Genomic DNA, 56,825 nt, shown 5'->3' with positions numbered 1-56,825 from the left:
GCCTTTACCAGCCACTACGCCAATCCCTTGGGCGAGTTCAGCACCCGCAACGAGCAGATTGAAACTTGGGCCAATGATTCCTGGGATATGCAGCCGGAGGAGTTCCGCAAGGCCTTGGATTCTGCTCCCTGGCGCGGTCCGGATGTCATGATGTTCCGCGGCGACCTGGAAAATAAGGACGATGGTTTCAAGTTCCACCTGGCAGAAGATATCTATCCCAACCAGCCGAATATTCGCTACCGCGCGGTCTTCTTCAACGCCGATGTCTTTGACAAGGGCTGGGAGCTACAGCAAACCGGCCCCTTTGTAACAGCCGTTCGCACCAAGTAAGTTCACCCACACTTCCCGCCTGCGGCAGGGTGTGCCCGCGGGCCGAAGGGGTTATCTGACGTAAACTAATCGCCGTGTCAGATAGCCTCACTACGAATACCGCCCAAGCGCGACCTGCCGCTGCCGGCTCCCGCTTCACCGCCGCCCCCGCGGGCCTGCGGTGGACCGCAATCATTGCCGGGCTGATTGGTTTCCTGTGTTTTGTAGCGACCCCGCTACTGCCGGTGACCCAAACCCAATCCTCTTATGATTGGCCGCAGCATGATTCCGTGCAGTCCATCAACGCGCCGCTCATTTCCGTCGCCCCAGAGGACCTGAAGGCCACCATCCCCATCTCCGCAGTCGATGAACTGCGCGAGGGCCAGTCCATGGTCTACGGCACCGTCCCGCCGGAATCCAAGAAGGCCTCCAACCGCGGCCTTTTCGTCCGTGCGAATGACGAGGGCCTGTCCGTTGTGTCCTTGGATGAGGTGCTGCTTACCCTCAACGCCCAAGAGGTAGCCAAGCTCCCCAAGGACGCCAGGATTGAAATTTCCGCTACGGGCGATGCCACCTCCGTGAGCGTGGGCGAGCATGAAAAGACCACCGAGGAGGATCTGCGCCCGCAGGTCACCGGCGTTTATACCGAAATCGACGATAAGGCTGACGTGCAAGCCTTGCTTGACGACGGCCTCAATGTCCACGTCGATATCAACTCCCGCTTTACCTCGTCCCCGACGTTGCTCAAGACCATTGCCATGTGGTTGGGCATCGCCATGGTGGCCGTGTCCCTGTTCTGCCTATGGCGCATCGACCGCCTCGATGGACGCCGCTTCGGTTTCATGCCTGAGACGTGGAAGAAGGTGCGCCCGCTCGATGGCGTGGTGGCCGCAATTTTGGGATTCTGGTACATCCTCGGCGCCAATACCTCGGATGATGGCTTCATCTTCTCCATGAGCCGCGTCTTCGATCACGCGACCTACATGGCCAATTACTACCGCTGGTACGGCGTGCCGGAGGCGCCCTTTGGCTCCCCCTATTACGACCTAGTTGCCGTACTCTCCCAGATTTCTACCGCCTCGGTCTTCGTGCGCCTGCCGGGCCTGATTTCCGGGCTCATCATCTGGTTTATCCTTTCCCGCGAGATGCTGCCGCGCTTTGGCCAGCTTGTCGACGGCCGTCGGGTCGCCCACTGGACCGCAGCACTGATGTTCCTGGCCTTCTGGCTGCCGTATAACAACGGCACCCGCCCAGAGCCCATCGTGGCGCTCGGCGTGATGTTTACCTGGGCTTCCTTCGAGCGCGCCATTGCCACCCGCCGCCTGCTTCCGGCGGCCGTGGGCACCATTGCCGCAACCATCACATTGGCCGCCGGGCCGACCGGCCTTTTTGCCGTGGGCGTCTTCCTCGTCAGCCTGCCACACCTCTTCCGTGCCATGGCCGAGCGCGTGCCGTCCATGGGCGGTGGCGCCCTCGGCTGGCTTTCGCTCATTGCGCCGTTCCTGAGCGCTGGCACCGCCATCATGGTCGCCGCCTTTGGTGACCAGACGCTCTCTACCGTGCTGGAGTCCACCCGCGTGCGCTCCGAGGTCGGCCCATCCTTGCCGTGGTACGCGGAGTACGCGCGCTACTCCACCCTCTTCCAGGAATCCGTGGATGGCTCGCTGACCCGCCGCTTCGCGGTCTTCACCATGCTCTTCTGCCTGGTGCTTATTGTGGCGGCCTTTATCAAGGACCGCCGCGTCGTTGGTGCTGCCGTCGGCCCGACCCAGCGCCTGCTCATCATCGTGGCGCTGTCCATGTTCTTCCTCATGTTCACCCCCACCAAGTGGACCCACCACTTTGGCATCTACGCCGGCGTGGCCGGTGTCATCGCCGCCCTCGGTGCCGTGGTGCTCTCCCAGTTCGCGCTGCGCTCGCCGCGCGCTCGCACCTTCGCCATCGCCGCGGTGGTCTTCTTGCTGGCTATATCCTTCGCCGGCTGGAACGCTTGGTGGTACGTATCCTCCTTTGGCATTCCGTGGTGGGATCGCACGGTGCAATTCAAGGCCATCGAGGCCAATAAGGTGCTGCTCGCCATCGCGCTTATCATCTTCGCCATCGGCGTGGTGCAGTCCCTGCGCCATAGCTACCGCAAGTCCCAGGCGGAAGAGGCCGGAACCCTGGCGGAATTTGAGAAGAATGCCGCCGCCAAGGTCTCGCGTTCGGCCGGAATCATGTCCGCGCCTATCGCCCTTGCCTGCGCCATCGTGGTTGCCCTTTCTTGTGCTTCCTTTGCCAAGGCCACCGTCTCCCAGGCGGATTCCTACTCCGTGGGCAAGGGCAACCTGGCTTCCCTGCGCGGCAATACCTGCGCGCTGGCGGATCAAACCATGGTGGAGACCAATACCAATGACTCCTTCCTGACCCCGGTGGACGGCGACTTGGGCGATTCCCTGGTGGACCAGGACGAGCCCCACAAGGGCTTCGATCCAAACTTCATCCCCGAATCCATCGAGCCGGAAAACCAGAACTCCGCCTCCGTAGGTGCCATCGCGGATGGCTCCAGCGACTCCTCCTCCGATAGCGCGGAGACCGCTACCTCGGGCGCGGATACCGAATCCGGCGGCAACAGCGATTCCGCTGATTCCCAGGAGACAAAGAATAAGCAAAACAAAAAGGACAAGAAATCCAAGGAAACCACCAATACCTCGGAGGGCGGCGTGCGCGGCACCCAGGGCGTCAATGGCTCTACCATGCACCTGCCGTTCAACCTGGATTACACCAAGGTCCCGGTACTTGGCTCTTATTCGGAGGAGCAAGACTCCACCTCTGAGGTAACCACCAAGTGGTACAACCTGCCAGAGGCCAAGGACAATACCCCTGTGCTCGCCGTGTCCGCAGCCGGCAATATCTACCACCATGATGTCAACGGGGTGGAGCAGGAAGGCATGGAGCTTAGCCTCGAGTACGGCACCATCGATGACTCCGGAAAGGTCACCAATACCGGCGAGGAAGAACTCTCCGCCGTTGGTGCCACGCCAAAGTGGCGCAACCTGCGCCTGCCGCTGGATAAGTTGCCAAAGGATGCCAACGTGGTGCGCCTGGTAGCAACGGATGACTCCACCGATGAGGATGACTGGCTGGCCTTTACTCCGCCGCGCGTCCCAGAGCTGGATACCATCAATAACCAGTTCTCCAAGGACACCCCGGCGCTGCTGGACTGGGCCGTAGCCCTACAATTCCCGTGCCAGCGCACCTTTGACCACTTCGCCGGCGTCACGGAAATCCCGGAATACCGCATCTTGCCGGATTCCTCGGCACAGACCTCGCTGACGGATTTCCAGTCCTTCTCCGGCGGTGGCGCCATGTCCACCGCGGAGGCGGTCAACTACTCCTATGAGATCCCGAGCTACCTCAATAATGACTGGGCACGCGACTGGGGTGCCATTGAAAAGTACGAGCTGCGTACCGATTCACAGGGCAATGCCCCAGTCCCAGCCGAGATTGATTATGAGGACATTACCCGTTCCGGACTGTGGAAAGACTCCGAGATGAAAATTCGCCCCGAGGGCGAAGAGTAGTCTCACTTGCGGCCGCGCCCCGACCTCGCTGCGGGGCGCGCAGGCACCGCACAATCCAATCGCCTAGGAAAAAGAGCAACAGCGAAGCGCCAAAGAGAGGCGCGATGATCGAGTAGGCCACCACCCCCGCCAGCACGGCGGGGGTAAATTTTAGCTCGGGAAGGCTGCGGCGCGCTTTTATCCACCACATCCACAGGCCTGCAATGCTCACCACGAGCAAGCCCAGAGCGAGTACCGCCAATGCAACCTGGCTATAGATGCCAAAAAGAGTGCCCATGTGCAACTGGATGAGCCACGAGGTTAGCTGTGCGGCAAGCGGCCAGTCAGCAGAATTGATGCGGTCGATGACCTCCCCGTTCGGGGTCACTGCTACGGCATCGCTGCGCAGCTTGAAGGCTGCACGACCCTCGCGCACACCCCACGCATCGCCTGGCTTTTCCGGTGGGGTCATTTCCAGAACCCCGGTCAGTCCTTGGCTGCGAGCTGCCGATAATGCGGTTTGGGCCCCGGCAAGTTCTGCAGCATCGTGGTGTCCCGTATGCCTAGCGTGCCCCGCGTGCCCGGCGTGAACCGCGTGGCCGGAATGCCCAGCATGCTCCCCCACTCCGGTACTAGCCCCCGCTTCTGCAACGGAGGTCGCCACGGACGGTTCCTTCCAATTGAGTTCCTCACGCACCTTGCCAATACTTGTGCCCGCCACCAGCGACCATGTCAGCCCAGTAACGGTCAAGAAGAGGAAGCCCGGCAGCAACCAGGCACCCACGCGGGCGTGCAGCGCCAGCACCTTGGAGGGCTGCTTCTTATTCCTTTGCTTACGCTTGAGCCATAGGTACAAACCGAGGATGCTCAGCGCGCCGAGCCACGAGGCCGCAAGTTCGGCATAGAGGCGGCCCGGCTCGCCTAGCCACAAAGTGCGGTGACCATTAGAGGCCCACGTGCGGAAAGGTAGCGCCCGCGAGCCGCCATATTGTTGTAGTTCGCCAGTGATATGTAGGTCCACCGGGTCTACAAAGACGGCCCGGCTATAGCTGGAGTTGGGGGCGGTGGGGTCGTCGAAAAGCACGCGGGTGGTCTCCTGCGGATCTTCGGAAGGCTCGACTCGAACTACGTCCCCGTCCGGGTGCTGGCGCTGGGCGGCGGCAATCTGTTCATCGAGGCTGCGCGGGCTGCCTTGCGCGGTGGCGGTTACCTCATCGTGGTAAATCCACGGTTCAAAGGTGGGTGCCAAGGCATAGAGAAACCCGCTTAATGCTGCGACTATGAGGAAGGGCGCAATGATTACGCCGGCGAATTTATGCAGGCGCGATAGCGCGCCATGAGTGGATATGGTCATGCGGAACTAGTCGCACTCCTATTGAAACTAGTTCCTTTTTAGCATGGAACCTCCAGGGAATTGTTATTTTTCTAGCTCGCCTGCCAGGAACGTGGCCGCATCTCGCACGCGCTGCCGGGCCACCGCCGGGGTAGATACGCGGTGGGTGGAAACATAATCGCGCGCAACGGCACCGGGCACGCAAACGCGCGCGGCAATCTCATCCTCGGTTGCGGTTTGCACGAAGGTGTGCGGACTTAGCTCAGATAGGTCCGCCGGGATTTCGTATCCGGCGCGCAGCTCCTCCGGCAGATGTGCAAGGGCGCCGAAATCGGGGAAGGTGAGCAGGAGGCCGTCGGCAGGCACGAGCGCCGCCAGGGCCCCGCCGGAAGAATACCCCCAGGTAGTAACGCTAGAAGCGCCCTGCGCGCGGGCATAGTCGATGGCCTGCTGCACTGCACTGACCATCTCTGCCACGGTGTGCTCGGGAGCGAGCGGATAATCCACGTCAATAATGGTGGTGCCGGATAGCTGCGCGGCGGCGGCTACCTCGGGGCGCCACTGCATCTCCAACGCCTGACCGTCACCGCGCCACCAACCGCCCGAATGCAGCGAGACAGCCCACCGGCCGGTTGGCTTTGTGGGCTGGAAGATGGCGCCCACCTCGGAGTCTTCTACGCTAATGCCCTCCGTGTACGCAGTGCCCGGTAGCGCATGGTCCACCGCAGTACCGAGCACCATCATTGCCGCATGGGTAATGCGATCCGGCAAGAGCGCGCAATATTGGTCCGCCTCAGGGGAGCCGCCCCCGGCCCACGGCGGGCGGAAATCCGGGGTGTCATAGTGGGCATCGATATAGGCAACGAGTTGCTCGAGCTGTTCCTTTTCCTCCATCTGGCGATCCTGGCCGCCGATGTGCCATTCCTGGCCGGGCTCCAGCGGGCGGTGCGGGTCCTGGTTAGCGTCTGCGTTAGTCATGTCACCGAGCCTACGCGCACCGCCTACCGGCGGAAAGAGCTACCAAATGGTGACGCGATCCTCCGGCGCAATATACATGGCAGAATCCTCTGCAATCTCAAAGGCCTCGTAGAACTCCGCGATATTGGCCGCAATGAGGTTGCAGCGGAACTCCGCCGGCGAGTGCGGATCAATGGCCAGGTACTGGGTGGCCATCTCCGGGCGGATGGCGGTGCGCCATACGCGGGCCCAGGCGAGGAAGAAGCGTTGTAGGCCGTTGTAGGTGTGCTCGGCCAGCTCTGGCTCGGCTCCATCTACCTCGAACTTCTCCTCCTTGCCCTGCAGGTCAATGCCCTTATCGGCGCAGTAGTTCTTGAAAGCCACCACAGCGATACCCAAACCGCCTAGGTCACCGATATTTTCACCCAGGGTGAAGCTGCCATTTACACCGGTGGATTCGATGCCGGCTTCCTTGAGCACCGTCGGCACTTGGCCGTTGAATTGCTCCACCAGCTTGGCGGTGAGCTTTTCAAAGGCGGCGCGGTCCTCATCGGACCACCAGGAATTCAGGTTGCCCTGGCCGTCAAACTGCGAGCCCTGATCATCAAAGCCATGACCAATCTCGTGGCCGATGACGGCACCGATGGCGCCAAAGTTTTCTGCGGCATCGGCCTCTGGGTTATAGAACGGCGGGCGCAGGATAGCTGCCGGGAAGGTGATGTCATTGACCACTGGGTTATAAAAGGCGTTGACCGTCTGCGGGGTGGTCACCCACTCATTACGGTCAGCTGGCTTGCCAATCTTGGCCAGCTCAAAGTCATGGGAGAAAGCGGAGCCGGCGCGGGCATTAGCCAGCAGGTCTGCGCCCTTAGCGGAGACCTCGAGGCCAGAGTAATCACGCCAGGAATCCGGGAAGCCAATCTTGGCCTTGAACTGGGAGAGCTTTTCCAGCGCGCGCTCGCGGGTGGCCGGCGTCATCCACTCCAGCTGAGAGATGCGCTCGCGGTAGGCGGCGATGAGGTAGTCCACCAGCTCATCCATCTCACGCTTGGAGGAGGCCGGGAAGTACTTTTCCACGAATACTTGGCCAATCTCTTCGCCCACGAGGGATTCGGCCAAGCCCACGGCGCGCTTCCAGCGGTCGCGCTGCTGGGTAGCGCCGGAGAGCTTGGTGCCATAGAACTCGAAGTTCTTCGCGCCTACTTCCTCGGGCAGCATAGCCGCGCGGGAGCGCAGGATGTGCCAAGTGGCCCACAGCTGCCAATCGGCCATGCGCTCGGAGGTAAAGAGGCTCTCAAAGTGCTCGAGATAAGACGGCATCATATTGACCACGCGGTGCTCTGGCAGGTTGCCGCCGGAGAGCAAAGCGCGGGTCATGGTGGGCAGCTCGCTAAACTCGCACGGGTTATAGGTCTTGACCGCATCGCGGGTGGAGACCACATCCCAATGGCCAGCGGCCAGCTCCTTTTCCAAGCTGACGATGCGGTGGGCTGCTACCTCGGCGCCCAGGCCAAAGAGGCGGGCTGGGTCAAGGAACTCCAGCATTTCGGCCACGTGCTTTTCATAAGCGCTCAGCATTTCCGCGTGGGCTTCCTCGCGGTAATAAGCCTCATCCGGCAGGCCCAGGCCGGATTGAATGACATAAGCAATGGCGTCCTCGGAACCGGAGTCCTTGGATACCCAGAAGGTCACCGGGGAGCCAACTCCGGTGCGCTCAAGTTCACCCAGGCGCTGTGCCAGTTCCTCTGGGTCGGCCGCGCTCAGGCGGTCCAGATCCGCATCCAATGGAGCCATGCCGGCCGCGTTGACTCCCTCGGTATCCATAAAGGAGGCATAGAGGTTGCCCGGGCGGCCGGTGTCCTTGTCCACGATCTCATGGACGAGTTCTTCGGCTTCGTCGCGCAGCGCGTGGAAAGTGCCGTCCACGCCGCGATCATCGGGAATGACGTGGTTTTCCAGCCAGGGTCCATTGACTAGTTGATAAAGATCTTTCATGCCTGCCACTCTAGGTCAAAGCAGCAAGATAAGGTGTGGGCTATGGAATTTTATCGCTTTCCTCCAGCGCATCCGCGGCGCCTTTTCCTCGCCGTTATTGCGTTCGTGGCGGTGGTTCTCGCTTTGCCCACAATTGTGCAGGCGGCACTGGCGGATTCCTCCGCGGACGTCGAGCAGGTCACCCTGACCGAGCCTAGCCAGGATTGGGAGATTGACGTTCCCGATCTCTACTGCGAGCGCGACTATGAATCCCTCGCCAGCATCGGCTGGAACTGCGGCGATGTCAGCGTACAGGCCACCCTCACCGAGGATGCCAAGGACGATGCCACCACCTTGCGCCGCATGGTCCGCGCCCTAACCATGGCACCCTTGCCGGCCGATGCCCCTACCTTCGACGGCACGAATGGAGCACTCCTGCTTGCCGACGCCCCCTCCTCCACCGCCGCCCTCTCCCTCGACGGCACCGGCGAAGACGAAAACAAGGATTGGGTGGTCACCGTGACCGGCAAGGGCGATCAGGCCCGGGCCACCACCTCCCGCATCTGGCATGCCTTCGGCCAAGAGGATCTGCCCGCTGCGGCCGATGCAGAATTCGCTGACTTCTCCGGGGAGTTGATGTACTAGATGTCCAAGCTCTTTCGCACCACACTGTGGATCCTCTCCGGCATTGGCCTCATCGCCTTCTTTTTCCAGACGCTGAGCACATTTTTGATCTCTCCCCTGATGGGCCTGCTCAGCCTGCTCATCGCCGCCGTTCTCGTGGCGCTGGTCATCTTCCTGCTGCAGCGCAGCCCCATGTGGGCCCGCCCGGCACGCCTGTGGGCCCTACTGGCTTTCCTTTGGGGCGGCGGGGTGGCCGTAACCCTAGCGCTTATCAGCTCCGGTCCTGTCATGCAGCTTGCCATCGGCACCGGCTGGGTGGATGCCATGATGTCCTGGAGCGGGGCCTACCCAGAGGAAATCTCCAAGGCCACCGGCGTTATCTTCGTGCTCATGTCCTTCCGTCAGCTCAACCGCCCATGGCATGGCTGGATGGTGGGCGCAGTGGTGGGCCTAGGCTTCGAGGCCTGCGAAAACATCCTCTACGGCGCCATGGGCGCCACCATGCACCCCGATAGCGATATTCAGGGCCTATTTGAGATGTGGGGTCTGCGCCTTGTAGCCGGCCCTGGCCTACACGTCTTGCTCACCGCACTGGCTGGTTGGGGCATCGGCTGGGCGCTCTATGCCGGCGCCAAGCCGCTGTGGTGGCGCCTCGGCGTCTTTCTCGGCTGCCTAGCCGCCGCTTTCCTCCTGCATTTTTGCTGGAACTACCTGCACGATTCCGAGGTGGCCGCCATTATCCAGGCCGTCACGGTAGCGCTTATCCTCTACCCGCTGAGCATCTGGCTGGTGCTGCGCGGCAATAAGCTCGCCAGGTCCGATGAGAGCTATAGCCACAGCACTGCCGACGATGCCCTCGCCTACATCCGCTAAAGCCACCGACCACTCTGCACAACAAGCGCGTTTCGCCCCTTTTCATGCTCCGTGAGAGACGAAACGTGCTTGTTTTGTCAGTGCTACGCCCCGGTTTCTACGAGCAGCACTCCCCCGACAATGAGCACCACGCCCAGAGATTTTAACCAAGTAAACGGCTCCTTGAACAGGAGATACGAGGCAATGGCGGTAAGCGCAACGCCCGTAGCCGCCCAGATGCCATATGCCACGCCCAAATCCATGCCGGCCTTGAGCACAAGCGCCAAGAAGCCGTAGGCAGAGACATAACACAGGGCGACGAGCACCACCCAGAAGCGGCGCCCAGTCACTGCGGACATGCGCAGGCACAGCGTGCCGGAAACCTCGATGGCGGTGGCCAAGAAGAGAAGAAACCAAATCACTGTGGAGCCACCTCCACAGTGTGGTCTTGATCCACGTCTGGTTTCGCGCCCATTTCCACGCAGAAGACGCCGCCCATAATGAGCGCGATGCCGGCGAGTTTTACCGCGCCGAGCGGCTCGCCAAATAGCGCGGCGGAAAGTAGAGCAGTGGAAATGACCCCGCCGGATGCCCAGAGACCGTAGGCCACGCCCACGTTGACTCCTTCTTGCATTACGCGGTGCAGGAGCACAAAAGCAAGGATGAAGCAGAAGGCGGCCACGCCGTAGATCCAGACATGCTCTACGGCGAATTTCAGCGCGACGGTGCCCACGACTTCGCTGGCAATCGCGAGAAAGAGAATGACCCAGGCCCTCACTCCATCAACTCCCGTAATTCGCGGGCGTCGATTCCGTGCTCGTGCATTTTAACGCGGCCGTTGGCGTGCGCGATGGCCTCGCGATCCCAGAACTCCGCGGCGCGGGCGGGATCGTGGGAGGCACCATCGGCGCGGACCACGCGCCACCATGCAGCGCCGGCACCGTGGCGTTTTAGTACGGTACCGACGTTGCGCGCACCGCAGCCGGCCACTTTGGCCACCTCACCATAGGAGGTGACGTTGCCGGGCGGAATCACGGCAACAACCGCCAATACGCGCTTGACCAGTGGCGATTCACTCATCGCAATTATTGCGGGTCGAGGCCCAGCACATCATCCGACTCGGTGGGCTCTTCTTCGGGGGCGTCTTCGACCTCGGTGAGGGTGATGGTTGCACCGGTGGAATCGGCCAAAAGGCACATGCGGCCGAAGGGCGAATCCCACGGTTCGCGGATGACCTCGCCGCCTAAGTCCACGGCCTTCTTCGCAGCGGCGTCGATATCGCGCACGCCCAGGTAGGTCTGCCAGAAGCTCGGGACCTGCGGCGGGAACTGCCCCTCGGCGTTCCACAGGCCGGCAAACGGCGCACCGTCTTCTTCCGCGGTGGCGTAGATAAAGTTCTCATCCTCGGACTGCATGGCGCGGATTTCCCAGTTGAATAGCTCGCCATAAAAATCCATCGCGCTCTGGAAGCCCGAGGTAGCGGTGAGCTCGTGCCAGACCGGGGTGCCGGGCTCGCCGGCAGCCACGAAGTGCTCCGGGCCGGCGGGTTGGATGAGGCCAAACATTCCCCCGGCGGCGTCGACAAGCAGGGCCATGTGCCCCAGCTGCACCTGCTGCGGCTCCACCAAAACGCGCCCACCCAGGTTCTGTGCGCGCTGGCAATCGCCCGCGATGTCCTTGGACAGGAAGTAGGTCACCCACGTATCCGGCATGGGGGCCTCCTCCGGCTGCGGGATCAGCCCAGCGATGGGCAGCCCTTGCAGGCGCGCCATCTGGTACGGATTATCTTCGCCGGACTCGGCGGAAATTTCCCAGCCCAGCACCTGCTCGTAAAAGTGTGCGGACTTGCGCGGGTCCGAGGTGGTCAGGTCAATCCAGTAGGGCATGCCCACTTCAGCTTCGAATGCTGGCATCTACATATTCCTCCACTTTTCCGGATCAAAGTCATCGTCGGCCGTGGCTTCATCAAAGTAGTCATCGTCATCATCCGGCTCGCCCACGCGCGCGCAAGCATCCTCGATGCACACCTCGTCGCCTGGGTGGAGCATGGCACCCCGGCGCGTTTCGGGTTCGCCATTGACCGTGACCACGCCTTCTGCGATGAGCTCTTTAGCCTCGCCGCCGGTAGCCACCAAGCTGGCCAGCTTGATGAACTGGCCCAATTTGATGGAGTCGCCGTTGATAGGAATGTCTAGCATGCCGCCCAGCTTACCCAGCCCGCGCGCGGCTATAGCTACGGGTGGGCGATATGGAAGAAATCCAGGACCGTATCGGTGGTCCACTCCGCCCTGACCAGACCGGAATGGTCCGTGGCCCCGCCATTCCACGTGTGCGTGCCACCGTGGATGGTGTATTGCTCGGTGCGCGCATCACATACCCGCCAGGTAAAGTGCTCCACCGCTTCTTTCCGACGCCTCTTTGGAAACGGGTTACACCCATTCTCCCTGGCAATCCCGCGCAGCGATTGCTTTACCGAGCGGTAGTGCGCGCCGTGCTGGTGCCCGCCATCGTAATTCATGAGCACGTCCTCAGTGCCGTGAATATCCAGGTAATCGGTGGGCTCGCTGGCACAGTCCTTTTCCACGCGGTCATACTTGGCCGCCGAGACCGTCGCCACCGCCTCGAATAGGCCCGGCCGCTTGCAAGTCACCGCGCGGGCAAACCCGCCACCATTGGAAAAGCCCACGCCATAGGTGGTCTCAGAGGCGGGATAATGACGGCGGACGAAATCGATGGTGTCATCGACGTATTTGAGGTCATCGTCCAAGCTGGTTACCGCATACGGTGCCGGCGCCCATGCCTTGCCCGCGCCTTGGACAAAGACGGTAATGGCATCGCCTTGGGATAAGTCGGTGCCTTTGAACATATTGCCGGCGTCCATCTCATAGCCGTGCATTGCCACGACCACGGGCAGGCGGTGGTGCTTATCCGCTTTAAACGGCACGTGGACCACAAAGCTGCGGTCATTGCGCAGGTTAATGATCTGGTACTGGCCATTGGCGGTTGTGCCTTGGTCCGGCAGCGTGGTGATATAGCTATCGGCCGCGCCGTGCGATTCATTAGGCACGCTGCCCGGCCGCGGCGGTTCTTCCTCGCACCCTGCCATGAGCCCGGCGGCCGCGCATAACCCAGCGCATAGAGCCAGTGTTTTCTTGCCTACCTTAGTCACGGGCGCGCAGCTTCACTGCCGTGCCGGTGGCCGTGACCATCAGCATGTCATTCGAGGTGCCCATGGGCGAATAATCAAAGGCGATGCCCACCACGCCATCGGCCCCGAGCTCCTGCCCGCGGCGCCACAGCTCATCGAGTGCCGCCTCGCGCGCCTTGATGGCTTCGCTTTCGTATCCAGCGGAGCGCCCACCGGTGATATTGCGGAGGGATGCCCCGAAATCCTTCAGCATATTAATACCGATGACGGTCTCCCCGGCGATAATGCGGATATAGTCCGTAATCTCATAACCATCAACGGTATTAGTAGTGGTAAAAATCATGGACCCAGATTACATGGCTATAAGGCCACGCACTCCTTCAAAAAGGATGATGACACCCAGCAGCAAGAAGACCACGCCGCTGACAATATCCACCCACGCGGAATTTTTGGCCATCCACTTCGATACCGCGCGGGTGCTCAAAGCCACGCCCACAAAGAGCACGAGGCTTTCCAAAATCAATACGGCACCCACCATGAGATTGGCGCCAATGCCCATGCCGGGATCAATGAAATTGGCAAAGATGGCGCCGAAGAAAATGACCACCTTGGGGTTCGAGAGATCGCAGATGAATCCCATGCGATAGGCGGTGGCCGCCTTGATAATGCCGTCCGGCGTAAACCCGCGCGGCTGCGGGACGCGGGTTTCGGTGCCCACTACGGTTGCGGGCGCGCGGCGCTCCTTGATGCCACCGGTAATGGCGGTATAGGCCATCCACAGCAGGTAACAACCACCGAGAACCTGCAGCGCCACGAGGATGCCAGGGTGCGCGGAAATCAGCGCGGATAGCCCCGCCAAGGAGGCCACGGTCCAAATGGTAAGGCCGGTGGTACTACCAAGCGCCGCCCATACGGCTGCGCGCGTAGAGCGCGCACCTAAGCGAATGATTTGCACTACGTCTGGGCCCGGCGAGGCCATCGCCGCGAACCACACGCCCATTAAGGTCACCAGGGCGCTAATAGCCACCTAACACCTCCATACTCGCATACGATTGGATTAACACATGCCACTATAAGAACCCTCTCACCTGCAGCGAAACAGGTAAGTTCTGTGATGTAGGTAGCTCCTATATCAACTCTTTTATAGAAATCCACCACCTGTACTAACCGAAGAGCTCGATAGCGCCCTCCACGACCATAACGAGTCCCAGCACCGCAAAGATTAGACCAGAAACGATATCGATGGCCGCGGAATGATGCGCGATCCAGCACGATGCCGCGCGCACAATGAGTGCAAAAGTAGAAAACCACGTCACGGACATCGCCACGAGGATTACCGCCACCGCAACGGTCCAAGTGGGCGACATATCGGGGCGAATAAACTGCGCGAAAACTGCGCCGAAGAATCTGCATCTAGTCGGTTACGGCAACTGGAACGGCGAGGGCTCAGCAACGCTGATGAGGGTGGGGTCCTTTGTAAACACACTGCCCAGGTAGTCGCGGGCTGTGTCGACGAGACTCGGCAGCACTCCGAATGGATGTCCGCGGTATCAAGGCCGCTGAACTATTCAAGTTGCGGGACAAAAAGAGTCTCGCAGTGACGCTTGGTCCCTGAGCAAGTTCGATCCTTCCACGATCTGCGCTGGAGACGCGGAGCGCTCGGGGGCCCTTGACCGGCTGGGGCACGTGCCGGGTGGTGGCTCGCCCACAGCCCCCGTGCCCACACGCACCGAGAACGGACAAGCCACCGGGTACGATCCCGATTCCATGGAGATGGACCGTGAACTCGAATGACGTTCCTGGCCCAAGGTGTGTCCGCTCGGCGTGTGGTTTAAGCCTTATGAGACTTGCCGGTCACAGCCTCAGCGCTTCGCTTGCGCAGCCCGCAGGCCGTTCAAGATCACGATCACTTCGGCGACCTCGTGAACCAACACGACGGCGGCCAGACCCAGCACGCCGCTGATCGCCAGTGGCATCAACACGATGATGATGGCCAGAGACAGCACGATGTTCTGGTTGATGATCCGGCTTCCTCGGCGGGCGTGCTGCAGCGCCTTCGGGATTAGCCGGAGGTCGTGGCCGGTGAAAGCGACGTCAGCGGACTCGATCGCGGCGTCTGAGCCGGTCGCTCCCATCGCTATGCCCACCGTCGCGCCCGCCAGTGCCGGCGCGTCATTGATGCCGTCGCCGATCATCGCCGTCGGCGTCTTGGAGGAGAATTCGGCGACGATGCTTGCCTTGTCCTCAGGGCGCAGCTCGGCGCGCACGTCGTTGATTCCGGCGATTCCAGCCAGCGCCCGGGCGGTGCGAGTGTTGTCGCCGGTGAGCATGCTTACTTCCACGTCGTTGGCGTGCAGGGCCTGCACGGCTTCGGGCACCTCGGGCCGCAACTCGTCGCGGACCCCGATCGCCCCGGCGAGAGCGTCATCGACGGTGACCAGGACGCAGGTCTGGCCCTCGGACTCCATGCGCTCAACGTCTGCTTTCAGTGGCCCGGCGTCGATCCATCGGGGGCTGCCCACCAGCACCCGTCGGCCTTCGACGGTGCCGCCGATGCCATGCCCAGCTTCCTCGCTGATGTCCGAGGCGGTGGGCGCTTCGGGCCCCGCTGCCGCGATCGCCGCGGCGAGGGGGTGTGTCGATTGCTGCTCAACTGCCGCCGCGAAGGAAAGCACCTGCGTCTGATCGAATGCGTCTGCCGGAACCACTCCGGTAACCTCAGGCTGGTTGCGGGTAAGGGTTCCGGTTTTGTCCACTGCCAGGTGACGGATGCCGCCGAGTCGCTCGAACGCCGCGCCGGACTTGATGACCACTCCGAACTGGCTGGCCGCGCCGATCGCGGCCACGACCGTCAGCGGCACGGAGATTGCCAGCGCGCACGGTGACGCTGCGACCAGGACTACCAGCGCACGGGTGATCCACGTCTCAGGGTCGCCCAGCAGCGAGCCGATAACGCCGACCAGCACCGCCAGGATCATCACCCCGGGCACTAGGGGTTGGGCAATCCGGTCGGCGATCCGGGCGCGGTCACCCTTTTCCGCCTGCGCTTGCTCGACTAGGTCCACGAGTGTGGTCAGCGAGTTGTCCGTCCCGGCTGCGGTCGTCTCGACCTCCAGCACCCCGGCGGAGTTGATCGCTCCCGCAGCCACTTCGTCGCCGGGCGCAACCTCCTCCGGAATGGATTCTCCGGTGATCGCTGAGGTGTCAAGGCTGGAGCGCCCGGACCGAATGATGCCGTCCGTGGCGATCCGCTCCCCGGGGCGCACGAGCATTAGCTCGCCAACCTCGAGGTCCTTCGCTACGACCTCGGCCGCTGTGCCGTCGCGCAGCACCGTCGCGGTCTGCGGTACCAGCTTCAACAGTGCCCGCAGTCCGCCTTGGGCCCGGTCCATCGCCTTGTCTTCCAGTGCCTCGGCGATCGAGTACAGGAACGCTAGCGCCGCGGCCTCTCCGACGAATCCGAGGAGCACCGCGCCGACCGCGCTGATCGTCATTAGCAAGCCAATGCCGAGCTTGCGCTTCGTGACAAGGTTCCGGATCGCTCCAGGCGCGAACGTGTAAGCACCCAACAGCAGGCCAACCCAATACAGTACCGTCGCGGGCGTCTCCAAGTCGGACCAGTCCAGCGCCAGTCCTGTTATGAGGGCTACGCCGGAGAAGATCGGCAGCAGTAGCTCAGGGTCCTTCCACCATGGCCGATCGAGCTCGTCAATCTCCGTAGCAGGTTCGTGTTCGCATCCACATGCTGAACTCATGCGTCCGTTCCTTTCTCGCCGCAGTCGGGCACCGAGCACTCAGTGTCGATACAGGGGGCATTCTCGTCGACGGCCAGCGTCGCGTGGACCAGCGCTTCGAGCGCTGCCGCGAGGTGGGGATCGGCGATTTCGTAGCGGGTCTTGCGGCCCTCCGGTTCAGCGACGACAATGCCACAATCGCGCAGGCAGGATAGGTGGTTCGAGACGTTCGAGCGGGTCAGATCCAAGCTTTGCGCGAGCACGGCCGGGTAGCTCGGACCGTCTAGTAGGGTTAGCAGGATTCGGGAGCGCGTCGGATCAGCCATGGCCCGGCCGAGCCGGTTCATGACGTCGAGGCGCGAAGCAATAGTCAGCATGCGCTGAATTATACAGTATGCGATGAACTATTTAAAAGGGGGCTGAACTAACAGTCACGCGAAAGTCCTGCCACCTGCAAGGATTAGTCGATGGGATAGCCGATGACTGGTCCTTCGCGGTTCGGCTGCCAACCCAACGCGGGGGACGTGGGCGGCGAAGTTCTCCAGAATCTTCACGTGGATGTCCACACCCACCCCTGTGGGGATGGTGATGAACAGGGTGTCGGCAGACATGACGGCGGCGTAGGTGCGACCAGCGACACTGACACCAGGTTCTCCATCTAGGGCTAGACACTCACGGACATTGCGTACGGGTCGAACCACACGTAGCGAAGCTTTCTAATAGCCAAATGACTAACTCTTTTCGCTGGTATCCGGGAATGATACTTCCTTGAAGTCGGCAGTGTTGGCTACCCTGCGTACGAAGTACTGGAACTGCTGCTTGGAAACCACTTTGATCTACGAAGCCATAGCCCTTCAAGCTGCATCGCAGGAAAATTGCATTTCACGGTCGGTATAGGCCTTTTGCAGTTGGTTAATTCGAAATTCGTCCACTGTCTCCTTAGCCACCCGCACGATTAACGCGGTGTTTCGCCATCTTCGCGCGAGGCGAGTAGCTCCTTTAAGTGCGCATCGATGTCATCGAGCTTTTTAATAACGGCAACGGCGAAAACGACGCTAATGACTAAAGCGATAATGCTGAGCATCAATGTCCCCCTTTCTCTGGCAGTTCACTCCACCGGATCTGATTCCTTGCCCGACGATTAAACCATGGTTCTGGCCTAGCGGAGAGGTGTCCGGTGGGGGAAGAAAGGGGACGTCGGCAAGCAAAAGCGCCGCGCTCCCAGGGACGGGAAACGCGGCGCTAGAGCAATCCAGCGGGAGGCTACTTAGTGGTCAGCACCCTGGATGGAGTGCTTGTGATCGCGGACTGCTTCGCCCTCAGCGTAGAGCGGCATATCCTGCTTGGCCTTGTACCACTCGGCGTGGTTTGGCTCGAGCGGGGTACGGCCGGCGATGAGGTCGGCAGCCTTCTCGCCCACCATCATGGTTGGGGCGTAGATATTGCCGTTGGTCACGGACGGGAAGACGGAGGCATCCGCAATGTAGAGGCCTTCGACGCCCCATACACCCATGGTGTCTGGGTTAACCACGGCCATAGCATCGGACTCCGCGCCCATCTTGGCGGTGCACGATGGGTGCAGCGCGGTCTCGCCATCGTTGCGGACCCACTCCAGGATTTCCTCGTCGGTCTGTACATCCACGCCCGGGCTGAACTCGCGGGCGCCTACCTCTTCCATAGCCTTGGTATCCAGCAGGGAGCGGGCAACGCGTACGGCCTCTACCCACTCGCGGCGGTCCTGATCGGTCTTCAGGTAGTTGAAGAGGATGGACGGCTTGTCGTGGATATCGGCGCTCTTGATGTGAACGTGGCCCTTGGTATCGGAGAACATCGGGCCGACGTGCCACTGGAAGCCGTGCTTGACGTCCGCCTTCTGGCCGTCGTAACGCACGGCCATCGGCAAGAAGTGGAACATGAGGTTCGGGTAATCCTCATTCTCATTGGAGCGCACGAAGCCGCCGCCCTCGAAGTGGGAGGTAGCAACCGGGCCCTTGTGGGTCAGCAGCCACTGAAGGCCCATGAACGGCCAGCGCCACTTATCCAGGTAAGGCTGGGAGGACGCGGTCGACTTGGTGGTCTCATACTGGATGTAGACCTCGAGATGGTCCTGCAGGTTCTCGCCCACACCTGGCAGGTGCTTGACGACGTCAATTCCGTGCTTCTCCAGAATCTCACGGTCACCAATGCCGGAGATTTCCAGCAGCTGCGGGGTGTTAATGGCACCGGCGGACAGCACGATCTTCTCGGCATAAACGCGGTGCACGCCGCCCTGCCACTCGTACTCGACGCCAACGGCCTTCTGGCCCTCGAAGAGGATCTTGGTGGTGAAAGCGCGGGTGCGGATCTCGAGGTTCTCGCGATCCATATTGGGGTAGAGGTAGGCACGGGCAGCGGACCAACGCTTGCCGTTCTTAATATTGCGGTCGAACGGAGCGAAGCCTTCCTGGCGGTAACCATTGACGTCATTGGTCAGGTTGTAGCCGGCTTCCTGCACGGACTTGAACAGGGCCTGGAAGAGCTCGGAGGTAGCCGGACCGCGGGAGAGGTAGAGCGGGCCATCGTGGCCACGGCGCGGATCGTTCGGCTCGGCCGCAGCGGCGGTTTCCATGCGGTTGAAGTACGGCAGGCAGTGGGCGAAGTCCCAGTTCTCCATGCCCGGGTTCTGGCCCCACTTCTCATAGTCCATCGGGTTACCGCGCTGGTAGATCATGCCGTTGATGGAAGAAGATCCGCCGAGAACCTTGCCGCGGGCATGGTAGACGCGGCGGCCGTTCATCTCCGGCTCCGGATCGGACTCGTACATCCAGTCATAGTTCTTTGCACCGATTGGGAAAGAGAAACCGGATGGCATGTGAATGAACAGATCCCACAGGGAATCTGGGCGGCCAGCCTCAAGGACCAGCACGCGGGTGTTCTTGTCTTCGGTCAGGCGTGCGGCGATGACGGAGCCTGCGGAGCCACCGCCAACGACGACTACGTCGCTTACTTCATCGGTGACCTTTTTAGCGGAACGCTTCTTGGTCAGCTTGTCCATAAAACCCATAAATCCCCTTCTTTCTGTGAAATATTTCACATGTCAAGATTGCCCCACCGGAAGTGAAAATATTGTAATTTATACAAAAGTCTGTATTTATTCACATCGCCTTATGTGCGGGCACTACCTCCAGAGTACACACCCCTCTAGAAGTTTGCCCATCTTAATGTATATTTACCTTATCCGGATGGATGACTCTGGAGATGAAATCCGAAGTCTTTGCGCATAGTTCGCCCGAATATGATTCATTTCACTCACCTATCTCTCCCTGCGATCTTGTGAGCATTTTGGGGCACCCGTGCGAAAGATTCGGCCCAAACCAACCAACAATAGGAGAAGTAGATGGCTAACTTAGACCCTCACGATCCTGAGGAGTCTCACACTTCAAGTAAAAGCCCCCAAGAAGGGGGTAAAAGCACCTCTCTCGCAACCCCGTCCGGGGAGACCAAAAAGCGCAGCCCGCGCTACCAAGTTCGCGCTCTCGTCGGCAGCTATAAGGCCGAAACCGGCGACGCCGTAGGCGCGGATCAGGTTCCTGCTCCCAAGACAAACTGGCCGGTATTTATCATCTCCGGCGTCCTCATTATTGCCATGGCGCTCTATGCCGGGCTCGGCCGCGATTCCGCGGCAGAGACCCTCGCCAGCGTCACCGGATGGATCGGCACCAACCTCGGCTGGTTCTACGTTCTTACCGCCACCATCGCCGTGGTCTTCGTGCTCTATATTGCCTTTTCCAATGCCGGCAATATTCGCCTCGGACCGGACCACTCGCGGCCGAAATTCAATACTTTCTCCTGGGCATCCATGCTCTTTGCCGCCGGCATCGGCGTGGACCTCATGTTCTTCGCCGTGGCCGAGCCGGTCACCATGTATATGCAGCCACCGGTCGGTGACGGCGAGACCATGGAGGCCGCCAAGGAAGCCGTGGTCTACGCCATGTTCCACTATGGCCTGACCGGCTGGGCTCTTTACGCCCTGATGGGCATGGCCTTCGGTTATTTTGCCTACCGCCTCAATATGCCGCTAGCTATCCGCTCCGCGCTCTACCCGCTCATCGGCAAGCGCGTACACGGCCCCATCGGCTCCGCGGTGGACATCGCTGCCATGCTGGGCACCGTCTTTGGTGTGACCGCCTCCCTGGGCATCGGTGTGGTGCAGCTGTCCTACGGCTTCCACCTCATCTTCGGCATCGAGCAGGGCCTTGGACTGCAGTCCGCCCTCATTATCATCGCCGTGGCCATTGCAACGTTGTCGGCCGTATCCGGCGTCGATAAGGGCATTCGCTTCCTCTCCGAGCTGAACGTCTACCTGGCCATTGCACTGATGATCTACGTCGTGGTCTTTGGCAAGACCGCCTACCTCTTCGATGCCATCGTGACCAATATCGGTGACTATGTCTCGAAGTTCCCATCTTGGACCATGGAAACCTTCGCCTTTGCCGATGACCAAGCCAACGTGGATACCTGGATGCAGTCCTGGACCCTCTTCTTCTGGGCGTGGTGGATTGCCTGGGCTACCTTCGTCGGCCTCTTCCTGGCCCGCATCTCCCGCGGCCGCACCTTGCGCCAGTTCATCTTTGGCACCCTGACCTTCCCGTTCCTGTTCATCCTGATGTGGATGTCCTTCTTCGGTAATACCGCCCTGGACATGGTCCGCTCCGGTGACTACCCCGAGTTCGCCGAAAACGCGATCAACGTGCCGGAACAGGGCTTCTATGACATGCTGCACGAGTTCCCAGGCTCCGGCATCGTCATCTTCTTGACCACCTTCATTGGCCTGCTGCTCTACATCACCTCGGCCGACTCCGGTGCGCTGGTGATGTCCAACTTCACCTCCCGCATTACCGATAACCGCCAAGATGGCGCGCGCTGGCTGCGCATCTTTTGGTCCGTGACCGTAGGCGCGCTGACCTTGGCTCTGCTGCAGATCGACGGCATCGCCACCGTGCAATCCGCGACCGTCGTGATGGGCCTGCCCTTCGCGTTCGTGGTCTACCTCATCATGTTCTCCCTGTGGAAGTCCCTGCGCCTGGAAAACGTCCAGCGCGAGGCCCGCACCACCGCTATGCACGGCGTGATTTCCTCCCGTACCGAGCGCGAGCCTTCGGATTCCAACCTCTGGAAGAATCGCCTGGACCGCGCCAATACCTTCCCTTCCAAGCAGGAGATGGATACCTACCTGCGCGAAACCGCTACCTACGCCCTCGAGCAGGTGGCAACGCACATGCGCAGCCGCGGCTACGATGCCCTCTTGCTCACCAGCGAGCTTCCCGACGTCGAACTTCCGCAGCTCGACCTCGAAGTTAAGCTGCACAATGAGCGCATGTTCCGCTACCAGCTCTTCCCAGTCGCGGCCGAGCGCCCCGACTTCAGCACGGGCGAGGGCGACGAGTACTACCGCCTCGAGGTCTACGATATGACCGGTTCGCTGGGCTATGACGTCTACGGCTATTCCGAGAACCAGATCATCAATAACGTGCTGGATCTTTACGAGCGTCACCTGGCCTTCCTCTACATGCAGCAAACCCAGCCGGGCGATTCCGATGTCTCCGATGGCGCCGAGCCCGAGCGCACTTGGCGCGAAGATAGCTAAGCTGGCCAGTACAACTACCTCTATGAGAGAAAGGTTGCTTTTCACTTGAGCACCCAGAACACTTTGTTCGACCCCACCCAGACCGAGCTGCTGAAGGGCGTACATGCCGACGGCGCCCCAAAGTCCCTGTTTATCAACGGTAAGTGGGAAGCCGCCCAGAGCGGCGAAACCCGCACCATCATTTGCCCGGCCGATGGCTCCACCGTCGGCCTCGTCTCCGAGGCATCCGACGAGGACACCGAGCGCGCCATCAAGGTTGCACGTGAAACCTTCGACAACGGCGAGTGGGCCAATACCCCGTCCGCCGAACGCGGCAAGATCGTCATCCGCGTGGCCGATTTCATCCGCGAGCACAAGGAACTTTTCGCACAGGCCGAATCCGCCGATACCGGCAAGCGCTACGAGGAATCCTTGGGCGATATGGATGACATCGCCAACGCCTTCGAGTACTTCGGCACCCTGGCCCAGCACCAGGCCGGCCGCGTAGTCGACCCGCAGGATCCCAACCTGCGCTCGCGCATCGACGCCGAGCCCGTTGGCGTCTGCGGACTGATTACCCCGTGGAACTACCCGCTGCTGCAGGTCTCCTGGAAGGTGGGCCCGGCCCTGGCAGCCGGCAATACCTTCGTCCTCAAGCAGGCGGAGCTCACCCCGCACACCGCCATGCTGCTCATGGCCGCCCTCAAGGAATGCGGCCTGCCGGACGGCGTGGGCAACCTCATCACCGGCGCCGGCGCTAACTGCGGCAACCCGCTGTCCCAGCACCCGGACGTGGACATGGTCTCCTTCACCGGCGGTCTGGTTACCGGCAAGATCATTGCCAAGAATGCGGCTGAGACCGTCAAGCGCACCGCACTCGAGCTCGGTGGCAAGAACCCGAACGTCATCTTCGCCGATGCCGACTTCGACGTCGCCGTGGACAACGCCCTCAATGGCGCCTTCTTCCACTCCGGCCAGGTCTGCTCCGCAGGCTCCCGCATCGTTGTAGAAGAGTCCCTGCACGATAAGTTCGTCGATGCCCTGGTAGAGCGCGCCAATAAGATCAAGATCGGCGGCCCGACCGATGAGAAGGCGGAGACCGGCCCACTCATCTCCGCCGAGCACCGCGAGAAGGTTGCCGCCTACGTGGACAAGGCTCGCGAGCAGGGCGCCAAGATCCTCACCGGTGGCCGCGCGGCTACCAGCGAGGACACCAATGGCCAGCACGGCACCGGCACCACCGACCTGGGCGCTGGTGTGTACTACCTGCCGACCATTATCGATGGCGCTACCCGCGAGATGGACTGTGTCCACGACGAGGCCTTCGGCCCGACCGTGACAATCGAGACCTTCACCACCGAGGAGGAGGCCATCGAGATCGCCAACGACACCGAGTACGGCCTGGCAGGCGCCGTCTACACTTCCGACGCCGGCCGCGCCGAGCGCGTAGCCCGCGCCCTGCGCCACGGCACCATCTGGATCAACGACTTCCACCCTTATCTGCCGCAGGCAGAGTGGGGCGGCTTCAAGCAGTCCGGCAACGGCCGCGAGCTTGGCCCCACCGGCTTGGCCGAGTACCAGGAGCACAAGCACGTGTACCAGAACCTCTCCCCTGCCGCTTGGGATCAGTTCGGCCTGCAGTAACTAAGCCGGCCACCTAGCATTCAGCCCCCGCTGCTCACACGAAGAGCGCGGGGGCTGGCTTTTTGTATGCGGCCAACAGGCACTGATTATGCGGAAACGGCATCTTCCAGCTCGGCCAGCAAGGAATTGGTGCGTTCCACCTTGGCATCCACGGGGCGGAATTCGCCATCGGTCCAGTCAGTAAAGAAACCGAAGTCGAGCTGATTGCGCAGCTGCGGCATGGAGAAGTTAACCACGATGGTGCGCCATGCTTCCACGCCGCGGATAGCGCCCGCAGGACCGTAACCGGCGAACGCAACCGGCTTGCCCGCCCACTCTGCGGCCAAGCAGTCGAAGGCATTCTTGAATGGACCCGGCACGGAGCGGTTGTACTCTGGGGTGACAAATACGAAACCATCGCAGGCATCCACAGCATCGGACCACGCCTGCACCTTTTCATCCGCATACTGCTTATTGGCGGTGGCAGGAATGACGTCAGTGGTCAGCAGCGGAATATCAAACTCCTTGAGGTCCAGCAGCGTGTACTCCACGCCATTTTGGCGCCCCTGGGCCACCTCATTGAGCCACTCGCCCACTACCTTGCCGGCCGAGTTATCGCGGGTAGTGCCGATGATGATGCCGATACGAGACATAAGAGAACCTTCTTTCCTTCAAGCTTTATGTAACTTCTCTAGCTTACCGCCCGCGCAGATACTTGTCTGATAGTGATGTTGATACGTCCTTCACTCAATCCGCACCCCTCCGGCAACGTGCCATCATTAACGCGCACCACCCCGTGGTAGGCAAAGCGCTTTGGCCCACCAAAGACCACCAAATCCCCAGAGCACAGCGTGATATCGTCCCACGGCCGCGTGCGCGCCTCGGTGTGCCCCATCCGGAGAAGCGCCTCATCCCCAATGGAAAGCGAAATCACCGGCGCAGGTGATTCCTCAAAGGCATCCACGTGCATACCCATGGCCGATCCCGGTGGATAGTAATTCACCAGCGCCATCTCCGGCACGAAAGTCTCCACCCATGGCTCTAGCTCGGGTGCTACCTCCGCCGCGGCGCGCAATGCCCCCGGAGCAATCCGCCGCAGGCTCTCCGGCACCGGCGGAACCCGCGTGCCGTCTATATTGTCCACGTACCGATAGCTGGGATAATGCCAATACCTACCCATATGCAGCTGAAATACACTCATTTGCCCGCCGGATTTCAGCCGAGGCCGCACCATCGCCATCGGCGTCGCCGCATACTCACGCGCAATGCCGCGCATCTCTTCTACTAGGGCCTTCTGCTTATCGACGCCCACCCATCCCGGCACATGCCCCACCCCCGGTGCCACACGCACGCTCGGCCGCGGCAGCGAATCAAAAAGCATGACCTCACCCTAATCCCCGCGTTCCGATAAAGCGATCAGAGCTTTCCTTCAAAAAGGACCAGAATGTGTCTAGGGCCAATTGGGGCCAAGGGACTGACCTAGCTGGGCTGAATATTAGGCACCCACCAAACAGGGTTCAGCTCCTTTCCCGCTTTCCGAGTACAAAGGCCTTAGTCATATACCGCAGTACAAAGCGGGAAACTGGAACCGTCATCAAAGTTGGTGTGCGTTCTAACTACTTGCTGTTGAAGCATGCTGCTGCCGCTTCGTTCGCTAACACCTAAGGATTACTTTTCATTAGGCAAGGAACGACGTTTCAAGAAAGTCCTCAAGGCTCCAATAGTCAGGATCAAACCACGCAACGCCTTCGTCGACTTCGAGTGCGACTAAGTGGTCAGGCAATAAGATGAGGAAATCATTTATCTCGGTGCGGATGCCTTGGCGTTGTAGCTCTTGTGCGACTCGTTCAGTGCTCTCCTGTGCGGTCTCAGCAGGGCGACGATTAAGGTCAACACCATAGAAAGTATCCGTGATTGGCAGCTCTATGTACTTCATTTCAACGGTGACGCACTTACCGTCCTCCACGCAGCACACAATCTTGCGGCCAGGATCACCAGGCTCGAGTGTTTCGATATCAACCCAGCCTTCAAACTGCTCTTCATACGTATCAGCAGTCAGGTCAGAGTCGTAGCATGCTTTAGTAGCCTGGTTCACCGTCATTCCGGGCTTTACGGGCAAGGGGCAGGTACCTTCGATATTCATTTTCTCGATGCACTTCCTTTTTCGTCGGTTGTTTAGTACGTCAAGGCCTTCGGTTAGGCTGTCGCGTAAGTCAGACTGCGCACTCGTGTGATTGAAATTGGTTGGTTATTCCCAACAAATAGCCACAACTTTGCCGAATTGGTATGACAAAGCAATGGTCCCATTGTCGTGGGGAATGGTTATGCCGTCACGGTTATGTTCAAATTCGATCCCCACATCTTTTAGGGCTTTGACAAACTTTCGGCTTGACAATGACAGTGGGATATCAAGGAAGCTATCCGACTCCCGCGCGTCCAAGATTTCTATTGAGGTAATCAATCCGGCGTTCTCAAAGCCATCAATGTCATAGTCGATTCCCCCGATCTCACATTTGCCAAAAATTTGGCCCGTGCTGCCTATACCGAGATAAGAAATATCCAGGTATCGGTAATCAGACAGAAGATTTTCGTAATATGAAACAGGTACAGACCGCTGCAACGGTTCAGGTACCTCAAAATTGAACTTCATTTTCTATGACTTCCTTAGAGAAGGGCGACTCACAACACGAGATGCTACCTACCTGTTAGCACACGCTGGCAGAGTTTAAGCCAATATGATGAAAGCCACAGGCCAAGGAAGCCACCCCTTCTCAGGACAAAGAAAATGAGTCGCGTGCCGCTAGCAGTCTCCGGTTCTCAACTAAAGCCACTAGACACTCACCACTCATCCAAGAGCTATTGCCGCACTAGAAAAAGAGTTCCCAAGCGGTCACCACCGCACCTAGGGACTCTCACCGCACCGTAAAAAGCGGTGTTCACCTTTGTGCAACCCACCAACGCCAGGGGGGCCGAGGCGGGAAAACTAAACATAACAACAGCTATTAGCTCTACAACTGGAAATTTCGACGCGAAGAAATGATAAATTGACGCCCCTCTTGTTTGGGAGATTGCTTTTAAGTGCTGGGTGCAGAGATAACAATTCTGGAAGAAAGCTAGTCTTGACACTTTCCTTGGCGAAGCTGACTAAAGACGCTACCGGCGTAATCCTCGTCGAGAATGAAACCGTTGTCAGTTTCTTTGAGAACTCCTTCTTTGACTCGACGATCCCACCATATGATTAAGGACGCGAACGTGTAGCCGAGTTCGTATTTCTGACCAGGAACTATAAATGAGTTCTTCATGAGTTCTGGGAAGGTTAGTATTTGTCCTTCTCGGCCTCCGTCGGCAAATGTTTTAGGATCGTGTTGGGGCTCAATATGCTGAACAATCCAGTACACAACGTCGTAAAAGGTTCGACTTTCAGGGCTATTCTCGGTGATTATTGGATTTAAATCTTTGGTGATGAGCTCTGTGGCTTGCTTTAAAAGCTTTTCGATTCCTGGCGTAGGAGTAGCAGATATTGCCTTTCGGAGAGGTTCAGAAAGTGAGCCATATCGAACACCATTGATCCCGATGTTATCCGGCTCTGCATCTTCAACCGATTCTTCTTGGTCTGGGTAGGGACTTAGCTTAGACAAGAATGCGTCGACTGATTCTGCAACGGGCATGATGAGCCCATCGGGATCGGTATCCACGTACAATACGGCGCCTTCTGGGAAATCCGGCAAGCCGTAGTTAATGACAAAGCATTGATGCATTCCGTCTTCGCTAGTAGCCAAGAGAAGGACTTCTTCGGGAATCTCCCACTCATCCATAAGGAAGGTTGCGTAGTCAATCAAATCAACATGAGCGCCATTGCTTGCTGTGCCGTTGCCGAAGATGTCTTCAACAACGACCTCCAAGGTGTCCCCATCAGGCAGGGAAATATCTGTAAGGAAGCACTTTTTAAGGTTGAGGATGCCGCCTCCAGTTTCTGAAAGCAGCATCTTGTAATCATCAGGTAGCTTCTTGCCAAGCTTGCTTTCAATTTCAAGGATGCGTTGACTGTCTGCTGGCTGTGCAGTGTACTCAAAAAGGTTGGCGTAGTTTTTCATGATTGCCCTTTAACAATTCGTAACATTGCTTGTCCAAAGTAATAGTCAGCCTAGCTAGACTCGACGCTGATAATTAAAAGGTGAGGCTAAAAAGGAGGCAAAGCGGGGGTTTAATCTCACAGGGATCCGATGAATCTTGCGTTGAAGCCGTCAACAAGAAGTCGACTATTCGTATAACAAGGTGGAATGTTCGAGCGCTGAGCCCTTGAAGTACCCCGAGTTTTATTCCTAGGTCATCGCTTTTGCTTTTAGTTTATACAGCCTTGTAGAGCTAGGAATAAGAAAGTTCCGATTCCAGCATTAAAAATCCCAGCAATAGTCAATTGTTTTGCTCTCGGGTGCGCGCCAGTCACTACGCTCTTCAACGTGAAGCGAGATCCACACACTGTCAATGTTTGATCCCCAATGACGGGCTAAAAGAACTGCCATGGAAAATTCTGTATCGATGACCGCCTCCTTCCACATTTGATGCTCACTCATTTCTGCATCGGAATAGCTTACGACTCGAATATAATATTCAAAGTCAAAAGGCTTCCTCGCTAACGTGATGGACCGAGGATAATGAAGTCGCGGTGGCTTTTTGAGTGTATCTCCCCAGAATTCGGGATACCCTTTGTAGTCCAGAAGAATGCGGGGCCAGCCGGTGCTCGACGGTGGTGCTGCCCGGTGAATAATCTGATTGTTGCGCACCTCTGGGCCAAAATAATTAATTTTCTCCCCGTTACAAAAGGTAATCATCTCAGATTGAGCAGGAAAAGCATCCACATGGTAGGTCGTATAGTCGGTGAACGCCCCATGTTTATCTGTGGTTCCTCCAGGATAATGGATGCAGTCGAAAGATACTTCTCTAGCGGAATTGTGCTTTATGAGACTTGCTAGAACACCGGAAGAAGACAGATCGGATACCTCTTCAAACTCAGTTAAGTTCTGATTCTCGCAAAAGTTATCCCAGAGCATACTGTGCATGATTATTCCTTATTCCTAACATTACTTATGCATACGTGCCCTTCGCGTTCATCCCCGGGAAAGCATAAAGGTTTCTTTCCGAAGTTTTCTCTTCGCTCATTGATGGAAAAACAAATTGAGAAAACTGGGGTACTACCTGCACCGACGCTAAAGAATCCCTCAAGTTGTATGTAATATCCCAGCCGACTTCATACCATCTAAACCTATCGAATTGATCCTTCCAGAGAGGACGCTGATGAAAGCTATCAGGCTTTTCGAGAAAATTGTGCTGAAAATCCCTCGTCCACTCAAGGATTTCGTTTCCTAAATCGGGCTTAATTCCTATGTCCTCAGGAAGATAAAATCCTCTTTTCTTAGATCCAGTAACTATTAGCTCTTCAGAAGGCCATAAAGAGCTTGGATGGCTATACTCTGGACGAAGGAGAATTTTCCGAGAGGACATAGAACTAGACTATCCCAGCTTTTCTTCTTAGCAGCGGAAGATTTTGAGCTGAATCCTCTGCAGAGCGACGCAGAATTACTACTATGCACTCTGTTCACAACACTGCTACTCATGAAATGAGTGGCAAACCCAAAGCTGATGTAGTAGCAGTATTTCCACTTTGTATTTATGAAAATGTCAATACCCCCAGAGCATCACTTCGATTTAAAGGACGCTGCATCCCATTTGGCAGGAATCCTTAATAGGGATGCCTTGAACGAAAATAGGTTCAGGGTTGAAGCTGCCGTATCACTGCCGAAGTTTCATGGCGTTGCCGCTTGGATTGATAAATTTCTATATCTCGTTTTGGAAGTGGAAACGCCTCAAGGGACAGCCTTTGTAGGCTTTGAATGCATCTATCACCCTGAGGGAACTTTTCAAAAATACTCGGTTGAATATGAAAATGTCCACGACTTGTGGGCGTACGACATTGCTGGAGAATCAATTCTCAAGAATCTCGATTTTGAAGACCCGGACCGCATTACTTGGTTGAAAACTGATAGGAACAATTTCGTTCCTTCTACATGGATCGAATTGCTCGATTTTTGTAATGATTCGAACCGAATATGGATGCGGGATTAATGGATCGCCCACTCGGAGGGTGTGTGGTGGTTTGTGATTTACGGGAACCTAGGTGAGTTTCACAAGTACCTATTAAGCACCACTCGCCCTCTACAATGACTCCCATGGATGCACAGAGGCGGCAGGACTTGGAACGCTACGGCTCATGGGAGCGGATGACCGGTGGGGAGTGGTTCTTGCCGAGCATGCCGGAGGCCAAGGAAGAGCACCAGCGCACTTTCCGCTTGGTTAAGCAGCTCAATGAATTACAGAATACGGACCCAGAGCGTGCCAAAGGCATCCTGCGCGAGATACTGCCGGAGGAATCTGCGGTGCCGGGCCTGCACGTGCCGCTCAACCTGGAGTACGGCTGCAACCTAGTATGTGGCGAGCGCGCCTTCATTAATTTCGGTGCCACCATCTTGGCCCAGGCCAAGGTGACGCTAGGTGATGGCGTCATGGTGGGCCCCAATTGCTCTCTGATTACGGTGGGGCATCCGGTAAACGATCATGAGATGCGCGCCGGCGGCTGGGAGATAGCCAAGCCCATCACCATCGGTGATAACACCTGGTTCGGTGCTAATGTCACCGTGCTGCCGGGCATCACGATTGGAAAGAACTGCGTTATAGGTGCAGGCACGCTTATTACCACCGATATCCCGGATAATTCGCTGGTCCTGGGAACTCCCGGCCGCGTGGTGCGCAAGCTGGAAGACAACGAGGACGCCTGGGAACGCCAGGATCTCAACGGCCCTGTCGAGGGTTTTGGAGCCGCCAAGTAAATGTTTGATCTCGCTCGCATCGGCGCGGGACTGCCCGTAGCCGAGACCATCGATTCGCTGCCTGAAACCGGAAACGTCGTCATTCAGGCCCCACCCGGTACGGGTAAAACCACGCTCGTGCCACCGGCGCTGGCCAATCATGCGGCAGGGCGCGGAAAGGTCATCGTCACCGCCCCGCGCCGTGTGGCTGTCCGCGCGGCCGCGCAACGCTTGAGTACTCTCAGCGGCACCCCGGACAAGGTCGGCTTTGCCATCCGGGGCGAGTCCCGCAAGGGCAGTGAGGTCGAATTCGTCACGCCGGGCGTGCTGCTGCGCCGCCTGCTGAAGGATCCGGAACTCGAAGGCGTGGCCACCGTTGCCATCGATGAGGTCCACGAGCGCCAACTCGATACGGATCTGGTGCTGGGCATGTGCCTGGAACTAGCCGAGCTACGCGAGGACTTCCGCGTCATCGCCATGTCCGCCACCGTAGATGCGCAACGCTTTTCCCAGCTTATGGACGCCCCCGTCCACGTCACCGAGGCAGTCACCCATCCGCTCGACATCCACTACGCCCCCATGCCGGGCAGGGCGGCGGGAACGAGGGAGTTTTATGGGGACGTCGCCAAGCAGGCAGCCCGCCAACACGAATCAACGCTGGTCTTTGTACCCGGCGTGCGCGAAGTCAACCTCGTCTGCGATGCCTTGGCAGGCCATAATGTTTTCCCGCTGCACGGCAAGCAAACCACCGCGGAGCAAGACGCCGCGCTGTATAGCGAGGAGCAGCGCATCGTCGTGGCTACCTCCATCGCGGAGTCTTCGCTTACCGTGCCGGGCGTGCGCGTGGTGGTAGATGCCGGGCTCTCCCGCGTTCCCCGGCGCGATGCGCAGCGTGGTATGTCCGGATTGGTGACGGTTTCTACCTCAAAATCGAGTGCCGATCAGCGCGCTGGTCGTGCCGGCCGTGAGGCGCCCGGCACCGTCATTCGCTGCTACTCGCAGGATGATTACCAGCACTTTTCTCCGCATACCACCCCGGAGATCCTGTCTGCGGACCTGACCCAGGCCGCGCTGTTTCTGGACTGTTGGGGCGCGGGCCCGGACTTCCCGTTGCTCGATCCGCCGCCGACCCCGGCCCTGGCATCCGCGCAGGCGACGCTTCAGCGCATTGGTGCCACACAGGAGCTCGCCCTCCTGCCCACCGATCCACGCCTCGGCGCCTCCTTGCTCCGGCACGGCAGCCAAGCCGCACCCATCATTGCCTCGCTTGCCGACGCCCCCTTACCCCCCAACCTCACCCATCACCGCCCACCCCAAAGGGAGGTCAGGCGGCTCGCCCGACTGGTAGACGATCTCGGCCCCGCCGATCCCGGCGAGGTCGTCGCCACCGCCTTTCCTGAGCAGGTGGCCAAGCACATGGGCGAGGATTACCTGCTGGCCAGCGGCACCCGCGCACGGCTGCTGGACAACTCGGGCCTGGCCGGCGCCCCGTGGCTTGCCATCGCAGAGGTGTCCTTGTCCAATGCGGGCAATGCCATCATCCGCTCGGCCGCTCGCATCGAGGAAACCGCAGCCCTAGAGACTATCGGTGTCACCGAGGAAACCCGTGCTTTCCTGCGCGATGGTCGCGTACGCGGCATCAAGGTCAAGGCTGCGGACGCCATCACGCTCTCTGAAACCCCTGTCAAGGTCACCGGCCCCGCTGCCGAGGAGGCGCTTGCCGCCGGCATCCGCGAGGAAGGGTTGGGGCTTTTCACCTTCAGCGAGAAAGCCCAAAGCTTAAAAGACCGTTTGCGCCACCTGCACGCCCACTATGGCGAGCCGTGGCCCGATGTCGATTCCGCGGATCCCGCCGAGTGGCTCGGGCCCGAATTACACCGCATTGCGGAGGGCACTCCCGCTGCCAAGCTAGACATGTACCCCGCGCTACAACGCCTCCTTCCTTGGCCAGAAGCCACCCACCTGGACGATCTCGCCCCCGAGCATCTCCCAGTCCCCTCCGGCCGTGATGCCGCCATCGATTGGTCCGGTGACCGCCCCGTGGTCCACATCAAGCTGCAGGAATGCTTCGGCCTGGCCGCATCCCCCGAATACTGCGGCCACCGCGTGCAATTCCACCTGCTCTCCCCCGCCGGCCGCCCGCTCGCGGTGACCGATGATCTCGCCAGCTTCTGGTCCGGTCCTTATGCTGGCGTGCGCGCCGAGATGCGCGGGCGCTACCCCAAGCACCCGTGGCCGGAGGACCCGTGGAATGCGATTGCTACCGCGCGCACCAAAAACCGAATGTAGTTAGCCCCATTGCTGCCAGCCTAGGTAGCAGCTCATGACCACAACCAGAGTAAGTAGCGCGTAGCGGATGAATTTGGCCCCACCACCAAGTACGGTACGAGCGCCGAGAAGCGCGCCGGCAATATTGGCTACGCCGAGCACGAGGCCGAGCGTCCACCACACGTGCCCGCCAATAATAAACACGACGAGCGCACCGAAGTTGGTAGCTGTATTGACCACCTTGGCCATAGCCGCAGAGGTCAAGAAATTCTGCGCAAAAATAGAGGTGAAGGCCATGATCAAAAACATTCCGGTACCCGGACCGAAGATGCCATCATAAAAGGAAATGATGCCGGAGAGCACCAAGACCACGACGGTCCGCCAACCACCACGGGTTCCGGCCGAGTCGCTACTGCCAAAGTCTGGCTTGAAGGCCACGAAAATGCCCACGGCCACCATGAGCACGATGATGATGGGGCGCATAACGTCCTTATCGAGGCTCGAGGCCACGCTGGCCCCCAACCCGGAGCAGACCAGCGCGATAAGGAGGAAGCGCGCCATTTCTGCCTTGTCCAGCTTCACCTTGCGCGCGAGAGTCACGGCAGCGGATCCGGTGCCGGTTACCGCGGCGAGCTTGCTAGTGCCCAAAGCGGCGGCCGGAGCAAGGCCCGGCAGGACCGCCAGCAGCATCGGGATCAGGATCAATCCGCCACCACCGATGACCGCATCGACCCACCCCGCGGCCGCGGTACCAAAGAAGAGAATTATCCACTGCACCACATCGATTTCCATGCCCCCGATCATAAATATTGAATGATGTAAGGTGATAACCCGCCTACTGCCCTCTCCGTAGTAGAGCAGAAAGAGGCACTATACTTTTGTCGCAGCAGAACTAGGAGGCTCGCATGGCCGCACAGCAGGAAGGCACCGGGCTTAGTGCCCATACCGTGGCACGGTGGACCATTGTTGTTCCGGCATCGGTCGCACTGGGCTGGATTTTTAGCATGTGGCACGTACCTGCGGCTTGGATCCTGGCAGCGATCCTCTCCTCCGGCGCCATAGCGCTTTTTACTGGGGAAGATCTGCGCGTGAACCGCAGTTTTTATAGCATGTCGCGTGGTTTTATCGGCATGATGGCTGCGATCCCGCTGACCGTGGTGCCGGTGGGCCAATTGCTTGGCTTCCTGCCTGCCGCCCTGACGATGTCCTTTGTCACACTGATGGTAGGCATTATCGGCGGCCAACTCTTACACCGCTGGCAGCCAGACGATGTCTCCTCCGAAACCGGCATTTTATCCATGCTGCCGGGCGGTGCTTCGCTGATGCCTGCGCTTGCCGACGAACTCGGTGCCGACTTCCGCTACGTCGCCCTCACCCAATACCTGCGCCTCTTAGTAGTCTCGGTATCGCTACCCGCCGTGGTCGCCTTATTGGACACGCCCGCCGGCGAGGGGGCGGATCTTTCGGTCGACGACGAAACCACATGGTGGATAGTTGCCCTAGTGGTTGTCATTGCCTGCATAGGAGAAAAGGTAGGCAAGTTCCTCCATCTCCCCGCCGCCGCGGTGCTCGGCCCCTTGCTGTTGACGCTGCTGGTCTCCTTCGTGCTGCCGGAAGGCCACACGCTCGAGCCGCTCTACATTTTTAAGGTGATGGCGTTTTTGTCCATCGGCTGGGTCTGCGGCGGCGGGCTTTCGCTGCCGGCGCTCAAGGCCTTTGCCAAGCAGTTGCCTGCCACGATTTTGTTCATCGTGGTCATCATCGGCATCTGTGCGGCCACCGCCTGGCCGCTGACCAAGTGGCTACACATCACCTACTTTGAGGCCTACCTGGCCACCAGCCCCGGCGCGCTGGAGACCGTGCTCGCGCTCTCGGCCGAGGGCGGGGCCGGGCCCGCGGTCATCGCAGTCCAGCTCACCCGACTCATCGCGGTGCTGGTCGTAGCGGGCTACTTGCCACAGCTGCTGCGGCTGGCCCAGCGGCTGCTGCGCCGCTAGTTGTCCAAGACGGCCTCGCGAAGGACGGACATCGGCACGGAGCCAAGGGCGAGGGCCTCGGAATGGAACTCGCGTGCGCTCATGCCCTGCTTCTCGGCCTCAGCGCGGGTCTCCTGCCAGAGGCGCTGCCCCAATGCATAGGACGGCGCCTGGCCCGGCCAACCGAGGTAGCGATTGACCTCAAAGTTGAGGTTCGCATCATCCATAGCGGTGTTCTCACGCATGAAGGTCTTCACGTGCGCCTTGTCCCACACGCCGGACGTCGAGCAATCCGGCAACTGCTTGCCCAAGTGCAATCCGATGTCCACGACCACGCGGGCGGCGCGCAGGCGCTGCGCATCCAACATGCCCATGCGGAAGCCCGGGTCATCCATGTAGCCCAGCTCGGCCATGAGCTGTTCGGCGTAGAGCGCCCAGCCCTCGCCATGACCAGAGTTCCACGTCACCGCGCGGCGCCACAGATTGAGATCTTCTTGCACCAGCGCAGAGCCTAGCTGCAGGTGGTGGCCCGGCACACCCTCGTGGTGGACGGTGGTCAGTTCCTGCCAAGTATGGAAGGTGTCCTGGCCCTCCGGCACGGACCACCACATGCGGCCCGGGCGGGAGAATTCATCGCTCGGTGGGGTATAGAAGATGCCGCCGGTGCCGGCCGGATCGATGCAGCACTCGATCTCTTCTACTTCCTCCGGAATATCGAATTCCTTGCCATTGAGCTCAGCGATAACGCCATCGGCGGTAGATTGCATCCACTCCACCAGTGCATCGGTGCCGCGCAGGGTATAGCGCTCCTCGTGGTTGAGCTTGCGCATCGCCGAGCGCACCGAGCAATCGGAGCCGTAGAGCTCGTGGGCGATCTTTTCCTGCTCCGCGCGCAGGCTGCGCACCTGATCCAGGCCCCACTCATAGGCCTCATCGAGGTTAACGGCATCGCCCACAAAGAGCTTGGAAAAACGCTCGTAGCGCTCGCGGCCCACGGCGTCCTTGTTAGGCGCCTGGGGCTGCAGGTCATTGGAGAGCCAATCGGAGAACTCGCCAAAGGCTTCCTTGGCCTGGAGCACCTCGGCGGAGTCGGCGTCGAGGCCGAGGGACTCGAGCATCGAGTCGGCGTCGGCAAGCCGCTCGCACTGCACAATGACCTCGGAGATCTGGCGGTGCGGTGCCACCATGCCGTGGGAGGCTGCTTCCTCCAAGGAGCTGCGATATCCGGCCAGGGAGGTCTTCACCTTGGACAGGCGGGAGCGAATGGCATCGCGGTCCTCGTCCGTGTCCTGCGGCATGAGCAGCAGCGTATCGCGAATGGTCTGCACCGGGGAGGCGATGTTATTCAAGCAGCGCACATCCTCGCTGTGGTGGTGCAGATCTAGTTCAAGGCAAAGGCGATCGCGCAGGACGGCCGCAGTGACATAGTCCACGTCATCAAAGTCATCCTCATCATCGGACTCATCGGTGGTGTCATCCAAGGCATCCAAGTCCGCCACCATTTCGCGGGTGCGGTCTGCGATGGCGGTGAAGTACTCGGGGGAGAAATCCTGCAATTCGCCCTCGTAGCCGTCAATGCCCCACGCGGTGGCATCGGTGGGGGAAAGCTCGGCTAGGTCGTGAACGAAGTTATCGCACGAAGCGTCCAGTAGAGAGGGCTGGCGCTTAGCGGTCTGCTCAGAACTCATAACGAGGAAGTCTATCCCTAAGTATCAGCTATAGGCCACCCGGGCGGGCTGAAGTTGCGAACTTGTTAACTAATCGTTGTCCCACTTTGTACCGGGATAGTTCCAGCGGCCGAATTCATCCAGGATATCCTGCGGTTTTTCCTTCATTACCAATGCGTCCACAAAGCGCGGCAAGATGAAGCCGGACTCGGCCATGGCGGCGTACATGGCGTAGAAAGGACGCCAAAAATCCTCGGTATTTACTAGGCCCACTGGACCGCGGATGGTGCCCAGCTGTTGCAGGGTGAGCACCTCGGTGAGCTCTTCGAGGGTGCCGACGCCACCGGGGAGGCAAATATAGGCGTCGGCAAGCTGCTCCATGCGCGTCTTACGCTCGGCCATGGAGCCGACTACTTCGAGGGTGGTCAGGCCGGGGTGGGAGATCTCCAGATCCACCAGGGACTGTGGCATCACGCCGGTGACGGTACCGCCGGCGGCCAGACAGGCCTCCGCTACCTCGCGCATCAGGCCGATGTTGCCACCGCCGTAGACCAAGGTGAGGCCGCGTCGGGCCAGCTCCGTACCCAATTCCTGTGCCGCCTGCGTATAGGCCGGGGAGTTTCCTGTTGCTGAACCACAATAAACCGCTACTGACTGCATGCTCTCCAGCATAGGTATCTACGGCTCCACCACCACCTTTAGACCATTCGGTACATGGCGTGTTTATGAGATTAGACAAAGCAGTCTGGAATATTTATACTTCTTTTTATGATCAAATCTGGCCCAGTGTTCACGCGGCCCCGCACACCGGCCGCAAAGTGCCTCCATTTGGTGCGCCTGAACCCGATCATCACCCGGAGCGAGCTGGTGGAAGCCACCGGGCTTTCCCAGCCCACCATCACGCGCGCCACTACTTCCCTACTCAACGCGGGCCTCATCCAGGAACGCACCGACCTCACCCAGTCCCGCGGGCGCGGCCGGCCAACGGTGCCGCTTGAGGCGGCCGATAATGACTGGGCGCTCGGCGGAATCTCCGTGGGCACCAAGCAGACCTACATCGGCCTTTATGACATCAAGGGCCGCACGTTGAGCGAAGCGGAATTGACCACCCCGGTGGCTAACCTCAGCGAAGATGACTTCCTCGAGCACATCATGGCCGGCATCAATCGCATGCTGACGAACCTGGACTACCGCTTGGTCTCCCTCGGCGTGACTACCTCGGGCACCGTGGATGATAACGGCCTGGTCACCGCGGAAAACCTCAACTGGCACGGCGTGGACATTGCCGAGCACCTGCGCTTCCAGTTCGGCGTCCCCGTAGTAGTTTCCTCCGCCATCCCAGCCATTTTGGGCTCCGAGACCCAAGCGGCCGAGATTGGCACCAGCGAGCGCGTTCTGGTGCTCTTCGCGGACGATTCCATCGGCTCGGCGCTCTCCGTCGAGGACGAGGTCAGCCCCATTATTCCCGTGCCGCAAACGCACTCTGAACTGCTCGGTCACGGCGCTTCCGAGCGCCTGCTGGCCACCCAGCACGTCCTAGAGAAGGTGCGTCACGAGGGCGTGGAAGTAGCCACGCTTGCCGACGCCGCCCTAGTAGCCGACTCCCACCCTGCCGTCCGCGCCATTTTGGACGAGCGCGCCCGCCAGTTGGGCGCCATCACCGCGGAGCTGGTCAAGGCCCACTCCCCGGCCACCGTGGTTATCGCCGGCGGCGCGTTTACCGACGACCCACAGGCCCCCAAGCAATTTGCCGCCACCGTCCGCGCCTCCGCGGGCGATGAGTTGCAGCTGCGCATGATCCCCGGCCATAAGGAGATTGTCCGCGCGGTAGCCCGCACCGTGGCCACCGACCAGCTCCTGCGCCAACCACTGGAGCTAGGCCGCTCACTCCAGTGCGCTTAGCACCTCGCGTACCGAGTCGATGCCGCGAAAGAGATGGGCATTAAGCCCGCAGTAGCTAGCGCCCTCCACGTAGTCGACGCGGTCATCAAAAAAGTGCGTATCCTTCGGCTGCGCGGAGAGCGCATCCACGGCCACACGATAGGCCTCTGGGTGCGGCTTGGCCACGCCAATATCGCAGCTAAAAGTCACCGCCGCACAGTCTTCTAGCCATGGCTGTTTTTCACGCACCTGGCCCGCCAGCGTGGTGGGGATATTGGATAAGATGCCCACACTATAGCCTTCCCCGATCAGCCCCTTGACCAGCGCTACCATGTCGAGGTCCGCTTCTAATAGGCCGCTGTTTTCACACACTACTGCCTCAGCGACGGAAACCTCCCCCAACCCGGCGCGGGCTGCTACCTCATTCCAGTAGTGGCTATCGCTAAAAATGCCGGCATCGTAGTCCGGCCGATAAAACCCGTAGGCCTCCCACATCGCCTCTGGATCTGGCGGCGCGAGGAGGCGCTCCAAGTCCGCGTGGCTTTCTGGGGTTGCCGGGCGCATGAGCACGCCGTACATATCAAAGAGGAGTTTGGGCATAACGGGGGCCAGTTTATGCGCGTTTCGGCGCTTGGGTCAGCACGGCTACGATTCCCACACCCGCACCAGCGACAAAAAGAGGCAGCATCGCAGGCGCCTGCTCCATGGACAAGGCGAAGATGCCGCCGATGGCACCAATGATCAGCATACCGCCGAGGCTATAGAGCGAGCGTGTGACTACCCCACGCTTGCCGGCGACGCCATAAACCAGCAGCGCGAGCCCGGCAAACGGGCCGAGCATCAGCGCCGCGGTGGTCAAAAATACTCCCAAGGCCACGTGCGTGGACATGATTGCCGCTCCTACGATGAGAAAGAGCGCCAGAACTAACAGGCTTATGGCGCACAAAGCCTTGCGTTGCGTTGACATAGAAGTAATCCTCCCACCGCACCCCAGTGCTATGGGAGGATTGAGCTAAATCTTGATGGGTTTGTTATTCACCCACGCGCGCTTAGGCGCCGCCTTCGGTGCGACCAGCCAGACGCTCATCGATGCGCAGTAGGCCAGAACCATCATTGCCCACCAGCTTGATCTGGTCCAGAATCTCAGAAACGGTAGCTTCTTCCTCTACCTGCTCGCTCAGGAACCAGTCAACGAGCTGACGGGATTCCAGATCCTGTGCGTCTAGCGCCGCGCGGGCGATGGTGCGGATCTCCTCGGAAACCTTCTGCTCGTGCTCGAGGGAAGCCTGGAAAGCGTCCTGCGGGGTAGCAGCCTTCACGGAGCCAACCGGGATGTCATTGAGCTCTACGCGGTAGCCACGGGAGAGCAAATGATCCGCAATCTTCTCGGCGTGCTCGCGCTCCTCAGCAGCCTGGCCGAGGAACCAATCGCGCATACCTGGGAAGGAGAGGTTATCCATCTCAAAGGCCAGCTGGGTGTAGACCATGGAAGCGCCATACTCGCTAATGACCTGGTTATTCAGCAGGGTTTGCAACTTCTCGTCCATTGTAAAAACCTTTCTGTGTGGGGAAATTAATTAGTGCTAAGCACCACAGTACAGAAGATTCCCCTGCGATCCAGCAAGGCCTACTTAAGTAAACTTGCACGTCATTATACTTTTTTAGATTGGGTAACCTAAGTTAGCCAAGACAAAGCTTGCCGCCGCGCGCGGTCAAAGGTCCCCTAAAACGCAAGGTCACCGCGCATCCTCCACCATGACACAGACTCGACTCGACGCCCGTCACAGCAGCGACCATTTGCAACCGCACACCCCGGACCATAAATGTGACTTTAGTCACCTAAACGGCCGCTCAGGCGATGCAGGCGCTGCGCGCTCGCCCCTTCCAGGCCACGGAACTCTACCTCGATGCCACGCTCGGCGTATTTCTTCTGCACCGCATCCAACGTCGCCACAGTGGAGGCATCCCATACCTCGGCCTTGCTCATATCGATCACCACGCGCTGGGTATCCAGCGTGTAATCAAAGGCATAGACCAAATCATTGGAGGAGGCGAAGAAGAGCTGGCCGCGCACCGCATACTCGGCATCGCCTACGTGCTCCACCTCAACCAGGTGGGCCACGCGGCGGGCAAATCCGATCGAGGCCGCCACCACGCCGAGCACCACGCCCACCGCCAAGTTATGCGTGGCCAGCGTTCCTACCACCGTCACCAGCATCACGAGCGTTTCTGATAGCGGCATGAGCTTCAGCGTGCGCGGGCGAACTGAATGCCAATCCACCGTCGTTGCGGCCACGATGATCATCACCGCCACCAGCGCGGCCATCGGAATGCGACCGACGGTCTCGCCAAAGAGCACGCAGAGGATAAGGAGGAAGACGCCCGCGAGGAACGTCGACAAGCGCGTGCGCGCCTGGGATGCCTTCACCCCGATCATGGTCTGGCCAATCATGGCGCACACGCCCATGCCACCAATGGCCGCGGCGAGGATATTGCCCACGCCCTGGCCAAAGGACTCGCGCGTCTTATCGGAGTGGGTATCCGTAATGTCATCGACCAGCTTGGCCGTCAGCAGCGACTCCATCAGGCCCACCAAAGCCATGCCAAAGGCATACGGAGCAATAAGCTGCAGAGTATCCAGGTTCCACGGAATATCCGGCACGAAAAGCCCCGGCAGCGAAGTAGGTAGCTCGCCTTGGTCCGCCACATCGGGCACCTTCCACCCAGCCGCCACCGCAATGATGCTGACCACCAGAATGGTAATCAGCGGGGCGGGAATCACCGTGGTCAACCGCGGCAGCCCCAGCATGATAGCCAGGCCAATGGCCACCAGCAGATAGACCATCCACGGCACATCAATTAGGTGCGGCAGCTGCGTAGTAAACATCATGATGCCCAGCGCATTCACAAATCCCGTCATCACCGAGCGCGGGATAAAGCGCATGAGCTTGGCTACACCCACCGCGGCCAATACCACCTGCATGATTCCCGCCAAGAGCACCGCGGCTACCACGTAGTCATGCCCATGTTCATGCGCGAGCGGAGAGACAACCAGCGCCACCGCTCCGGCCGCGGCGGAAATCATCGCTGGCCTACCGCCGGTAAAGGCGATGGACATGGCCATCACGACGGAGGAAAACAATCCCACCCGCGGATCCAACCCTGCGAGGATAGAAAAGCTTAAGACCTCCGGGATCAGAGCAAGCGCCACCGCCAATCCGCCGAATACCTCCTTGCGCAGGCGCGCAGGCGAGGAAAATGCATAGCGGAAGCTGGCGATGACGCTAGTCGGTGCAGGTTGTTCTTTAATCACGCCTGCACATCCTAGTGGATTTTAGGAGCCTTCCTTAAAAGAGCCATCCGCGGTGATCACGGGCAGCACGGACCACGCGAAGTTGATCCACTGATCGGTCTTCTTCCACGAGAAATCCGGCTCAAAGATGGTCTTCGGCTTGGTGTAAATGACGGCCGAGCGCACATCGTCTGCGGTTTCCTTGAGCAGGTTAACCACCAGATCCAAGGTCTTGCCGGAGTCCGCAACGTCATCGACAACCAGGACCTTCTTGCCTTTCAGCGAATCCGTATCCAGCTGCGGGGAAAGAATTACAGGCTCGTCTAGGGTCTGGCCGATATCGGTGTAGAACTCCACATTGATAGCACCCATGGCCTTGACACCGGTGGCATAACCGATAGCACCGGCTGGGATCAGGCCGCCGCGAGCGACGCCCACGATGAGGTCTGGGAACCAACCAGATTTCACAATCTGTTCCGATAGGTTTCGGCTCGCCTCGCCGAAGACCTCCCAGGTGAGGTTTTCCCGGTCCGGGTGGATCCAATTTTCAGTCACGATTGTGTGGCTCCTTTTGCGTCATGGGCTTTCCTTGTAGTTTAACGAGCATTGCCTGCCAAAGAAAAGGCAGCTACCGGAATGGAACCTCGCCCAAAGTCCGGCGTAGCTTGCGAGTGCGCAGGCGCTCCGGATTCTCGGCTAGATGCTCCATCGCGCGCACCGCGCACATCACGTGGGCTTCTTTCGAATTGGAATAGAAAGCCTGCGCCTGCGCCGGCAGCTTCGGCACCGCGTGCAGCGGCAGGTCAGAGACCGAAAGAAGAGTTCCATAAGGAACGCGGTAGCGATAACCATTGGCCGCGAGCGTGCACGATTCCATATCCACAGCCACCGCGGTGGAGGTTCGCAGCCACTCCCATAAATCCCGGTTGGTGCGCCACTCCCAGTTGCGATCATCGGTGGAGAGCACCGTGCCGGTGCGCATGAGCGAGTTATCGTCGCCGTACACCGCCTTTACTGCGGACTCAAGCATGCGTTGTACCTCTGGAATCGCTGGAATGGGCGAGGTCGCCGCAACCTTCTGATCCAAGATGTGATCATTGCGCTGATAGGCATTGCCTAGAATCAGGTCACCAATGCGCATGCGGCCGTCCATTCCGGCGCAGTGCCCAATCATGATCCATGCCTCCGGGCGCAGCACCGCCAAGCAATCCGTAATGGTCTTCGCATTCGAAGGGCCTACGCCGATATTGATCATCGTGATGCCATCGCCACCGGCAGTGATTAAATCAAAGCGCGGCATCTGATACCGAGAGGTCAAGGTCAGACCGTCCACATCAAGGTCCACTGCATCGTTGGGATGGATGGTCTCCCCATTGGGCAGCACCAAGGCGGTATAACGCGAGTCTTCCCTAGTCAGCTCGCGCAAACCAAACTTCACAAACTCGGTGGTGTGCATCGCGTAGTTAGTAAACAGAATGTATTTCTGCACCGTATCGACCTCGATGCCGGTGTAATGCTCGATGCGCGCACAGGCAATGTCGAAGCGCTGGGCTCCAAAGTGAAATAGCGGCTTTTCCGCACCGTGGAAAGCCTCCCATTCGCCATCGATGATCGCGTCATTGACCTCATCCAGCGTCGGACGTGGAATAGGCCCGCGTTCCTGCGGAGCCGTGGCCGTCTCCTTGATGTACTCCGGCGGGATGCGCTGGTCCGATTGGCCAACAAAGATATCGCACGGATAATTGCCCGCTAGGCGAGTCAGCTGCTCGTGCAGGTAATCCCGAATAATGTGCGGCTTGGAAATTACCGCCGAGTACTTGCCTGCCTCGTTGACGTAGCCAAACGGCTCGGAACGATCGATCGGCTGCCATTTGCGGATATCCACCGTGACCTTGGGGTAGACCACGTAGCGATAGTCATCAAGGTTTCCTGATTCCAGTGTCTTGCGGGCAAGCTCGCAAGAGTTCTCATAGAGCTCAATCAGGCGGTTTACCGCCTCATCAACGGAGTGGACATGCTGCAGGTCAGTCATAAACGCGAGTGTAGCGGGGACTTTGCAGTGCGGCAGCAGTCTGCGCTTTTCATCCTTCTTTTCCTCAAGGCTTCAACGATGTGCTTGCCCGGAAAATCTTCAACTGTCAGTTTGAGCTATGCCCTCTGGTGGTGTGACTATCGAATGGTGCTCACTCAGTCAGAAGGCTTTCGCCTTTGGCCTCCAAAAGCTGTTCCATTTCGCGCATCTCAGCGGTTTGGACGTCGATCATTTGTTGGGCTAGATCCACGAGAGGCTGATAGCCACCGTTGTCGATTTGGTCCTGGGTCATGGCAATAGCACCTGCGTGATGGGAATGCATCAGCTGAAGGAACAGGGTGTCTGCTTCCTCGCCTTCAAGTGTTTTTAGCTGGTCCAGCTGTTCTGGAGTGATCATGCCATTGGCAATGTGTTGGGAATGCTGCTCCATCAAGTCATGTTGGTCCCATTGTTCAGCCCAATCGACCATGGTGTCGATCTCTTCCTCTTGCCCGACTTTAATCCGGTCAGCTAAGTCCGCTGTGGCTGCGCTGGTGCCCTGGGCAGCCAGGATGATCTCGCTCATGTCCACGGCTTGTTGGTGATGTGGCGTCATCATCGCAAGAAAATGTAAATCCACTCCGTTAACTTCCGCGGGCTGATTAGCCCCGGCTGTCACCGCGACACCATCCTTATCGGTTTGCGGGGTATCTGTGGTGTCTGAGTCCTGTCCGGAGCATGAGACGACACTAACCCCCAAGAGTGCAATGGCAATCAAGCCGGAGATGCGGTGCCGTAATGATGTGCTTGTCATGAATGGAGCCTTCCTAGGACTAAAGAATCTGACGCAGCGGCCAAATTAAGGATACCCCCCTAGGGTACCTTAGGGCGTGGACCACATGTTCGTTGCGCTCACGGTTTATTCCACCTCAGCGCAGGTTGGGGGCGGTCAGCAGTCTGTTGACTTGCGTTTACTTATCGATCTGGCCCGCTTTGCCAGGGGCGCAGATACAAACGGTGCAGCAGCTCGGCATGGAGGGGCAACTACCACGGTGTAGGCCAGATCAGGATTGCTCCACACTCATTGCCAAATAACAAGTTTTTCGCTTGGTCCAAATTCGTGCAAGATTTCCTGCATAAACGAAGGCCCGCCGACAATACATCGGCGGGCCTTCTCCCCATGACTAATCTCTCGGTACCCAAGGAGGGAGTGGAGCGCACCCTCCTGCAAGCACCGCCCGTGATTAGGCAAGCCTAAGTTTATAAACCTTTCGTAGGATGGTCAAGGGTTTGCCCATAAATTTCTTAACTCGTGCCAAAAACACAGTTAACCTGCAATAACGAGTACAATCCGGAACCATGGCTGAGTTGAAATCCACTATTTCCGAACAACTCCGCAAATTCTGGCGTGCCAGCGAGAAGGAATTGACCGATTCCCCGCGTCGCGGTGTCGCCTCCCCTGCCGAAGCCACGGCACTGCGCGAGGAGGTCGCGGCCGAGATTGCAGACCTCATCAAAGCACAGAAGGTAAAGACCAGCCCCGGCGATACCGCACTCGACGCCGATGCAGCCGCTACCCTCCCGCTAGGTGCACGCATGAAGCCACGTGGGATCTTCGAAGACGACTGGGGCGCACGTCCTACCGCACAGCGCCCCTGGCCGGTCATTCTCATCCACGGCACCTGCGATACCAAGGGTGTATGGCAAATCCTCGGCAATGAGCTGCGCCAAGATGGCTGGGCGGTCTTCGCCCCTGACTACGGCCGTCGCGCCACCCAACCCCTTGCAGAATCCGCCGAGCAACTCGATGCCTATATCCGCACCGTGCGCATGGCCACCGGCGCGGACAAGGTCATCCTCATCGGCCACTCGCAGGGCGGGCTGCTTGCCCGCTATTGGATGCGCATGATTGGCGGCGCCGAGCACGTCCTCCATCTGATGTGCATCAGCGCGCCAAACCACGGAACTACCTACGGCGGCATCGTCAGCCGCCTCATTCGCACCCCGCGCCAAGAGGCGGTAATGCGCTCCGTCATCGATGGTTGGTTCGGACCGGCGGGAATGGACCAAATTGTTGGCAGCGAAGCGTTACGCGAGGCCAATCGCGATGGCGACTTGGAATCTGGCGTGAGCTATACCTGCATTGCCACCCGGTCTGATGCCGTCGTGGTCCCACCCGAAACCTGTTTCCTCGATCCCCGCGGCGTCGCAGAGGGCACCGTGCGAAATATTTACGTCCAAGACTTCGACCGCCGAGCAGTGATCATGCACGAGGATATGCAGATGGACAAGCGCGTCCACGCCATCGTGCGCACCATCTTGGAATTAGTAGAGACTATCCCACGCTAGTTAGAGCTCCAGCTCATCAAGAACCGCGTCAAAGGCGGGGCCCACCTGCGTGCGCCACAGCGTATCCACCTTCTGATCACCCCGGCCAGGCCCACCATTGATGACGGCCACGCGCTTGCCCTGCTTCTTCGCCTCCAGCACAAAGCGGTACCCGCTCATCACCGCCAGTGAAGAACCAGCCACCAGCAGCGAGCGCGCCTGGCGCAGCACAGCAAAAGCAGCATCGCGGCGCTTAGCCGGCACAGGCTCGCCAAAGTAGACGACGTCCGGTTTCAATAATTCCGATCCACAGCGCTCGCATCCGGCCATGCGAAACACTGCCACGTCGGCCTCATCCAGGGTTACGTCACCATCCGGATTCACTTGGTCTGCCTCCACCACAAGGCGCTCCAAGTACCCCGGGTTCGCAGCGGCCAAGCGCGCATCAAGGTGTGGCCGCGCCTCCCGATACCCACACATCAGGCACACGACGGTTTCCATATCGCCATGCAGCGCCACCAAGTTCGCGGTCCCTGCTTGTTTATGCAGACCATCAACGTTCTGGGTAACCACGCCATTAGCCAGCCCGGCGCGCTCCTGTTCCACGAGCGTATAGTGCGTGCGATTCGGCGCCGCGGAATCCATGACTCGCCACCCCACAAAGCTGCGGGCCCAATACCTATGACTCGCGGCCGGGTCGTGGCGAAATTCTTGATAGGTCATCGGCCGGTGCCTACTGAGCGAGCCGCGCGGCCCCCGATAATCCGGCACGCCCGACTCCGTCGACACCCCAGCCCCCGTTAGCACCATTACCGGGCCCTCGCGCAGCTGCTTGACGACGTCCCCTAAAGCCCTCCCTGGCTCCGTATGCGGCGCCGATTCCTCTACCACTCGGGCGATCGAGCGCAGCGCGGACTGGTGCGCAAGGGAGACGGCTGGATCCATGCTCCCGATGCTAGCTTTCGGGCAAGTGCTCTACGTATAACCACTCCGAATCCAACTCCCCGTGGCGCGAGCACGTGGTATGCCAGCCATCGGGGCGTACCTGGGCCACCATACGGCGGCCGCAGATCTGACAGTAGCGCGGCACATCGAGGCCAGCTGCGGCAGCGGGGTGCAGCGTGAAGACCTCCTCGATCGGCTTGCCGGTATTCGGATGGAAAATTGGCTCTTCCCCGGAAAGGACGGCCGCGGCCAGCTCGGAAGTCGGCTCGGATATACCAGCCACTACAGGGCCTTAATAGGCAGATCGATGCGGTGCAACATGTCCACATCCTTTTCAATCTGCTGGCCCAGGGTGGTCAGGTAGTTGCCGGCGATAATGGCGTTGATGCCGCCGAGCAGGCCGCGCTCCGTGCCGTCGTCGCCAAGCGAAAGCTCGCGGCCACCAGCAAAGCGCAAGGTGGTAGACGGCATGGCCAGGCGGAATGCCGCCACGGCGCGCAGGCCCTCGCCCAGCGGAACCAGCGGGCGATCCGCAAAGGGGGTGCCAGGTCGCGGATCGAGGAAGTTCATCGGCACCTCGCACGGATCAATCTCTGCCAGCTGCGCGGCGAACTCGGCGCGCTGCTCCAGGGACTCGCCCATGCCGATGATGCCGCCGCAGCAGACCTCCATGCCTACCTCGCGTACATAATCGAGGGTCTGCTTGCGCTCCTCCCAAGTGTGGGTGGTGACCACATTGGGGAAGAAGGAACGGGACGTCTCCAGGTTGTGGTTATAACGCTGCGCGCCCATGTCCTTTAGGCGCTGCGCCTGCTCGCGGGTCAGGGTGCCCAGCGAGCAAGAAATCTCGATATCGACGGCGTCATTAATCGCGGCAATGGCCTCGCCCACCTGGTCCAGCAAGCGATCGTCCGGCGACTTCACCGCGGCGACGATGCAGAACTCGGTAGCGCCGGACTTAGCGGTCTTCTGCGCTGCCTCCACCAGCTCAGGGATGTTGAGGCGCACGGCGCGCACCGGGGACTCGAAGAGGCCGGACTGGGAACAGAAGTGGCAATCTTCTGGGCACCCACCGGTCTTAATGGAGATAATGCCTTCCACCGATACGTCCGGACCACACCACTTCAGGCGGGTCTGGTGGGCGATATCGGCAATTTCCTCCAGCTGGGAATCCGGAACCTGCAGTACCTGCAATAGCTCTTCCTGGTTGAGGCCTTTGCCTTGCTCTAGGGCTTTCTCACGGGCGATGTCAACGATGCTCATGGTGGTAAACCCTACTTGAACGGCGTTCAACTTTGGTTAAAACCACATATAAATCTGTACGGAACTACCCTCGGGGGCATGACGCTTTATGATGACACCCTCTCCCTCCTCCAAGAGCTGATCCGCAATGCCTGCGTTAATGACCTCACGCCAGACTCCGGCCACGAGGTGCGCAATGCGGACAGCCTGGAAAAATTCTTCGCAGGTGAAGACGTGCAGATTGAGCGCTTCGAGTCCCACCCGGGCCGTGTTTCCATCGTAGTGACCGTCCCCGGCGATCCGGACCAGGAACCGCTGACCCTCATGGGACATACCGACGTCGTCCCCGTGGACGAGCCGAAGTGGACCAAGCCGCCCTTCGAGGCGCTCATCGAGGACGGCAAACTCTACGGCCGCGGTTCCGTAGACATGCTCTTTATTACCGCCACCATGGCGGCCGTCACGCGCGAGGTCGCCCGCGCCGGTAACACGGGCGGTACCCTCGCCTTCGTCGGCATGGCCGATGAAGAGGCCCGCGGAGGGCTCGGCGTGCGCTTTATGTCCGAGAACCACCCCGACGCCTTTTCCTGGAAGAACTGCTTATCTGAAACCGGCGGCAGCCACCTGCCCGGCGCGGTGGGCTTTAACGTGGGAGAAAAGGGCGCCGGGCAGCGCCGCCTGCACGTGCATGGCGATGCCGGCCACGGTTCCACCCCTTATGGCAAGGACTTTGCCATCGTGAAGATCGGCGAGGTGGCCCGCCGCATCGCCACCGCCGAACCACCCACAGCCTCCAATGAGATCTGGGAAGGCTTTGTGCGCACCTTCAAATTTGATCCCCAGACCGAGCAGGAGCTTATCGACGGCACCGGTGACTACTCCAAGTTCGGCAACCTCGACGCCTATGCCCACGCCTTTAGCCACACCACCATCGCCGAGACCGTACTGCGCGCCGGCGGCGCCATCAACGTGCTGCCCTCACATGCCTACCTGGAAATGGACGTGCGCCCCTTCCCCGGCCAGACCCAGGAGGATCTGGATGACTTCCTGCGCAGCGCGCTCGGGGACATGGCCGATGAGGTAGAAATCGAGCACCTCATCACCGAAGATGCCACGCAATCCTCCACCGATACCGAGCTATGGCGGGCGATTGAGGCCACCTCCAAGGAATTCTTCCCCGACAAGGACGTTGTCCCAGTTCACGCCACCGGCGGCTCCGATCTGCGCTTCGCCCGCCGCAAGGGTGGCAATGCCTATGGTTTTGCCATGCACGCCGAGGGCCGCGATATGGCTAGTGCTAATTCGCAGCTGCACAGCCATGACGAACACCTCTACCTAGAGGACCTCGAGCTCACCGTGCGCGCCTACCGCAGCCTGGTCAATCGCTTCCTTGGCCTGTCACAGGCATAACAAGTGTGGCGAGATGTCTGGCATAAGCTTTGCACGTAAGTCCGCGCTGCTTTCTGCAGCTACCGCCCTGACCGTAACCCTCGCCGCACCTGCCGCTGCCCATGCCGACGCCGCTGACAACAACCAGAAGAAGTCCCAAGCTCTCGCCGTTGCCACCGTGCACCCACGCGGCAACGAGGTCCGCGACGCCATCGGCCGCATGGATGAGGCCATTGCTCGGTGCGGTCTGAACGGCACCACTGGTCAGGGCAAGCCGGTCAACACTGGCGGCCAGCGCGGCAATGCCCCCGCACCAAAGCCGGCTCCGGCCCCGTCCCCGGCGCCAGCCAAGAACGCCAAGGTCATCGAGCTGGGCATCATCCCTGGCCAGCCGACTGTCGACGTCCCATTCCTGGGCCAGACCTTCCGCATCCCAGATGCAGCCAAGATTGCCCAAAACGCTGTATCCCAGTTCCAGCTGCCACAGATTCCGCAAATCCAGCAGCTACAGCAGCTGTCTTCCTTCTAAGACGCTGACCTCGGTTGGGCCACTTATCGGTCCAGCTGAAAATAGATCCCGGCATGCGCGCTGCAGCCGGGATTAAATTTATGCCCGCAGTGGGGACACGCAGGCGCGGCGGAATAAGCGTGGTAGTTCATCTCGGTGCGGCAGGCGCCGCAGAGGACTGAGGGGGCGTCGGCAAGCATGGGCCCAAACTCATGGTCAGTGAGCTCGGCGTGGCATAGCGCGCAGGCAAAATACCCGCCACAGGTGGCGCACTTATGGGCCACCACGTCCAGCGGGGAATGCCAATGCTTGCACCGGCCTTCCGCATCAATCGCGCCGTGAATCTTCATGGCCGTCAGCATACGCGCCATTCTGCTGCCACTGCTGCTTCTTTTCTTCAGACTTCTTGGCATTGCGCACGGCCTGAATGCCCACCACGATGGCGATGATGAGTGGTACCCACACCTTGCTGTAATCCATGAGGAATACGAGCCAGTCGGGCGGATCGATGTCGATGTTGAAGTCGATATTCGGCACCGGCAGCTCTATCTGCGGAAACTCCGGTACGGGGAGCGCGATATCCGGCAAGTTAATCTCCGGCAGCTCCCAATCCGGCAACAACCGAGACAAGATGCGGCTGATGATCGGGCCAAGCACGATTACGCCAATGGCCCAGCCGGACTTTCCCAAGCCGCCCAAGAGCGGATATAACACCCGCTTAACGGAGCTATCCTCCATGGCCTTGCGGCGCTTCTCCCCCAGTGAGCCGGCCGGGGGCTCGAGGGCGACTGCCTCCTCGCCATTGCGGTAGTAGACGTCTAAAAGCTCGCCAAAGGGGGAGGCTTGGATATCTAGGTAAGGCTTGGTTCGCGGGGCGGAGTTCTCGAGCAGGGTGAGGTCTTTTTCGATCTTCTTCTTAAGCGAATAGCGGCCCGCACGCGGCCGATCGTGGCGGCTGCGTACCTGACCGTTCACCACAATCTGCAGGCGTGGGCTCGGGTTCTTCCGCCAGAGCCGGAGGCGTTCCAGCAGGGTGGCATCGCCTGGAACCGGGGTGAAGTCCTTCGCTTTCTTAGGCCACTGGCCCATCTCCGCGAATTCGGCATCATACCCGCGCTGCACCTCAATGGTGCCCACCTCGGGGTGCTCTAGGCGCCACGTCTCCATTAGCTCTTCCCTGCCTTGGAGCCCACCGCGGCCCCCAGCTTGCTCGCGGCCCATGCCAGGAAAACAAATACTGGGAGGTATATCCAGGTGCCCTCGTTGAAGTAGAGGGACATGGCTGCAAAATACGCCAGCCCCGCCACGCAGAAAATGGTCCAGGAGGCGCGGAAAGTGGCGCCGTCGGCAAGAGCAATGACCACGGTCAGCACGGCCATGAGGATGAGCAAGGCGAGGCCGGGGACAAGGTGGTAGACAGCCGGCGGCAGGCCAACGAAGACCGCGGCCATGGCTATGGGCGCCCACCACTGCCACCAGACGCGGCTGGGCTCGTCTTTCGTTTCCGCTTCTTCTTCTAGCTCCTCAAACACGCACCCAACCTATCACAGGGCTTAAGGAAACTTATGGGGAAGAAATCCTCCCTGCGACCGGCCTAATCCTCCCCGCGGAGGATACCGCGCTGAGCAGTGCGTACCTAGCGTTAAGAGCATGAAAAGCACACCACTCATCCTCGCGGCGGGCGTAGTATTCGGCGCCATCTACGGCACCAATGCGCTCCTGCCAGACATCTATGACAACCCCACTTCTGAAGTGCAGGCCGGACAGGCCCGCATCCCCGGATTATCCTGCACGGAAGAAGATGGCTCCACCAGCAGTGAACCACGCTGGGACTGTGACGGCACCCAAATCCGCGCTAAGGAAGTCGGCGTGCAAGACAAAGACCAAGCCACCCGACGCTACCTCCGGGCAATGGGTGAAGGTACGGCCATGCCGGAAGGAGACATCGACCGCGACGGGGACAAGCGCACGCTTAGCGATGGCGACCTTGTAGCCATCAGCATCGAGGGCGATGGCCCCACCACGTTCCTCTCCCTGCGCGGACCGCGCGCTGCAGAACTTGCCCAGGAGGTAGAAAAGGCATGAAGAATCTGTATTGGTTATCTATCGCTTTTGGACTGGTAGTCTCCGGCTTCTTTTTGGCCGATCGTCGGTTTACTGAGGTTGGGCTCATCGGTGCGCTCATCTGCGTGGGCCTTACACTCGGCTTGGGATTCTTGTGGTTTAGGCCGCGGCCGATGTGGCAAGGCGTCCTATGGGGTGCGCTCGCCCAGCCGGTGGTGGTGAGCCTCAACAACCAAATGGTGGGGATTTCGAACAAGCTGGGGCTTACCTTCCTGGACTCGGCCTTTTACTCGCCACTTCCAGAGGAAACCATCAAGCTCCTCGGCGTTGTCATTATCGTTGCAGCCTATAAGAACGTGCGGCATCCCTACCAAGCCGCCGCGATCGGCATGGCGGTAGGCCTTGGCTTCGATGCCATGGAAAATGTGCCGTTCATCCTCCACGCGGCCATCGATAACTTGGACGGCGACCTCTGGGGCGTCATCATTACCGGTATCGGACGATTCTTCACTGGCGCCTTTACCCATGCTCTGTATACGGGGGTTGCGGCGTGGGGCGTCGGCAAGCTCTATGCGGGCGCGCGCCACGGGTATTGGCAGGTCGCCGGATTCTGGCTGGCCGCTATTGCCCTACATACCTTGTTCAATGGCGCGACCATGATTGCGGGTGAGTGGCCGGCGACCATCCTTGTTATCGCCCTCATCACCTGGACGCTTATTATCTGGGGCCTGCGATTCATGCGCAAGCAGGACAAGAAACACGTGGCACAAAGCAGCGAAAAGTCCCTACCCGCTAAAGATTCGGAATATAGCTTCTGAGCTGCCTAAACGTCTCAAAAAGGTTCGTGTCCGGCGGGTGTTATAAGGTGTGAATCGTACACAAGTTCACACGATAATTTAGGTACGATGCGCCATGGAAGAACCTTACTTTTCCACGACCAACACCACCGACCCCACCACACGCTTAGCCTTTGAGATGCGAAAGGCGGAATACGAGTTCTGGGTGAGCCAAGTCCCGGAGCTCGATTCTGATTTCGAATTAGTTACCCGATCCCTCTATCGCACCACCGGCGTCAATGAAGGCCGAATTGGTCATATCCTCATGGCGCTGCACCGCTTGGAGGAACTGCCTGAGCTCCAGGCGCTGCAGCACCGCCTCTACCACTTGGACCTCGACCGGATTATTGCCATCAATAAGTCCCTCAACCGCTTGGGAAATCCGACACCGGAGGTGGTGGCGCGCATCGATGAGCAGCTCACCGCCTACCTCACCCCTACCCGGCCGAACCAGGCCATGCGCACTCAGGCACAGATCAAGCGCAAACTCAACGAGCTCATCAACCTCGCGGATGACACATTGGCCGTCACCCAGGGCCCTACCCAGCCGCGCTACACCATGGAAAATTGGGGCGATAACACTTCGGCGGTGACTTTGAGTGCGGACCCGGCGGTTATCGCGAGCGTCGATAAGTGCGTCCGGCAGACCGCGCTAGAGCTAGATTGCTCGCTTGCCGACGCCGCCGTTGCGCTCCTCACCGGCCGCACCCAAGCCCCCGAAATCATCCTCAACGCCTATAAAGCCACCGACGTGCCCAATTCCCCGGCGTTTATTGAATCCGTGGGCTGGCTCGACCCGGCGCGCTCGAATGCGCTGCCCTACACCAAAATCCGAGAGATGGATCCTAACCAGGAGGTCAAGGGCTACGTCACCCCGGCGGCCATGGCTGCGTACTTAGAAGGATTTGACGGCACCTGCCGCTACCCCGGCTGCAATCGCCCAGCCACGGCCTGCCAAAAGGATCACCGCATCAACCATGCGGACGGCGGACCGACCACGCCTTCAAACCTCGCCTGCCTGTGCCAGCACCACCACAATGTGAAAACCGATGGTCGCGCTTTTTATGTCATGGACCCACATACGCGCGACATCATCTGGCTATTTGAAGATGGCACCTGGACCGCCACGGAGCCCTCCGGCCCGCTGGCACCCAAGAACAAGAATTGGGTGCAGACCTTTGCTCAAACCATGACCGCCCACCGCGCCCGAGCATATGAAGAGGCCCAAGAACTCATGCGCCAGCAGAAAACCACCCCTAGGGAGGAGGAATAATTCCACCAGCTGCCCTACAGTGGCTGGCATGACGCAAAATTTATTCACACTGGATGAGCTCGTAATTACCCAGACCAAGTCCTTCCTCAATGATCAGTTCATGATCACCGATATCGACGGCACCCCTGTGGGCACGATCCTGCAATCCACCAGTCTTAAAGATATGGTGTTTAAATCCTCTCGCAGCTTGGAGGTCGCACTCACGGATGCTGAAGGCAACCCCCTACAGACGGTCATGACGATTTCGGATCCGCCGAATTTTCTGCGGGATACCTATGAGGTGCACTTGCCGGGAATCGAACAGCCCATGGCCGTCATTACCAAGCGTTTCTCCATGCTCAAAACAAAGCTGGAGCTGACCATGAAGGGCTTTCCTGACGTCGAAATTCGCGGCGATTTCTGGGATTGGAACCTCTCCATCACCTCCCACGGCCGCCAGCTTGCCAACGTCACCAACGAGTGGACCGGCGTAGGCAACTACTTCATGGGTAAAAATACCTACTGCCTAGCCATCACCCCAGGTCTCAACGAGCAACAACATGCTGCCATCATCGGCGCCGTGATGAGCATGGATATGCTGCGGACGAAGGAAAAGAACAGAGAGTAGATGTCTGCTACGATATGAACATGTTCACTGAACCTGTTCATAAAAACTCACGTGCGCGCTCGAAGAACACAACGCGCCTAAAGGTGTTAACCGCTGCAGGCGAACTTTTCGAAACTACGGGATATGCCGATACCAGCATTAGAGAAATTGCGAAAAAGGCTGGTGTCAGCGTTGGCACAGTCATGTCTGTCGGCGAAAAGCGCGCACTGCTGGTTCAAAGCATCAGCCACAAAATTGCAAAGATTCATGACGGACTCAGGACTCAACCACCTGGAGATCTCATTTCGGTCATCAATCCATTTTTGGAGATGTTTGCAGGACACAGCGAACTATCCCGCGCTTACGCATCTGCTCTCATTGAACTTGGCGATCAAGGGCAAGAGCTCAGACGCTTGGAACATCTTCTCACGGAAGAAATCCTTCGACGTCTCGCGGCATCAAGATTGACCGAGGATGAGTCTCGCGATCTTGCAGGAGTCTTGTATCACGCCTATCTAGGTTTGCTAATCGGCTGGGCCGCCGGACTTTATTCGTCGCAAGAACTAAAAGACCAAGCACGCACAATCATCAATCGCCTAGAAAGCGTATTTGGAGTCCAACTATGATTTTCGACGAAACAGCCCCTATCTGGCCTTCCATTCTCCTTGCCGTCATTCTTTCAGGCGACGTCATACTGTCAATTCGTCCCGTTAAGTTCATTGAAAAATGCCTCACCGGCGTAAAATTCCCACGCCAATGGTGGTGGGCTCTCATCTATATCAAATGCGTCGCGATTTCCGGGCTGATAGTCGGACTTGCCTACCCCGGAGTCAGAGTTGCGGCACTAGCAGGCATCGTCACATATTTCTTTGCTGCAGCCTTCGCTCACCTGAAAGCCAAATTCACCGGCACCGAATTCTGGGCTAACTGTTTGGGCATGCTTATCCTTTCCATCGCGGCGCTAATTGTAACGCTCGCCGCATAATGCAGAAAGGAGTTCTACATTCCCGTAGGCACTTTCAGATCTAACCCCTATTAGGTGGACACCTGATGCCCAGTCCGGTTAGGTTGGGTACAAAGGTAATCTACCACCATGTCTAGGTACTCCGAACAGTTCAAACGCGATGCCGTAGCACTCTACAAGAACAATAAGGAGAACTCGCTGAGCTCAGTGTCAGCATTGTTTAGAATCAACCGTGCATCACTGCATTCTTGGACTAAGCTCTACGCACCGTCAAACACACTCGTACGAAAACCGTCCATGATAAAGCCCATTCCGCTTTTTCACCGTGGTAGAGATATTTGCGTATTCTTTGCGGCATAATCTAAGGGATACACAACGGATTGCTCAGTACATGGGGATTTCTGGACCTTGGCCACGGAAGTTTTCGGTCAAAAATCCGAACTCGACTTCCCATATATGATACTCACTCGGTAAGAATGAAGGCTCCTTTTTCTGCCGAGAAACGACCTCAGTTTGAGCTGCTTCACGCGTGGTAAATGCAGCCAATATATCTGGGCTCATTTCTTGGAAACGCACGGAGGAATGTTGCGCATACCCCTCCCTAAAAACGAGATAGACAAGTCTCGGGAAACGAGACTTGTCTAGTTTTCCGTCCCAGCCGTCAAGGGGAACTTCTTCAGTCCAACAGGTTATACCTGGAGAATCAACATGCTCGCCCATGGCACGCTCCTGCTCTCTGGTTAAAGCTATTCCGACAAATTCTTCGTCAGACGTAGCTTCCGTACGCGCAAAGAGCACAAAAATTTTAGCCTGGTTGCTGCTATCTGAAATTCTACCTATTAAGCCTTGCATACTTCTCTAAACGGTTTAGTTTTAACAGTCGCAGTGTAAGTTTTATCGGAGCGTGATGCTCCTATGTTGTGTCAAGCTGATTTGAGAAGTTCTTCATAAGCCAACCTCAACTCCGGCAAAGGGCGCTTGCCGGTTTCGATATCACTGATTCTCGCCGGGGCACACCCGAGTTTTTCAGC

Annotated in this window: 60 protein-coding genes (1 of these 60 running past the window's edge); 20 read left to right on the top strand and 40 right to left on the bottom strand. The window is 59.2% G+C overall.

Features of this window, described 5'->3' with window-relative positions:
* Both QP934_RS05980 and QP934_RS05975 read left to right on the top strand, forming a co-directional pair.
* A protein-coding gene (locus tag QP934_RS05980) for a galactan 5-O-arabinofuranosyltransferase (protein ID WP_419127063.1) crosses the window boundary here: on the top strand, positions 1-330 show its 3' portion. It extends 1,647 nt beyond the left edge of the window; only the last 330 of its 1,977 coding nucleotides appear in the window; the start codon falls outside the window, past its left edge; the stop codon is at positions 328-330.
* A 74-nt stretch (positions 331-404) separates the two neighbouring features.
* The gene (locus QP934_RS05975; RefSeq protein WP_419127062.1) at positions 405-3,872 is read left to right on the top strand and encodes an arabinosyltransferase domain-containing protein; all 3,468 of its coding nucleotides are present in this window, start codon (positions 405-407) and stop codon (positions 3,870-3,872) included.
* Here the strand turns inward: QP934_RS05975 and QP934_RS05970 are convergent.
* The 3 genes from QP934_RS05970 to QP934_RS05960 all read right to left on the bottom strand — a co-directional run bounded on the left by QP934_RS05970 (position 3,811) and on the right by QP934_RS05960 (position 8,136).
* On the bottom strand, positions 3,811-5,205 hold the full coding sequence (locus tag QP934_RS05970; protein WP_284788370.1) for a PepSY-associated TM helix domain-containing protein: 1,395 nt from the start codon (positions 5,203-5,205) through the stop codon (positions 3,811-3,813). The genes QP934_RS05975 and QP934_RS05970 overlap by 62 nt on opposite strands.
* A gap of 63 nt (positions 5,206-5,268) precedes the next feature.
* Positions 5,269-6,162, bottom strand: a complete 894-nt coding sequence (locus QP934_RS05965; RefSeq protein WP_284839418.1) for an alpha/beta hydrolase — start codon at positions 6,160-6,162, stop codon at positions 5,269-5,271.
* 39 nt (positions 6,163-6,201) lie between these two features.
* Positions 6,202-8,136: a M13 family metallopeptidase gene (locus QP934_RS05960; RefSeq protein WP_419127061.1), complete on the bottom strand. Its 1,935-nt coding sequence runs from the start codon at positions 8,134-8,136 to the stop codon at positions 6,202-6,204.
* Positions 8,137-8,178: 42 nt separating this feature from the next.
* On the opposite strand from QP934_RS05960, the gene QP934_RS05955 reads away from it, so the two are divergent.
* Together QP934_RS05955 and QP934_RS05950 are read left to right on the top strand one after the other, a co-directional pair.
* Positions 8,179-8,760, top strand: a complete 582-nt coding sequence (locus QP934_RS05955; protein WP_239273701.1) for a hypothetical protein — start codon at positions 8,179-8,181, stop codon at positions 8,758-8,760.
* The gene (locus QP934_RS05950; RefSeq protein WP_419127060.1) at positions 8,761-9,612 is read left to right on the top strand and encodes a PrsW family intramembrane metalloprotease; all 852 of its coding nucleotides are present in this window, start codon (positions 8,761-8,763) and stop codon (positions 9,610-9,612) included.
* Positions 9,613-9,695: 83 nt separating this feature from the next.
* Here the strand turns inward: QP934_RS05950 and QP934_RS05945 are convergent, their stop codons facing one another.
* The 13 genes from QP934_RS05945 to betA all read right to left on the bottom strand — a co-directional run bounded on the left by QP934_RS05945 (position 9,696) and on the right by betA (position 19,516).
* On the bottom strand, positions 9,696-10,013 hold the full coding sequence (locus tag QP934_RS05945) for a DMT family transporter (RefSeq protein WP_419127059.1): 318 nt from the start codon (positions 10,011-10,013) through the stop codon (positions 9,696-9,698).
* On the bottom strand, positions 10,010-10,369 hold the full coding sequence (locus QP934_RS05940; protein WP_419127058.1) for a DMT family transporter: 360 nt from the start codon (positions 10,367-10,369) through the stop codon (positions 10,010-10,012). Before QP934_RS05940 ends, QP934_RS05945 begins: the two co-directional genes overlap by 4 nt.
* Positions 10,366-10,671 (bottom strand): MGMT family protein, encoded by a 306-nt coding sequence (locus QP934_RS05935; protein WP_419127057.1) that lies wholly within the window; start codon positions 10,669-10,671, stop codon positions 10,366-10,368. Before QP934_RS05935 ends, QP934_RS05940 begins: the two co-directional genes overlap by 4 nt.
* Before the next feature lie 5 nt (positions 10,672-10,676).
* A complete protein-coding gene (locus tag QP934_RS05930) occupies positions 10,677-11,504 on the bottom strand; it encodes a VOC family protein (protein ID WP_419127056.1) in 828 nt (275 codons plus the stop codon).
* Positions 11,505-11,789, bottom strand: coding sequence for an RNA-binding S4 domain-containing protein (locus QP934_RS05925; RefSeq protein WP_005323225.1), 285 nt, complete (start codon positions 11,787-11,789; stop codon positions 11,505-11,507).
* Positions 11,790-11,824: 35 nt separating this feature from the next.
* Positions 11,825-12,760: an alpha/beta hydrolase family esterase gene (locus QP934_RS05920; RefSeq protein ID WP_419127055.1), complete on the bottom strand. Its 936-nt coding sequence runs from the start codon at positions 12,758-12,760 to the stop codon at positions 11,825-11,827.
* Positions 12,753-13,082, bottom strand: coding sequence for a YbjQ family protein (locus QP934_RS05915; protein ID WP_005323228.1), 330 nt, complete (start codon positions 13,080-13,082; stop codon positions 12,753-12,755). Before QP934_RS05915 ends, QP934_RS05920 begins: the two co-directional genes overlap by 8 nt.
* A 9-nt stretch (positions 13,083-13,091) precedes the next feature.
* Positions 13,092-13,766, bottom strand: a complete 675-nt coding sequence (locus tag QP934_RS05910; protein ID WP_408934940.1) for a LysE family translocator — start codon at positions 13,764-13,766, stop codon at positions 13,092-13,094.
* 136 nt (positions 13,767-13,902) lie between these two features.
* Complete coding sequence (locus tag QP934_RS05905) at positions 13,903-14,106, bottom strand: hypothetical protein (protein ID WP_419127054.1); 204 nt, start codon at positions 14,104-14,106, stop codon at positions 13,903-13,905.
* Positions 14,107-14,601: 495 nt separating this feature from the next.
* Positions 14,602-16,494, bottom strand: a complete 1,893-nt coding sequence (locus QP934_RS05900; RefSeq protein ID WP_419127053.1) for a heavy metal translocating P-type ATPase — start codon at positions 16,492-16,494, stop codon at positions 14,602-14,604.
* Positions 16,491-16,850, bottom strand: a complete 360-nt coding sequence (gene cmtR / locus QP934_RS05895; RefSeq protein WP_150851294.1) for a Cd(II)/Pb(II)-sensing metalloregulatory transcriptional regulator CmtR — start codon at positions 16,848-16,850, stop codon at positions 16,491-16,493. Before cmtR ends, QP934_RS05900 begins: the two co-directional genes overlap by 4 nt.
* Positions 16,851-17,428: 578 nt before the next feature.
* The gene (locus tag QP934_RS05890; protein ID WP_419127052.1) at positions 17,429-17,557 is read right to left on the bottom strand and encodes a chemotaxis protein; all 129 of its coding nucleotides are present in this window, start codon (positions 17,555-17,557) and stop codon (positions 17,429-17,431) included.
* Between the two features lie 183 nt (positions 17,558-17,740).
* On the bottom strand, positions 17,741-19,516 hold the full coding sequence (gene betA / locus QP934_RS05885; protein WP_419127051.1) for a choline dehydrogenase: 1,776 nt from the start codon (positions 19,514-19,516) through the stop codon (positions 17,741-17,743).
* 333 nt (positions 19,517-19,849) lie between these two features.
* Between betA and betT the strand changes: the two genes are divergently transcribed.
* Together betT and QP934_RS05875 are read left to right on the top strand one after the other, a co-directional pair.
* Positions 19,850-22,099: a choline BCCT transporter BetT gene (gene betT, locus QP934_RS05880; protein WP_419127050.1), complete on the top strand. Its 2,250-nt coding sequence runs from the start codon at positions 19,850-19,852 to the stop codon at positions 22,097-22,099.
* 45 nt (positions 22,100-22,144) lie between these two features.
* Complete coding sequence (locus QP934_RS05875) at positions 22,145-23,722, top strand: aldehyde dehydrogenase family protein (protein ID WP_419127049.1); 1,578 nt, start codon at positions 22,145-22,147, stop codon at positions 23,720-23,722.
* An 86-nt stretch (positions 23,723-23,808) separates the two neighbouring features.
* On the opposite strand, the gene QP934_RS05870 is transcribed toward QP934_RS05875, so the two are convergent.
* The 7 genes from QP934_RS05870 to QP934_RS05840 form a co-directional block, all read right to left on the bottom strand.
* Positions 23,809-24,354 (bottom strand): NAD(P)H-dependent oxidoreductase, encoded by a 546-nt coding sequence (locus tag QP934_RS05870; protein WP_337888355.1) that lies wholly within the window; start codon positions 24,352-24,354, stop codon positions 23,809-23,811.
* A gap of 38 nt (positions 24,355-24,392) precedes the next feature.
* Positions 24,393-25,082, bottom strand: coding sequence for an alpha-ketoglutarate-dependent dioxygenase AlkB family protein (locus tag QP934_RS05865; RefSeq protein ID WP_419127048.1), 690 nt, complete (start codon positions 25,080-25,082; stop codon positions 24,393-24,395).
* Between the two features lie 297 nt (positions 25,083-25,379).
* A complete protein-coding gene (locus QP934_RS05860) occupies positions 25,380-25,844 on the bottom strand; it encodes a hypothetical protein (RefSeq protein ID WP_419127047.1) in 465 nt (154 codons plus the stop codon).
* A gap of 105 nt (positions 25,845-25,949) precedes the next feature.
* The gene (locus QP934_RS05855) at positions 25,950-26,351 is read right to left on the bottom strand and encodes a hypothetical protein (protein WP_419127046.1); all 402 of its coding nucleotides are present in this window, start codon (positions 26,349-26,351) and stop codon (positions 25,950-25,952) included.
* A gap of 463 nt (positions 26,352-26,814) precedes the next feature.
* Entirely contained in the window at positions 26,815-27,795 is a 981-nt protein-coding gene (locus tag QP934_RS05850) for an SMI1/KNR4 family protein (protein ID WP_419127045.1), read from the bottom strand.
* 300 nt (positions 27,796-28,095) lie between these two features.
* Entirely contained in the window at positions 28,096-28,752 is a 657-nt protein-coding gene (locus QP934_RS05845; RefSeq protein WP_419127044.1) for a hypothetical protein, read from the bottom strand.
* A 34-nt stretch (positions 28,753-28,786) separates the two neighbouring features.
* Positions 28,787-29,203 (bottom strand): hypothetical protein, encoded by a 417-nt coding sequence (locus QP934_RS05840; protein WP_419127043.1) that lies wholly within the window; start codon positions 29,201-29,203, stop codon positions 28,787-28,789.
* Positions 29,204-29,371: 168 nt separating this feature from the next.
* Between QP934_RS05840 and QP934_RS05835 the strand changes: the two genes are divergently transcribed.
* The 3 genes from QP934_RS05835 (at position 29,372) to QP934_RS05825 (ending at position 32,853) form a co-directional block, all read left to right on the top strand.
* A complete protein-coding gene (locus tag QP934_RS05835; protein ID WP_419127042.1) occupies positions 29,372-29,824 on the top strand; it encodes a hypothetical protein in 453 nt (150 codons plus the stop codon).
* Between the two features lie 95 nt (positions 29,825-29,919).
* Positions 29,920-30,585 carry a sugar O-acetyltransferase gene (locus QP934_RS05830; RefSeq protein WP_419127041.1) on the top strand — a complete coding sequence of 222 codons (666 nt, stop codon included), beginning with the start codon at positions 29,920-29,922 and terminating at the stop codon, positions 30,583-30,585.
* Positions 30,586-32,853 carry an ATP-dependent RNA helicase gene (locus QP934_RS05825; RefSeq protein WP_419127040.1) on the top strand — a complete coding sequence of 756 codons (2,268 nt, stop codon included), beginning with the start codon at positions 30,586-30,588 and terminating at the stop codon, positions 32,851-32,853.
* On the opposite strand, the gene QP934_RS05820 is transcribed toward QP934_RS05825, so the two are convergent.
* Complete coding sequence (locus QP934_RS05820) at positions 32,854-33,624, bottom strand: TSUP family transporter (protein WP_419127039.1); 771 nt, start codon at positions 33,622-33,624, stop codon at positions 32,854-32,856.
* A 113-nt stretch (positions 33,625-33,737) separates the two neighbouring features.
* On the opposite strand from QP934_RS05820, the gene QP934_RS05815 reads away from it, so the two are divergent.
* On the top strand, positions 33,738-34,829 hold the full coding sequence (locus QP934_RS05815) for an AbrB family transcriptional regulator (RefSeq protein WP_419127038.1): 1,092 nt from the start codon (positions 33,738-33,740) through the stop codon (positions 34,827-34,829).
* Here QP934_RS05815 and QP934_RS05810 read toward each other — a convergent pair.
* Positions 34,826-36,496: a DUF885 domain-containing protein gene (locus QP934_RS05810; RefSeq protein WP_419127037.1), complete on the bottom strand. Its 1,671-nt coding sequence runs from the start codon at positions 36,494-36,496 to the stop codon at positions 34,826-34,828. The genes QP934_RS05815 and QP934_RS05810 overlap by 4 nt on opposite strands.
* A gap of 69 nt (positions 36,497-36,565) precedes the next feature.
* Positions 36,566-37,135, bottom strand: coding sequence for a TIGR00730 family Rossman fold protein (locus tag QP934_RS05805; protein WP_232619473.1), 570 nt, complete (start codon positions 37,133-37,135; stop codon positions 36,566-36,568).
* Between the two features lie 108 nt (positions 37,136-37,243).
* Between QP934_RS05805 and QP934_RS05800 the strand changes: the two genes are divergently transcribed.
* On the top strand, positions 37,244-38,377 hold the full coding sequence (locus QP934_RS05800; protein ID WP_419127036.1) for an ROK family transcriptional regulator: 1,134 nt from the start codon (positions 37,244-37,246) through the stop codon (positions 38,375-38,377).
* Here the strand turns inward: QP934_RS05800 and QP934_RS05795 are convergent.
* From QP934_RS05795 to QP934_RS05765, 7 genes are all read right to left on the bottom strand, one after another.
* Entirely contained in the window at positions 38,360-38,956 is a 597-nt protein-coding gene (locus QP934_RS05795; protein WP_340419797.1) for an HAD-IA family hydrolase, read from the bottom strand. The two genes, QP934_RS05800 and QP934_RS05795, sit on opposite strands and share 18 nt — an antisense overlap.
* 13 nt (positions 38,957-38,969) lie before the next feature.
* On the bottom strand, positions 38,970-39,323 hold the full coding sequence (locus QP934_RS05790) for a hypothetical protein (protein WP_198492317.1): 354 nt from the start codon (positions 39,321-39,323) through the stop codon (positions 38,970-38,972).
* Positions 39,324-39,405: 82 nt separating this feature from the next.
* Positions 39,406-39,903, bottom strand: a complete 498-nt coding sequence (locus QP934_RS05785; protein WP_340419796.1) for a ferritin — start codon at positions 39,901-39,903, stop codon at positions 39,406-39,408.
* A 284-nt stretch (positions 39,904-40,187) separates the two neighbouring features.
* Positions 40,188-41,669, bottom strand: coding sequence for a SulP family inorganic anion transporter (locus QP934_RS05780; protein WP_419127035.1), 1,482 nt, complete (start codon positions 41,667-41,669; stop codon positions 40,188-40,190).
* 21 nt (positions 41,670-41,690) lie between these two features.
* Positions 41,691-42,203 carry a phosphoribosyltransferase gene (locus QP934_RS05775; protein ID WP_419127034.1) on the bottom strand — a complete coding sequence of 171 codons (513 nt, stop codon included), beginning with the start codon at positions 42,201-42,203 and terminating at the stop codon, positions 41,691-41,693.
* Between the two features lie 73 nt (positions 42,204-42,276).
* Entirely contained in the window at positions 42,277-43,680 is a 1,404-nt protein-coding gene (gene amn / locus QP934_RS05770) for an AMP nucleosidase (RefSeq protein WP_340419794.1), read from the bottom strand.
* 151 nt (positions 43,681-43,831) lie between these two features.
* Positions 43,832-44,473, bottom strand: coding sequence for a DUF305 domain-containing protein (locus tag QP934_RS05765; protein WP_419127033.1), 642 nt, complete (start codon positions 44,471-44,473; stop codon positions 43,832-43,834).
* Between the two features lie 545 nt (positions 44,474-45,018).
* Here QP934_RS05765 and QP934_RS05760 point away from each other — a divergent pair.
* Positions 45,019-46,008 carry a lipase family alpha/beta hydrolase gene (locus QP934_RS05760; RefSeq protein WP_419127032.1) on the top strand — a complete coding sequence of 330 codons (990 nt, stop codon included), beginning with the start codon at positions 45,019-45,021 and terminating at the stop codon, positions 46,006-46,008.
* On the opposite strand, the gene QP934_RS05755 is transcribed toward QP934_RS05760, so the two are convergent.
* The 3 genes from QP934_RS05755 to bioB are packed head-to-tail and all read right to left on the bottom strand — an operon-like array spanning position 46,009 to position 48,195.
* Positions 46,009-46,932 carry a Sir2 family NAD-dependent protein deacetylase gene (locus tag QP934_RS05755; protein ID WP_419127031.1) on the bottom strand — a complete coding sequence of 308 codons (924 nt, stop codon included), beginning with the start codon at positions 46,930-46,932 and terminating at the stop codon, positions 46,009-46,011.
* Positions 46,933-46,942: 10 nt separating this feature from the next.
* Positions 46,943-47,206, bottom strand: coding sequence for a hypothetical protein (locus QP934_RS05750; RefSeq protein ID WP_419127079.1), 264 nt, complete (start codon positions 47,204-47,206; stop codon positions 46,943-46,945).
* 8 nt (positions 47,207-47,214) lie between these two features.
* Positions 47,215-48,195, bottom strand: coding sequence for a biotin synthase BioB (gene bioB / locus QP934_RS05745; protein WP_005326317.1), 981 nt, complete (start codon positions 48,193-48,195; stop codon positions 47,215-47,217).
* 78 nt (positions 48,196-48,273) lie between these two features.
* Between bioB and QP934_RS05740 the strand changes: the two genes are divergently transcribed.
* Positions 48,274-49,584 (top strand): M20/M25/M40 family metallo-hydrolase, encoded by a 1,311-nt coding sequence (locus tag QP934_RS05740; RefSeq protein WP_250413387.1) that lies wholly within the window; start codon positions 48,274-48,276, stop codon positions 49,582-49,584.
* Between the two features lie 13 nt (positions 49,585-49,597).
* On the top strand, positions 49,598-50,092 hold the full coding sequence (locus QP934_RS05735; RefSeq protein ID WP_419127030.1) for a hypothetical protein: 495 nt from the start codon (positions 49,598-49,600) through the stop codon (positions 50,090-50,092).
* 23 nt (positions 50,093-50,115) lie between these two features.
* On the opposite strand, the gene QP934_RS05730 is transcribed toward QP934_RS05735, so the two are convergent.
* From QP934_RS05730 to QP934_RS05720, 3 genes are read right to left on the bottom strand one after another with little or no spacing between them, the layout of a single operon-like run.
* Positions 50,116-50,421: a CHY zinc finger protein gene (locus QP934_RS05730; protein WP_337888371.1), complete on the bottom strand. Its 306-nt coding sequence runs from the start codon at positions 50,419-50,421 to the stop codon at positions 50,116-50,118.
* Positions 50,399-51,238, bottom strand: a complete 840-nt coding sequence (locus QP934_RS05725) for a hypothetical protein (RefSeq protein WP_419127029.1) — start codon at positions 51,236-51,238, stop codon at positions 50,399-50,401. The genes QP934_RS05730 and QP934_RS05725 overlap by 23 nt, the downstream gene beginning before the upstream one ends.
* Positions 51,238-51,603: a heme transporter gene (locus QP934_RS05720; protein ID WP_269954019.1), complete on the bottom strand. Its 366-nt coding sequence runs from the start codon at positions 51,601-51,603 to the stop codon at positions 51,238-51,240. The genes QP934_RS05725 and QP934_RS05720 overlap by 1 nt, the downstream gene beginning before the upstream one ends.
* Before the next feature lie 118 nt (positions 51,604-51,721).
* Here QP934_RS05720 and QP934_RS05715 point away from each other — a divergent pair, with 118 nt between their 5' ends.
* The 6 genes from QP934_RS05715 (at position 51,722) to QP934_RS05690 (ending at position 55,815) form a co-directional block, all read left to right on the top strand.
* Positions 51,722-52,156: a hypothetical protein gene (locus QP934_RS05715; RefSeq protein ID WP_239273655.1), complete on the top strand. Its 435-nt coding sequence runs from the start codon at positions 51,722-51,724 to the stop codon at positions 52,154-52,156.
* Entirely contained in the window at positions 52,153-52,953 is an 801-nt protein-coding gene (locus QP934_RS05710; protein WP_419127028.1) for a PrsW family intramembrane metalloprotease, read from the top strand. Before QP934_RS05715 ends, QP934_RS05710 begins: the two co-directional genes overlap by 4 nt.
* A 94-nt stretch (positions 52,954-53,047) precedes the next feature.
* The gene (locus tag QP934_RS05705) at positions 53,048-54,244 is read left to right on the top strand and encodes an HNH endonuclease signature motif containing protein (protein WP_419127027.1); all 1,197 of its coding nucleotides are present in this window, start codon (positions 53,048-53,050) and stop codon (positions 54,242-54,244) included.
* Positions 54,245-54,272: 28 nt separating this feature from the next.
* Entirely contained in the window at positions 54,273-54,851 is a 579-nt protein-coding gene (locus QP934_RS05700) for an LURP-one-related/scramblase family protein (RefSeq protein WP_023020268.1), read from the top strand.
* A gap of 20 nt (positions 54,852-54,871) precedes the next feature.
* A complete protein-coding gene (locus tag QP934_RS05695) occupies positions 54,872-55,456 on the top strand; it encodes a TetR/AcrR family transcriptional regulator (RefSeq protein ID WP_239206188.1) in 585 nt (194 codons plus the stop codon).
* Positions 55,453-55,815 (top strand): DoxX family protein, encoded by a 363-nt coding sequence (locus QP934_RS05690; protein WP_239206186.1) that lies wholly within the window; start codon positions 55,453-55,455, stop codon positions 55,813-55,815. Before QP934_RS05695 ends, QP934_RS05690 begins: the two co-directional genes overlap by 4 nt.
* Before the next feature lie 363 nt (positions 55,816-56,178).
* On the opposite strand, the gene QP934_RS05685 is transcribed toward QP934_RS05690, so the two are convergent.
* Positions 56,179-56,592 carry a hypothetical protein gene (locus QP934_RS05685; protein ID WP_284837129.1) on the bottom strand — a complete coding sequence of 138 codons (414 nt, stop codon included), beginning with the start codon at positions 56,590-56,592 and terminating at the stop codon, positions 56,179-56,181.
* Positions 56,593-56,825 lie beyond the last annotated feature (233 nt).

It is taken from the genome of Corynebacterium sp. MSK122, assembly GCF_030229435.2.
Taxonomy (GTDB): domain Bacteria; phylum Actinomycetota; class Actinomycetes; order Mycobacteriales; family Mycobacteriaceae; genus Corynebacterium; species Corynebacterium marquesiae.
Note: the sequence above shows the minus strand (reverse complement) of the source record. Positions and strands in the feature narration are given on the sequence as shown.

Coding starts and splice junctions, on each gene's coding strand:
- QP934_RS05930 (WP_419127056.1), bottom strand. CDS start 11,504: ATGCCAGCATTCGAAGCTGAAGTGGGCATGCCCTACTGGATTGACCTG.
- QP934_RS05935 (WP_419127057.1), bottom strand. CDS start 10,671: ATGAGTGAATCGCCACTGGTCAAGCGCGTATTGGCGGTTGTTGCCGTG.
- QP934_RS05785 (WP_340419796.1), bottom strand. CDS start 39,903: ATGGACGAGAAGTTGCAAACCCTGCTGAATAACCAGGTCATTAGCGAG.
- QP934_RS05695 (WP_239206188.1), top strand. CDS start 54,872: ATGTTCACTGAACCTGTTCATAAAAACTCACGTGCGCGCTCGAAGAAC.
- QP934_RS05865 (WP_419127048.1), bottom strand. CDS start 25,082: ATGCTTTTTGATTCGCTGCCGCGGCCGAGCGTGCGTGTGGCACCGGGG.
- QP934_RS05805 (WP_232619473.1), bottom strand. CDS start 37,135: ATGCAGTCAGTAGCGGTTTATTGTGGTTCAGCAACAGGAAACTCCCCG.
- betA (WP_419127051.1), bottom strand. CDS start 19,516: ATGGGTTTTATGGACAAGCTGACCAAGAAGCGTTCCGCTAAAAAGGTC.
- QP934_RS05725 (WP_419127029.1), bottom strand. CDS start 51,238: ATGGAGACGTGGCGCCTAGAGCACCCCGAGGTGGGCACCATTGAGGTG.
- QP934_RS05810 (WP_419127037.1), bottom strand. CDS start 36,496: ATGAGTTCTGAGCAGACCGCTAAGCGCCAGCCCTCTCTACTGGACGCT.
- QP934_RS05715 (WP_239273655.1), top strand. CDS start 51,722: ATGAAAAGCACACCACTCATCCTCGCGGCGGGCGTAGTATTCGGCGCC.
- betT (WP_419127050.1), top strand. CDS start 19,850: ATGGCTAACTTAGACCCTCACGATCCTGAGGAGTCTCACACTTCAAGT.
- QP934_RS05840 (WP_419127043.1), bottom strand. CDS start 29,203: ATGTCCTCTCGGAAAATTCTCCTTCGTCCAGAGTATAGCCATCCAAGC.
- QP934_RS05915 (WP_005323228.1), bottom strand. CDS start 13,082: ATGATTTTTACCACTACTAATACCGTTGATGGTTATGAGATTACGGAC.
- cmtR (WP_150851294.1), bottom strand. CDS start 16,850: ATGCTGACTATTGCTTCGCGCCTCGACGTCATGAACCGGCTCGGCCGG.
- QP934_RS05970 (WP_284788370.1), bottom strand. CDS start 5,205: ATGACCATATCCACTCATGGCGCGCTATCGCGCCTGCATAAATTCGCC.
- QP934_RS05955 (WP_239273701.1), top strand. CDS start 8,179: ATGGAATTTTATCGCTTTCCTCCAGCGCATCCGCGGCGCCTTTTCCTC.
- QP934_RS05730 (WP_337888371.1), bottom strand. CDS start 50,421: ATGAAGATTCACGGCGCGATTGATGCGGAAGGCCGGTGCAAGCATTGG.
- bioB (WP_005326317.1), bottom strand. CDS start 48,195: ATGAGCATCGTTGACATCGCCCGTGAGAAAGCCCTAGAGCAAGGCAAA.
- QP934_RS05710 (WP_419127028.1), top strand. CDS start 52,153: ATGAAGAATCTGTATTGGTTATCTATCGCTTTTGGACTGGTAGTCTCC.
- QP934_RS05700 (WP_023020268.1), top strand. CDS start 54,273: ATGACGCAAAATTTATTCACACTGGATGAGCTCGTAATTACCCAGACC.
- amn (WP_340419794.1), bottom strand. CDS start 43,680: ATGACTGACCTGCAGCATGTCCACTCCGTTGATGAGGCGGTAAACCGC.
- QP934_RS05850 (WP_419127045.1), bottom strand. CDS start 27,795: ATGAAAAACTACGCCAACCTTTTTGAGTACACTGCACAGCCAGCAGAC.
- QP934_RS05765 (WP_419127033.1), bottom strand. CDS start 44,473: ATGACAAGCACATCATTACGGCACCGCATCTCCGGCTTGATTGCCATT.
- QP934_RS05705 (WP_419127027.1), top strand. CDS start 53,048: ATGGAAGAACCTTACTTTTCCACGACCAACACCACCGACCCCACCACA.
- QP934_RS05950 (WP_419127060.1), top strand. CDS start 8,761: ATGTCCAAGCTCTTTCGCACCACACTGTGGATCCTCTCCGGCATTGGC.
- QP934_RS05860 (WP_419127047.1), bottom strand. CDS start 25,844: ATGAATATCGAAGGTACCTGCCCCTTGCCCGTAAAGCCCGGAATGACG.
- QP934_RS05790 (WP_198492317.1), bottom strand. CDS start 39,323: ATGTCAACGCAACGCAAGGCTTTGTGCGCCATAAGCCTGTTAGTTCTG.
- QP934_RS05755 (WP_419127031.1), bottom strand. CDS start 46,932: ATGGATCCAGCCGTCTCCCTTGCGCACCAGTCCGCGCTGCGCTCGATC.
- QP934_RS05740 (WP_250413387.1), top strand. CDS start 48,274: ATGACGCTTTATGATGACACCCTCTCCCTCCTCCAAGAGCTGATCCGC.
- QP934_RS05855 (WP_419127046.1), bottom strand. CDS start 26,351: ATGAAGTTCAATTTTGAGGTACCTGAACCGTTGCAGCGGTCTGTACCT.
- QP934_RS05870 (WP_337888355.1), bottom strand. CDS start 24,354: ATGTCTCGTATCGGCATCATCATCGGCACTACCCGCGATAACTCGGCC.
- QP934_RS05815 (WP_419127038.1), top strand. CDS start 33,738: ATGGCCGCACAGCAGGAAGGCACCGGGCTTAGTGCCCATACCGTGGCA.
- QP934_RS05825 (WP_419127040.1), top strand. CDS start 30,586: ATGTTTGATCTCGCTCGCATCGGCGCGGGACTGCCCGTAGCCGAGACC.
- QP934_RS05890 (WP_419127052.1), bottom strand. CDS start 17,557: ATGCTCAGCATTATCGCTTTAGTCATTAGCGTCGTTTTCGCCGTTGCC.
- QP934_RS05820 (WP_419127039.1), bottom strand. CDS start 33,624: ATGGAAATCGATGTGGTGCAGTGGATAATTCTCTTCTTTGGTACCGCG.
- QP934_RS05925 (WP_005323225.1), bottom strand. CDS start 11,789: ATGCTAGACATTCCTATCAACGGCGACTCCATCAAATTGGGCCAGTTC.
- QP934_RS05905 (WP_419127054.1), bottom strand. CDS start 14,106: ATGTCGCCCACTTGGACCGTTGCGGTGGCGGTAATCCTCGTGGCGATG.
- QP934_RS05735 (WP_419127030.1), top strand. CDS start 49,598: ATGTCTGGCATAAGCTTTGCACGTAAGTCCGCGCTGCTTTCTGCAGCT.
- QP934_RS05795 (WP_340419797.1), bottom strand. CDS start 38,956: ATGCCCAAACTCCTCTTTGATATGTACGGCGTGCTCATGCGCCCGGCA.
- QP934_RS05690 (WP_239206186.1), top strand. CDS start 55,453: ATGATTTTCGACGAAACAGCCCCTATCTGGCCTTCCATTCTCCTTGCC.
- QP934_RS05830 (WP_419127041.1), top strand. CDS start 29,920: ATGACTCCCATGGATGCACAGAGGCGGCAGGACTTGGAACGCTACGGC.
- QP934_RS05835 (WP_419127042.1), top strand. CDS start 29,372: ATGAAAATGTCAATACCCCCAGAGCATCACTTCGATTTAAAGGACGCT.
- QP934_RS05760 (WP_419127032.1), top strand. CDS start 45,019: ATGGCTGAGTTGAAATCCACTATTTCCGAACAACTCCGCAAATTCTGG.
- QP934_RS05900 (WP_419127053.1), bottom strand. CDS start 16,494: ATGAGTTCAGCATGTGGATGCGAACACGAACCTGCTACGGAGATTGAC.
- QP934_RS05965 (WP_284839418.1), bottom strand. CDS start 6,162: ATGACTAACGCAGACGCTAACCAGGACCCGCACCGCCCGCTGGAGCCC.
- QP934_RS05800 (WP_419127036.1), top strand. CDS start 37,244: ATGATCAAATCTGGCCCAGTGTTCACGCGGCCCCGCACACCGGCCGCA.
- QP934_RS05845 (WP_419127044.1), bottom strand. CDS start 28,752: ATGCTCTGGGATAACTTTTGCGAGAATCAGAACTTAACTGAGTTTGAA.
- QP934_RS05960 (WP_419127061.1), bottom strand. CDS start 8,136: ATGAAAGATCTTTATCAACTAGTCAATGGACCCTGGCTGGAAAACCAC.